This window comes from Paenibacillus sp. MER 99-2 (assembly GCF_023714095.1).
Taxonomy (GTDB): Bacteria; Bacillota; Bacilli; order Paenibacillales; family Paenibacillaceae; genus Paenibacillus.
The window spans coordinates 1903160-1960830 of the sequence record NZ_JAMAUZ010000001.1 but is presented as its reverse complement, the minus strand read 5'-3'; the positions used below and the strand labels follow the sequence as shown (position 1 = coordinate 1960830).

General features: G+C 41.9%; 41 protein-coding genes and 2 pseudogenes (2 of these 43 running past the window's edge). 29 read left to right on the top strand and 14 right to left on the bottom strand.

Annotation, left to right across the window (positions count from 1 at the left end; all coding sequences use genetic code 11):
• The 3 genes from M3636_RS08800 to M3636_RS08790 all read left to right on the top strand — a co-directional run.
• Positions 1-380, top strand: partial view of a beta-galactosidase gene (locus M3636_RS08800; protein ID WP_251382166.1) — the end only. 1699 nt of this gene lie to the left of the window's left edge; the window shows 380 of its 2079 coding nt (coding positions 1700-2079); the start codon falls outside the window, past its left edge; the stop codon is at positions 378-380.
• Positions 381-596: 216 nt separating this feature from the next.
• Complete coding sequence (locus M3636_RS08795; protein WP_353056272.1) at positions 597-1433, top strand: AraC family transcriptional regulator; 837 nt, start codon at positions 597-599, stop codon at positions 1431-1433.
• A 260-nt stretch (positions 1434-1693) separates the two neighbouring features.
• Positions 1694-3679 (top strand): glycoside hydrolase family 127 protein, encoded by a 1986-nt coding sequence (locus tag M3636_RS08790; protein WP_251382164.1) that lies wholly within the window; start codon positions 1694-1696, stop codon positions 3677-3679.
• Between the two features lie 99 nt (positions 3680-3778).
• Here the strand turns inward: M3636_RS08790 and M3636_RS08785 are convergent, their stop codons facing one another.
• Positions 3779-4702: a helix-turn-helix transcriptional regulator gene (locus M3636_RS08785; protein ID WP_251382161.1), complete on the bottom strand. Its 924-nt coding sequence runs from the start codon at positions 4700-4702 to the stop codon at positions 3779-3781.
• Positions 4703-5020: 318 nt separating this feature from the next.
• On the opposite strand from M3636_RS08785, the gene M3636_RS08780 reads away from it, so the two are divergent.
• Positions 5021-12352: a DUF5695 domain-containing protein gene (locus M3636_RS08780; RefSeq protein WP_251382160.1), complete on the top strand. Its 7332-nt coding sequence runs from the start codon at positions 5021-5023 to the stop codon at positions 12350-12352.
• Between the two features lie 104 nt (positions 12353-12456).
• Here the strand turns inward: M3636_RS08780 and M3636_RS08775 are convergent, their stop codons facing one another.
• Complete coding sequence (locus M3636_RS08775; protein WP_251382158.1) at positions 12457-13008, bottom strand: glutathione peroxidase; 552 nt, start codon at positions 13006-13008, stop codon at positions 12457-12459.
• Between the two features lie 295 nt (positions 13009-13303).
• Here M3636_RS08775 and M3636_RS08770 point away from each other — a divergent pair, with 295 nt between their 5' ends.
• Positions 13304-13873 carry a dihydrofolate reductase family protein gene (locus M3636_RS08770; protein WP_251382157.1) on the top strand — a complete coding sequence of 190 codons (570 nt, stop codon included), beginning with the start codon at positions 13304-13306 and terminating at the stop codon, positions 13871-13873.
• Between the two features lie 120 nt (positions 13874-13993).
• Here M3636_RS08770 and M3636_RS08765 read toward each other — a convergent pair whose 3' ends face one another.
• A complete protein-coding gene (locus tag M3636_RS08765) occupies positions 13994-15202 on the bottom strand; it encodes a sugar efflux transporter (protein ID WP_251382156.1) in 1209 nt (402 codons plus the stop codon).
• 338 nt (positions 15203-15540) lie between these two features.
• Here M3636_RS08765 and M3636_RS08760 point away from each other — a divergent pair, with 338 nt between their 5' ends.
• The 5 genes from M3636_RS08760 (at position 15541) to M3636_RS08740 (ending at position 21965) form a co-directional block, all read left to right on the top strand.
• On the top strand, positions 15541-16428 hold the full coding sequence (locus M3636_RS08760; protein ID WP_251382508.1) for an RCC1 domain-containing protein: 888 nt from the start codon (positions 15541-15543) through the stop codon (positions 16426-16428).
• Between the two features lie 313 nt (positions 16429-16741).
• Positions 16742-18709 carry a beta-glucoside-specific PTS transporter subunit IIABC gene (locus M3636_RS08755; RefSeq protein WP_251382154.1) on the top strand — a complete coding sequence of 656 codons (1968 nt, stop codon included), beginning with the start codon at positions 16742-16744 and terminating at the stop codon, positions 18707-18709.
• A gap of 50 nt (positions 18710-18759) precedes the next feature.
• A complete protein-coding gene (locus M3636_RS08750; protein WP_251382153.1) occupies positions 18760-20202 on the top strand; it encodes a glycoside hydrolase family 1 protein in 1443 nt (480 codons plus the stop codon).
• A gap of 16 nt (positions 20203-20218) precedes the next feature.
• Positions 20219-21070, top strand: coding sequence for a BglG family transcription antiterminator LicT (gene licT, locus M3636_RS08745; RefSeq protein WP_251382152.1), 852 nt, complete (start codon positions 20219-20221; stop codon positions 21068-21070).
• 127 nt (positions 21071-21197) lie between these two features.
• Positions 21198-21965 carry a pentapeptide repeat-containing protein gene (locus M3636_RS08740; RefSeq protein WP_251382151.1) on the top strand — a complete coding sequence of 256 codons (768 nt, stop codon included), beginning with the start codon at positions 21198-21200 and terminating at the stop codon, positions 21963-21965.
• 133 nt (positions 21966-22098) lie between these two features.
• Here M3636_RS08740 and M3636_RS08735 read toward each other — a convergent pair whose 3' ends face one another.
• Positions 22099-23655 (bottom strand): glycine betaine uptake BCCT transporter, encoded by a 1557-nt coding sequence (locus tag M3636_RS08735; RefSeq protein ID WP_251382150.1) that lies wholly within the window; start codon positions 23653-23655, stop codon positions 22099-22101.
• A gap of 310 nt (positions 23656-23965) precedes the next feature.
• Between M3636_RS08735 and M3636_RS08730 the strand changes: the two are divergent.
• Positions 23966-25931: pseudogene (locus M3636_RS08730) on the top strand (GTP-binding protein).
• 158 nt (positions 25932-26089) lie between these two features.
• On the opposite strand, the gene M3636_RS08725 reads toward M3636_RS08730, so the two are convergent.
• Entirely contained in the window at positions 26090-26593 is a 504-nt protein-coding gene (locus M3636_RS08725) for a hypothetical protein (protein ID WP_128102286.1), read from the bottom strand.
• Between the two features lie 257 nt (positions 26594-26850).
• Positions 26851-27108, bottom strand: a complete 258-nt coding sequence (locus M3636_RS08720; protein ID WP_251382149.1) for a GlsB/YeaQ/YmgE family stress response membrane protein — start codon at positions 27106-27108, stop codon at positions 26851-26853.
• A gap of 157 nt (positions 27109-27265) precedes the next feature.
• Between M3636_RS08720 and M3636_RS08715 the strand changes: the two genes are divergently transcribed.
• The 4 genes from M3636_RS08715 (at position 27266) to M3636_RS08700 (ending at position 33439) form a co-directional block, all read left to right on the top strand.
• Positions 27266-27973, top strand: a complete 708-nt coding sequence (locus tag M3636_RS08715; RefSeq protein WP_251382148.1) for a response regulator transcription factor — start codon at positions 27266-27268, stop codon at positions 27971-27973.
• A 71-nt stretch (positions 27974-28044) separates the two neighbouring features.
• Positions 28045-29397: a sensor histidine kinase gene (locus tag M3636_RS08710; protein ID WP_251382147.1), complete on the top strand. Its 1353-nt coding sequence runs from the start codon at positions 28045-28047 to the stop codon at positions 29395-29397.
• Between the two features lie 114 nt (positions 29398-29511).
• Complete coding sequence (locus tag M3636_RS08705; RefSeq protein ID WP_251382145.1) at positions 29512-30231, top strand: hypothetical protein; 720 nt, start codon at positions 29512-29514, stop codon at positions 30229-30231.
• A 388-nt stretch (positions 30232-30619) separates the two neighbouring features.
• Complete coding sequence (locus tag M3636_RS08700) at positions 30620-33439, top strand: glycoside hydrolase family 2 TIM barrel-domain containing protein (protein ID WP_251382143.1); 2820 nt, start codon at positions 30620-30622, stop codon at positions 33437-33439.
• Between the two features lie 149 nt (positions 33440-33588).
• Here the strand turns inward: M3636_RS08700 and M3636_RS08695 are convergent, their stop codons facing one another.
• Complete coding sequence (locus M3636_RS08695; protein WP_251382141.1) at positions 33589-34329, bottom strand: SDR family oxidoreductase; 741 nt, start codon at positions 34327-34329, stop codon at positions 33589-33591.
• A 139-nt stretch (positions 34330-34468) separates the two neighbouring features.
• Between M3636_RS08695 and M3636_RS08690 the strand changes: the two genes are divergently transcribed.
• The 6 genes from M3636_RS08690 to M3636_RS08665 all read left to right on the top strand — a co-directional run bounded on the left by M3636_RS08690 (position 34469) and on the right by M3636_RS08665 (position 40766).
• Positions 34469-35395, top strand: coding sequence for an AraC family transcriptional regulator (locus tag M3636_RS08690; protein ID WP_251382139.1), 927 nt, complete (start codon positions 34469-34471; stop codon positions 35393-35395).
• A 181-nt stretch (positions 35396-35576) separates the two neighbouring features.
• On the top strand, positions 35577-36305 hold the full coding sequence (locus M3636_RS08685; protein ID WP_128102271.1) for a stalk domain-containing protein: 729 nt from the start codon (positions 35577-35579) through the stop codon (positions 36303-36305).
• A 254-nt stretch (positions 36306-36559) separates the two neighbouring features.
• Positions 36560-36685 carry a sporulation protein YjcZ gene (locus tag M3636_RS08680; RefSeq protein WP_128102270.1) on the top strand — a complete coding sequence of 42 codons (126 nt, stop codon included), beginning with the start codon at positions 36560-36562 and terminating at the stop codon, positions 36683-36685.
• A 245-nt stretch (positions 36686-36930) separates the two neighbouring features.
• Positions 36931-37809 carry a PhzF family phenazine biosynthesis protein gene (locus tag M3636_RS08675; protein WP_128102269.1) on the top strand — a complete coding sequence of 293 codons (879 nt, stop codon included), beginning with the start codon at positions 36931-36933 and terminating at the stop codon, positions 37807-37809.
• A gap of 652 nt (positions 37810-38461) precedes the next feature.
• The gene (locus tag M3636_RS08670) at positions 38462-40030 is read left to right on the top strand and encodes a sensor domain-containing diguanylate cyclase (RefSeq protein WP_251382137.1); all 1569 of its coding nucleotides are present in this window, start codon (positions 38462-38464) and stop codon (positions 40028-40030) included.
• 259 nt (positions 40031-40289) lie between these two features.
• Entirely contained in the window at positions 40290-40766 is a 477-nt protein-coding gene (locus tag M3636_RS08665) for a GNAT family N-acetyltransferase (RefSeq protein ID WP_251382135.1), read from the top strand.
• Between the two features lie 148 nt (positions 40767-40914).
• Here the strand turns inward: M3636_RS08665 and M3636_RS08660 are convergent, their stop codons facing one another.
• Positions 40915-41988: a GntR family transcriptional regulator gene (locus M3636_RS08660; protein WP_251382133.1), complete on the bottom strand. Its 1074-nt coding sequence runs from the start codon at positions 41986-41988 to the stop codon at positions 40915-40917.
• A 250-nt stretch (positions 41989-42238) separates the two neighbouring features.
• On the opposite strand from M3636_RS08660, the gene M3636_RS08655 reads away from it, so the two are divergent.
• The 4 genes from M3636_RS08655 (at position 42239) to M3636_RS08640 (ending at position 46419) form a co-directional block, all read left to right on the top strand.
• A complete protein-coding gene (locus tag M3636_RS08655) occupies positions 42239-43576 on the top strand; it encodes an ABC transporter substrate-binding protein (protein ID WP_128102265.1) in 1338 nt (445 codons plus the stop codon).
• A gap of 84 nt (positions 43577-43660) precedes the next feature.
• Positions 43661-44557, top strand: coding sequence for a carbohydrate ABC transporter permease (locus M3636_RS08650; protein WP_128102264.1), 897 nt, complete (start codon positions 43661-43663; stop codon positions 44555-44557).
• Between the two features lie 31 nt (positions 44558-44588).
• On the top strand, positions 44589-45407 hold the full coding sequence (locus tag M3636_RS08645; RefSeq protein WP_483311512.1) for a carbohydrate ABC transporter permease: 819 nt from the start codon (positions 44589-44591) through the stop codon (positions 45405-45407).
• A gap of 28 nt (positions 45408-45435) precedes the next feature.
• Positions 45436-46419, top strand: a complete 984-nt coding sequence (locus M3636_RS08640; protein ID WP_251382131.1) for a glycoside hydrolase family 43 protein — start codon at positions 45436-45438, stop codon at positions 46417-46419.
• A gap of 93 nt (positions 46420-46512) precedes the next feature.
• Here the strand turns inward: M3636_RS08640 and M3636_RS08635 are convergent, their stop codons facing one another.
• The 5 genes from M3636_RS08635 to M3636_RS08615 all read right to left on the bottom strand — a co-directional run bounded on the left by M3636_RS08635 (position 46513) and on the right by M3636_RS08615 (position 50398).
• On the bottom strand, positions 46513-46992 hold the full coding sequence (locus M3636_RS08635; RefSeq protein ID WP_251382129.1) for a DinB family protein: 480 nt from the start codon (positions 46990-46992) through the stop codon (positions 46513-46515).
• Positions 46993-47023: 31 nt separating this feature from the next.
• The gene (locus M3636_RS08630) at positions 47024-47605 is read right to left on the bottom strand and encodes a TetR/AcrR family transcriptional regulator (RefSeq protein WP_251382127.1); all 582 of its coding nucleotides are present in this window, start codon (positions 47603-47605) and stop codon (positions 47024-47026) included.
• Positions 47602-48063, bottom strand: coding sequence for a nuclear transport factor 2 family protein (locus tag M3636_RS08625; protein ID WP_251382126.1), 462 nt, complete (start codon positions 48061-48063; stop codon positions 47602-47604). Before M3636_RS08625 ends, M3636_RS08630 begins: the two co-directional genes overlap by 4 nt.
• A 303-nt stretch (positions 48064-48366) precedes the next feature.
• Positions 48367-49203: an alpha/beta fold hydrolase gene (locus tag M3636_RS08620; RefSeq protein WP_251382125.1), complete on the bottom strand. Its 837-nt coding sequence runs from the start codon at positions 49201-49203 to the stop codon at positions 48367-48369.
• 313 nt (positions 49204-49516) lie between these two features.
• Entirely contained in the window at positions 49517-50398 is an 882-nt protein-coding gene (locus tag M3636_RS08615; RefSeq protein ID WP_251382123.1) for an SDR family NAD(P)-dependent oxidoreductase, read from the bottom strand.
• A gap of 175 nt (positions 50399-50573) precedes the next feature.
• Here M3636_RS08615 and M3636_RS08610 point away from each other — a divergent pair, with 175 nt between their 5' ends.
• Complete coding sequence (locus M3636_RS08610; RefSeq protein ID WP_251382121.1) at positions 50574-50993, top strand: MerR family transcriptional regulator; 420 nt, start codon at positions 50574-50576, stop codon at positions 50991-50993.
• Positions 50994-51141: 148 nt separating this feature from the next.
• On the opposite strand, the pseudogene M3636_RS08605 reads toward M3636_RS08610, so the two are convergent.
• Positions 51142-51998: pseudogene (locus M3636_RS08605) on the bottom strand (aldo/keto reductase); the annotation flags it as partial.
• A 516-nt stretch (positions 51999-52514) separates the two neighbouring features.
• Between M3636_RS08605 and M3636_RS08600 the strand changes: the two are divergent.
• The 3 genes from M3636_RS08600 to M3636_RS08590 all read left to right on the top strand — a co-directional run.
• On the top strand, positions 52515-54776 hold the full coding sequence (locus M3636_RS08600) for an AAA family ATPase (protein ID WP_251382119.1): 2262 nt from the start codon (positions 52515-52517) through the stop codon (positions 54774-54776).
• Positions 54777-56099, top strand: a complete 1323-nt coding sequence (locus M3636_RS08595; protein WP_251382118.1) for an HNH endonuclease — start codon at positions 54777-54779, stop codon at positions 56097-56099.
• Between the two features lie 208 nt (positions 56100-56307).
• Positions 56308-57671 carry the 5' portion of a hypothetical protein gene (locus M3636_RS08590; RefSeq protein ID WP_251382116.1) on the top strand. Its footprint extends 64 nt past the window's final position, so only the first 1364 of its 1428 coding nucleotides appear in the window; its start codon is at positions 56308-56310; its stop codon lies off the right edge, out of view.

The window sequence follows — 57671 nt, the reverse complement described above, 5'->3', positions numbered from 1 at the left end:
AATTTCAATATTGGTATTGGAATGGTGCAGGATTTGATCCAAATTCTATTCAGCAATCTTATACGGAACCTGCTATTACGTACGACAATGTGGAACAGCCTCCTTTTGATCCAAAACATACAGAGCAGCTCCATATTGGCGGGGAGCGAAAAGTCCAATGGCAAAAAATCTCCGTTACAGGATCTGAAGGCTTCGTAAATATTGATTATTATGGCGATGTAGCACAGATTTACGCAGATGAAGAACTCGTTGCTGACAGTTATTATTACGGAGATGTGTGGAGAGTACCAGCAAGATTGCTGGACGGTAAAGAATGTTACCTTGCGGTATCGGAAATGCGAAACGATTTCTATCGGGAGTTCGAGAGCAGGAACCGCTAAGGATGTAATACAGCAGATTGAAAGGAAGCAAGTAATTAAATAAACAATATTCTTGAATTTATTGAAACCAGATTCCTGCATTTAAAAGGAGTCTGGTTTTATTTAATAATGGTATAATTTTAAAAGAGTCTAAGATTAGAACACAACATCCATTCAGATTACAGTACTACATAACAGTATTGTTGTCTCGCTTTGAAGGAGAGATCTAAGAGGAGCATGCTACCATTCAGGCTTTATCATAATAAAGGTAAAATCGAATTACCATTGTCATTATATAGCTGCGGATTACATCACCAGCACATGATGCATCGGCCTATTGGTTATCCAACATTTCAATGCATGATTTGTTTTGCAGGATCAGGTGCCTTTCACTTTGAAAACATACCTTATATCAAGATGAAAAGGGGAGATATCTTATTTGTGCCAGGCAAACTAGCTCATGACTACGGTCCATCTGCAACTGAACCCTGGTTATTAGGGTTTATGGGAATTGAGGGAAGCTTTGTTGAGACCCTTGTTAATACACTACAACTTCCAATAATGAAACCAATCTCAGTGAATGAAGTTAAGATACAGCAGCTTGAATCCGATATCAGGGAGCTATGGCATGTAAGTGAACCTGAGGTGAGCGACCCATATCATGTGGCCTCTACGAAAATATATAGTATGTTGACGTACATCGCTACAACGACTCACAGTGAGAAGCCTATGCAAAACAATCGAAGCAGCACGAGTGCCAAAGAAATGCTTCGCGCCTCGGTTCAATATATGGAGCAGCATTATATGGATGACTTAAGCCTCGCTAATATTGCAGATACGGTCGGTTATTCCAAGCAACACTTTCAACGCAAGTTTAAAGAGATATATGGCGTGAATCCCAGCCACTATCTTCAACGCCTTCGATTGCTCAAGGGGGCAGAACTGCTAACAGAGCATTCTGAGCTATCTGTAGGTGAGGTTGCGACGATGGTAGGTATGGAATTAAACTATTTTGTACGAATATTCAAACGAGTGCATGGGATTACGCCCGCCAAATATCGATACACGGTGTAGTACTCTATTGGTTTTCAGAGTCTATTTGTCCTTGAGAGTCATTTAATTATTGAAGTCGCTATCCTAGCGGCTTTTTTTTGTTTTATCGATGGTTGGAATGGACATGAAAACGATGCTCGTATTCCCTGATTTCGATCAAGGTTATAGATCGACGCTTATACAAGGTTGTAATTATGTAAATTTCAGTTGGAAATGATGATTTTACCCTGATGTAATGATTTGTAGAATAAGGATATTAAGTAGAACAAGGAGAGGTTTCCATGACAAAACCAGATGTCTCGCATCATCCTCAGATACCGGGCTATAGTTATAAAATCAATGATCCATTCTGGTCGCACTATATTGAACTGGTTCGCAGCGTGGTTGTTCCCTATCAGTGGGAAGCGCTTAATGATCGTATTGAAGGGACTGAACCCAGCCGGGCCATTCGGAATTTCCGCATTGCAGCAGGGGAGGAAGAGGGCGTTCATTATGGCATGGTATTTCAGGATAGCGATGTTGCAAAATGGATTGAGGCAGCAGCATACCTGCTCTCTGCGAAGCCCGACCCTGAACTGGAAGTCCTTGTAGATTCCGTTATTGAGACCATAGCCCGAGCACAGCAAGCCGATGGCTATCTGAATACGTATTTTACCCTGCGTGAACCTGGGGCGCGCTGGACGAACCTCGCCGAGTGCCATGAACTCTATTGTGCAGGACATATGATTGAGGCTGGTGTGGCGTATTATCATGCCACGGGCAAGCGCAAGTTGCTGGATGTAGTTATTCGTTTGGCAGATCATATAAGCACCGTGTTTGGTACACAGCCGGGACAATTGCCAGGTTATGATGGGCACCAGGAGATTGAACTTGCTCTTTTTAAACTGTATGAGACGACAAAAGAAGAGAAATATCTTGAATTAAGCAGATACTTTCTGGATCAGCGGGGAGCGCTTCCGCATTTTTTTGTAGAGGAATGGGAGCATAGGGGGCGTTCTATCCATTTTGGCGTATTGGACATGGTACACCGGCACTCGTACTCCCAGTCGCATCTCCCCATTAGGGAACAGTCAACAGCAGAAGGTCATGCGGTTCGACTGGTGTACATGTGTGCGGCTATGGCGGATGTAGCTGCAGAGACGGGAGACACATCGCTGCAAGCAGCTTGTGATCGATTATGGAACAACATCGTAAGCAAGCGAATGTACATTACGGGAAGCATTGGTTCATCAGCCAAAGAAGAAGCATTTACAGGTGATTATGACCTACCTGGAGATACGGCTTACGCAGAGACCTGTGCTTCAATTGGCCTGATCTTTTGGGCAAAGCGCATGCTGCAACTGAATCAAGATAGCCGGTACGCGGATGTTATGGAACGAGCTCTATATAATACGGTGATTAGTGGAATGTCCCTGGATGGTCAACGTTTTTTCTATGTGAATCCACTTGAAGTCGATCCGGAGATTCAACGTGTCAATCCTAATTATGCCCACGTGCGAACACGCAGACAAGGATGGTTTGGTTGTGCCTGCTGTCCGCCGAACATTGCACGATTACTTGCCTCATTGGATCAATATGTATTTACTCCGGCTGTGGAACAGGCCACGTTGTATGTGCAGTTGTATATTGGCGGAGAAGGGGAATTCAGACTTAAAGATAAAAGAGCAGCGTTAACCATGATTTCTGACTATACATCCACCGGAGAAGTGAAGTTGATTGTTCAGCCCGATTCTTCGGAAGGAATGGAGTTTACGATAGCTCTGAGAAAGCCGGATTGGTGCGTGATTCCCGAGCTGTGGATTAATGGAGAGAAGACAGAACAGGATGGGTTTATTTTTGAATCCGGTTACATGAGGGTGACCCGTACGTGGAAAGCCGGCGATGAGATCAGGCTCCACTTCCCTTTGGAGTTGCTGCGGATGAAAGGTCACGATCACATCAAATCCACTTTCGGAAAAGTAGCCATACAGCGGGGACCATTTATGTATTGCCTCGAAGAAATCGACAATGGCCGCGGATTGCATCGTATTCAGCTGCCGCGAGATGCCAAGTTTTCTATTGACAGCAGGGAGTTAATGCCTTTGGGAATTCCGGCAATTACAACGATTGGTCGGCGAATGGTATCCGATGAAGACTGGGGAACACATTTATATCGCAGTGATGTTCAATGGGATACACGGTCTGCCGAACTTCGCTACATTCCATACTTTACTTGGGCGAATCGGGATGAAGGAGAAATGCGGGTGTGGATTCCGGAGTGCGAATAAAGGGATTAATTATCTGAAAACAAAAGAAAGCGTCTGATTTACCTAGAGATCGCGTTGCAGGATAACGCAATTTCTGGTGAGCAGACGCTTTTTATTTTTTCAGAGCATCAGTTCTGAATGAGTCGTTGTTTTAATTTCTGTGTTGGTGAACTTGCTGCGGAAGTTGGAAGGAGAGATGCCCTCTCTTTTGGCAAAACAGGAAGAGAAGTAGGATACATGATTGAAGCCAATCTCTTCGGCGATTCGGGCAACGGGCCAGGTGGTTTGCAATAGAAGTTTTTTGGCCTGTTCGATTCTGTAATGCAACAGATATTCCATAGGCGTCATCCCATAAACTTTTAGCATGCTACGTGCGAGATAGTTTGGATGGTAGTTGAGTTCCTTTTGCAGCATCGGATTGGAGATCGGTAGAGGGTAATTGTGACGGATGTAGAGTTCGACTTTCTCGGCAATCCGGATGGCGGCAACATCGGACAGTGAGGACAGCCCAAGATCCATATGCTGCATAAATTGCTGAAAGCTCGCCTGTCTTTTCCAATTGCGCATGGACTGAGGCTCCTGATCAAGCTGAGAAAAATGCTCCAGCAGTTCCATATCTTTAGTTGCAATACGAATATGTTTGGGGATGAAAATGGAACAGACATCACAGTGATTCAGATACGCGTTTACCTTATGTGTCTTGATTAATTCGGCCTGATTGGCGAGGCATTCGTCCATGTTCGAAGATTCTCTCCAGCTGCCATAAGTTTGAAAATGAATCCAGATCATTTCCGTTTCTTCCTTACATGCAGCGTAGCCGTAGTGATGACCATCGGGCTTAAGAATCAGTGCCTCTCCTTGCTTTAGAAGCCACTCTGTTCCGTCTTCACTAATAGCGAGTGAACCGCGTGTAACAACAATTAGGTCGAAGACACCGATGTCACTGCGGCTGATGTGATATTCACCGGCTTCGTAATAAGCACGTCCACAATCAATGAAATACGGAATAGGTGGAGTGATGAAATGAAGAATGGGCGAGTCCAATCCGGCACCTCCGATCAGGTTGAAATATTTAAAATTCATGTTGGCATCGATCATTTATTTTTCATGATACAACAAGTATCATTGAAAATAAAGCGCTTACGAAGTTCAGTTTTCTATTCATTCAGCACTACTTCATTTCAGGACTCACAGTCGGTGGGGCACTCAATGCTCATCAGAAGGGAGGCTTCTACTTAACCGAAAGCATGCACGTCATTTTCTATTGATCGGTCAAAAGTATTTCGTAGAGGGCACTTTACTTACCGGTTTAAAAGAATTAATCGCCTAATGGATATGATCACATATATACAGGAGGTTACGATGACAATGATTTCGAAGAAGTGGAAGTCGCTTATGATCGCGCTGCTACTGACAGCTTCAAGTCTGCCATTGCAGGTTAGCGCTCTGCCAGAGGTCGCGGCGGCTGCAGTAAAGAATGATATTTCAAACTCTAGCCTATCTGCCAAAGTTGGGGATTTAGGCCAGATAGAAGAGCTCTATATCAACAACAACCCTACCAATAAACAGGGAAAGCCAATCAATTTCGTTCTACCTAACACGACATCACCGCAAAATGGTACTCAGCACCAGTGGATGGGTGAAATGATCTTCTCTTACCGTACGGGTGCTAGCGAAGAATTCCCTGATAACAGGGATGGTTTTGTAGAAGTTGATACCAATAAGACATTGGCCGCCGGAGGGTCTACACAATATTCGACGATCAATCCTAATAACCCCTATTTTAACAAGTCAGCATCAGCAGATGGCAAGAAGGTAGAAGTCAACTTTATCGGACAGAACCTGGACTCTACGGTTCAGCGGGTAATGAAGGGCTTCGATGTGAAGTCAGTTTTTGATATGGAGACCAATGACGGTTCAATGCTGTGGGAAATTACGGTGAAGAACAAGAGTAACCAGTATATAGAATTCGGGGATATTGGCTTGCCGATGCCTTGGAATAACAAATACCAGACCTTATCTGATACGTATGACGACCGTGTGACAGTGCATAATTTTGCAGGTGCTGACAGTGGATATTCTTATGCCATCCGCACGAGTGGTGAGGGGAACTATATGCTCTTCACTCCGGTGCCGGAGAGCGGCGCTCGAATTGAATATGTGGATTATTGGATGCATGAGGCGGGAGAGTTACGTGCTGCAGATACATTTAAGAATTGGACCGGGGACAGTGGCGGCTGGTATCCAGGGTTGAACGTGCTCTATATCCACTCCAAAGACATTCAAAAAACCGGACGTGGTTACTTTACCGATGCTTCCAGTCTCGTTCTCGGGCCGGATGAGTCCAAGACGTATAAGTTCAAATTCTCAGCGATCCGTGGAGGCGACAATACGCCGCAGGAAAGTGCCCAAAGCCCTAATAACAGCGCGACCTCGATGGAAGACCGTGAAGCCAATCTCCGCTCCATTCTATATAAGTCAGGCATGATTGATGCCGTAGCGGTGCCGGGCTTCCAGACTGCGATTAATATGCCTGTAAAGCTTGACCTGCATTATGACGACAGTATCGTTGATGTACAGTCCATCGATATTCTGAATTTGGATGAGAATGATCCGTTTGATGAAGCGCATATTCCGGATATCAAGCCTGGGAAGAGTAGGCAGGAAATGGTTGACAACTCACGGAGCGGACGGGGACTGCCTAATGGGAACCCCGGCTATAACGAGTCAATTGAGTTTGTGGAGACTAAGATTGTAAATGGTGAGCAGCATCATATCTATTCCCTTCAGTTTGATTCGATTGGCAACAACAGCGTGCGTGTTGAATATAAGCTGAAGGACGGCAGCGAATGGGTGGATAAATTCACTCAATTTGAATTCAATGTTCTAGCCGAGCTGGATGCAATCTCGGATACCCACTCGGAATTCATGGTCGAGCAGACACAGGACATGAACCCTGAAAGTCCGACTTATGGTAACTATTTCGATTGGTATCTTTCAAGCGGCATGGATCTCAACATAAATCATTGGGGTGATGACTGGAGCCATGACAACATCAACTTCATGACAATGAAGAACTATCTGGCTCCTAACCCCGATGAAATTCGCTCTATCGAGACATACCTGATTGACTTCATGTGGGAAAGATACATGAAGAATACGCAGGATAGCTACATCGTTGCGAACTGGCTAAAAGACTCCGGGGCGTATACGGACAAAGATAAGCCCTATACACGTACATTCTCTGAAATCATGGAAGCTACCGGATTCTTCAACATGTACCGGATTCAGAAGGCGTATCCTAATCTCATCGAGTATCGGGAATCACCTCAGTTTTATCTGGAGAAGGCATATAACATCTATTATAAGCGTGTTTCAACCGGAGCCATCGGATTCTATGGCGAGCAGCAAATCCCAGATATGATTGAAGCACTGAAGGAAGAGGGGATGCAGACCGAGTCAGCCAATCTGCAGAAGAAGTTTGCCCTCGACAAGGGAAGGAATATGACGAGAGCCACGTATCCTTATGGTTCGGAATTTGAATATGACAATACTGGCGAAGAAGGGGCTTATGCAGCAGCGAAGGCGCTACGTACTTACTATCCAGCAGACACACTTACAGGTGCTGCAGAGAAAAGTATGGAAATGGCCGACTGGAAAACACGTGCCATGCGCGGGATACAGCCTACCTGGTTCCACTATTCTGTGCCTGTCTTCCGCGGCGGAGAAGGTTGGTGGAATTTCCAATACACTGCGTCTTTAGCAGGATACATTATGGATGACTGGCTCCGATATGAGAATGATGGCAGATCGGTGGAGCAGAAGGCAATTGCACAGCAGCGTAATTACGCTGCGAAGATTTCGAACTTCAATGCTGTCAATATGGGGCAGATTTCGGCAAATTCAGTGGGCAGTACCTCTTGGCGATATTCGATGTATAAGGGAGGTACAGGAACTAAAGACGTATACGATGGCGGCTCACGCGTCATGAGCAACGGCTGGAATGACTTTTCGGGCGAATCGGAAGAAGGCCTCTATGGTTCGTTACTTAGCATCAGCTCCGATGTTGTGACAGATCCCGTATTTGGGCTGTTCGGATATGGGGCGCTGGTGACTGACGAAGGAGACAGCTACAACATTACGCCGAAAGATGGTTTCGGCAAGCGGATCAATCTGATCGATGAGAAAATCTATTTGGAGCTGGAAAGCGATAAAATTGAAAGTGCGCAGATCCAAAAAGACGGTAAGGGCTATACTCTTCAACTTCTTAACGTTTCCGGAAAAGAGCATACTTCACGGATTTCGTTCGATGGTATGGGGATAGAGAATGGCTACTATACCATGAAGCTGAATGGTGAAACAGCCGGACAGTTCTATGTTAAGAACAATGCAGGCGTGGCTATGTTTCAGATGGGCAACGTGCAACGAGCTGAGTTGACCATTGAAAAGTCAGCCGGCGGTGAAAATGAAGCTCCACATATTACTGTAGAATTGGCGACAGAACAGCCACAGGCGTTGATTCCTTTTATGCTGAATGGAATTGTAACCGATGACGGCGCGCCAGAAGGGGCTCTGTCTTATCAATGGGAAGTCGTCAGCGCGCCGGAAGGCGGCAAGCTAACTTTTAAACATCCCAAAGCAAGTATTACACAGGCTACAGGTACGAAAGAGGGAACTTATACGATTAAGCTTAGCGCAAGTGATGGAACACTGACTGCTTCCAGTCCGATAACCTTTGAGCTGGCTTCACCACCAGATAAACAGCCTCCAGCAATTGGTCAAGTGACCGCGGTTCAGGATGTTAGCAATAACAGTATCGTGGTTTTGTCTGGTGAGGCTATACCCGATCCTGTGCATAGCGAGGCAGAAGAATCACAGTTGAACTACACTTGGGCCGTGAAGCAAAAGCCTGAGGGTTCCGCGGATATTTCTTTTGTGGGTGGTGATAAGGCATCGGCCTATGCGCGTGTAAGTAAGGCAGGCACTTACGTGTTTACTTTCAGTGCGGCAGATGGAGACAAGAAAGCCAGCAAGGATGTAACTCTTGAGATTAAGGAAGATACAGCTGATGTTTACCGGGCCCTTAATGTAGTGACCAAGAAGGATATTGCACCAGAACTCCCAAGACAAATTTGTATTCTGTCAGAGGACGGCTACGTAGAGCAGGAAATCACATGGGATGCTATTGATCCAAGCAGCTATGCTAGTTCAGGCCAATTTGAAGTCAGAGGCAACGTCAATGGTAGTGTTCTAGAGGTTTGGGCTACCGTATATGTGGTGGATACAGGACTACAGAATGCTGCTCTGACAGCTAAAGCTTCTGCCAGTTTCTCTGGTGGCGACGGATACCCGGAAGCGATGAATAACGGTATTGAACCTAGGAGCTCAGCAGATTTTTCACCGAACCGCGGTGCCTCCAACAGTGCATGGCATAACTGGGGAAGAGAAGGAGATCCGGCATGGGTGACGTATGAATGGGATCAGCCATTCCTGGCCTCTTCGATGGATGTGTATGTATTTCAGGACAACGGTGGGAACTTCCGTCCGAAGGATATACAACTTATGCTTCGCGGTGTAGATGGGAAATGGTACACCCCGCGGGACATAAAGGGACTTGGCAATGAACTTAATAAATACAATACAACGACCTTCGAGCCTCAATATATTACAGGTGTCCGTCTGGACATGAAGCCTTCCGTTAATGGTATCGGTATTCTGGAGTGGAAGGTAAATGGCTATACTGGCGCTGTAGAAGATAAGTCAGAACTGATCAAGGTCTATAACTACGTAAATACATTAAATGCTTCGAACTTTATAGATCCTGGCCTGTCGCCCATTGAAAGGGCGAAGACAGAAGCTTCTGCTGTAATCAAGAATATGAATGCCACAGACGGAGAAATAAAGATAGCGCTGGAGAAACTGCTAACGGACTTACGTCTGCTGAGCCCGAGAGATGGCAATATGGCCTTCCTCGCCAATGCTTCTTCCAGCTACACGTCTCCTTGGGAGAGTCTGGCGGCAGTGAATGACGGCAAAAAGGAAGGCAATAACATCCCGCATTGGGGAACCTGGGGTCATGAAGGCGCAGAGGAGTGGGTGCAATATGAATGGCCGCAGGGTGCTTCCATCCGGAGTTCTGATCTGGTGCTGTGGTCAGACGCCGGTGGGATCAAGCCACCTACCCAAATTAAGTATTCCTACATCCCAGCGGATAGCGCTACAAATGAATGGGTAACCGTAGGAACGATTATGGAAGGAATCAAAGTGGTTGAACATTCTCCAGCAGAATCCTCCAATCCGTACACGTTTGATCCGGCACTGGAGGTAAAGGCGCTAAGGGTTACCCTGACCAAGCAATCACGGGCAGGAGATAATGGTGTAGGACTATGGGAATGGGAAGTTCACCAGGCCGTATCCTTGCCTGATCGCGAGGCTCCACTAACACCAACCGGTGTGGCACCGTCCATTCCCGGTGGAGATGACGGCAAACTGCTTGGTGTTACAAGTGAAATGGAGTATAAGAAGGATGGCGAAGAAGAATATACTGCAATTGTAGGAACGGAGGTTGCAAACCTCACCGCTGGTAAATATTATGTCCGGTATATGAAGACCGATTCGCTGAGCGCCAGCCTGGATAAGGAAGTCTTAATACCAGAAGGGCAGACACAGGAGCAGGCTGCACCTGATGCGAGTGGCTGGGTAATCTCACACGCCAATTTGGATACCGAGACAAAAGGCAAAATTGAGGGTTTGGATGATACGATGGAATACCGCCAGTTGGGCGAAGCGGATTATACGCCTGTTACAGGTTCAAGTATCACTGAACTGAACCCTGGCAGTTATCAAATTCGGTACGCAGCCACAGATAGCCTGAAGGCAAGTCCGCCGGTGACCGTAGATATTCGCAATGAAGCCAAAGAAGACAGAGAGCCCCCAACAGCGGAAGGACTGGTCATTATACCGCCTACAGTGGCAGGTGGAAATGATGGCAGAATCGAAAATGTGACTGCCGATATGGAGTACCGGAAGACGGATCGAGGTGGTTACTTGTCTGTTAGTGGAACCATCATCGAAGGGCTGGAGGCCGGAAGCTACGATCTTCGGTACGCTGGAACAGATACGAGCAATCCAAGTCCTACGATCCTAATCATTGTGCCTGACGGAACCAAACAAGAGCAGAATCCACCGTCCAGTGAAGAGGTTAAGGCTGTAAATGTTAGTGCAGCGGGAGCCAAGGACGGTAAGATCATTGGTGTAAGTCCTGCGATGGAATACAGGCAAGAGGGAGGAGACGCTGTAAGCTGGGGTGCGATCACAGGCACAGAGGTTAGAGGTCTTGGCAATGGAATCTACGAAGTGAGATATAAAGAGACGGCAACTCATTATGCGAGCTCATCCCTTACGATTGTTATCAATAAACCAGTTATCAATCCAGAACCGACAGAAACACCGCCATCAACGAATGCACCTGTGTCAGTCACCGCACCTACATCGACTCCGACCGCGATTCCTGAAAACATAAAAGTTGAAGGGAATTTAATTAAGATTGTAGCACCCAAGGTAGATACGAAAACCGGTAAAGCGAAAGGAGCAGCCATTAGCCAGGCAGACATGAATAAGGCTCTTGATCATGCGCAAGCGAATGGAGGCAATGTTAAAACGCTTGTAGTGGAAATACCGAAAGCAACGGGAGCCAGCTCCTATGCAGTCGAGCTTCCAGCCGCTGCACTAACCGCAGATCATGGCAACATCAAGATAGTGATGAATACGGAATTTGGTACCATTACCGTGCCTTCTAATCTGCTGAAGTATGCGTCAGGTGCGAAGAGTGTAGAACTAGCACTAAGCCAGTTAGATCCTGCAAAGCTTCATTCAGAAGTAAAATCTGTGACAACCAGCAAACCTGTTATTGCATTAACTGTGCACTTAGATGGAGTAGAGATAGTAGACCTGAATGCACCGGCTGAAATTAGAGTGCCTTATACTCCTAGTGTTGAAGAATTGGCTAATTCCAAATACCTTACCGTGTCGTATGTGGCTATAAACAGTACGTTTGTACAGCTACTGAATGGCAGATACGATAGCGATTTGCAAGCCGTGGTTTTTATAGCTGCAAATACAGGTGAATATGCAGTTGTGTATACTAAGAAGTACTTCAATGACGTTATTAAGGATTCGTGGTATGCACCAGCTGTTGAAACAATGGCGTCCAAAGGATTCGTCGAAGGGACATCAGCAACAAGCTTTAGTCCCGGCCAACAGGTCACAAGAGGTGAGTATCTAGCTTGGCTAGTTAAGACACTGGAGCTAAAAGCGGAGGTTAACACCACATTCGATGATGTTGAGCTAGAAGACCGCTATTATAAAGAAATCGGAATCGCCAAATCACTCGGAATCGCTCTGGGCTCGAACGGTAGCTTCTATCCGGAAACGGAAATTACTAGACAAGATTTGGCTGTGCTGACCATGAGAGCTTTGCGGGCGGTGCAGAAAACTGAGCAGAACAGTACAGCTGAGGATCTCAAGAGATTTACCGATGTTGTAACTGTAGCCAAGTACGCAGTTGATGATATGGCTGCAATGGTTAAAATGGGGCTCATCAATGGGCGAAGCAATACCACCTTGAGTCCTACTGGAATGACAACCAGAGCAGAAGCTGCTCAGGTTCTGTATAAGATTTTCTTGCAATTATAATTAAAGCAAACGATCTTGATCCTTTTTCTTATAGGGTCAAGATCGTTTTAGTAATCAGAGAATGCTGTCTTTAACCGACAAAAAACGTTTAATAAATTGTTCGATTACTTTGAAAGCAATGTTTTAATAATTGGCTCTATTTCAAATGGTTCCGTGGTTGTCTCATATCTTCCGTGCACCTTACCGTTACGATCAATCAAAAACTTAGTGAAGTTCCACTTAATCCCGTCACCCTTGTATATATCAGGGTATTTCTCGTTTAGAAAATTCTTCATCCATTCCCCGCTGGCAGTTTCAGTGTCGAAACCAAGAAATGGTGCTTGAGATGTTAAAAACTGAAATATCGGATGGGCGCTCTGCCCCCTGACTTCTATTTTCTCAAATAACGGGAACGTTAACTTAAATCGATTGTCACAGTAAGCCTTCACTTCCGAATGGTTGCCAGGTTCTTTCTCATTAAACTGGTTACAGGGAAATGCTAGAATTTCCAAACCATCATGATGGTACTTTTCGTACAACTCCTGAAGAGTCGTAAATTGACGAGAATAGCTACATTTACTTGCTGTATTAACAACAAGAAGTACTTTCCCTCGGTATTTTGTTAAATCAGCAGATCTACCATCTATGAAGTTGATATTCATATCATAAAAAGACATTGGACCATCCTCCCTAATATTCAACATGTGACATACCCATCATAAGCCCGATAAACCCCATTCGAGAAATATATAAAAACAATTAAATGCATAGGTAAATCCTATATCGAAAATCGTAGGTGCTTGTGCCTGATTAAGGTTGGGGAACGTATGTTCTTTACTTGTTGTAGTTCTGAGAGTTATACTTTAAATGGATAAAACAAGCTAGTCATTAAAATACTACCAGGGAAATGGTAATGAAGATGAATGTTTTTACGGACAAATGTGTGAGAACATGTACAAAGGAGAATCAAAAATGAGAAAACTCGTTCTTTTTCTGCACTCATCACTTGATGGTTATGTAGAAGGCCCGAATGGTGAAATGGACATTGGCTGGGTTTCCTACGATGCTGATCTGGAGAAACATGCGAAAGAAATTCTGAGTACTGCCGACACTGTCATTTGGGGGCGTGGGACTTATCAGATGATGCACAGTTACTGGCCATCTGTGCCCTCGGATCCTTCAGCTTCGGAGCATGAACTTAATCATGCTGAGTGGATCGAAAGGACAGCCAAAATCGTTTTTTCCACGACGCTGGAGAACGTCGAATGGAATAATTCCAGACTTGTAAAAGAAGGAATTGAGGATGAGATCAATAAACTCAAACAGCAGTCAGGCAAGGATATGGTCATCCTCGGCAGCCCTAGACTCGCACATCAACTTATGCAACTTGATTTGATTGACGAATATAAAATTACAGTTTCACCTGTCCTAATTGGTAAAGGCTTACCGTTATTCCAAGGTCTTAAGGAGAAGATCGATCTTAAGCTAATCGAAAACAAGACATTTGATTCTGGAGCTATAGCTCTCGTTTACAGAAGGTAAAATGGCTTTGTTACTTGAGTCTTTCGCTAACGGGGAACGTCAGTCAACTAAAAAACCAAAAGCAGCCTGATTAACTCGATCGGCTGCTTTTACTCAATTATCTCCTTTGAATCATCGGAGTTAGTATGAAATTTTCGGTTCATCTGCAGGCTGCCGTCCACTTACCACAAGCATAATTGCTGCAATAATGATAAGTAAAAAACAAAAAATAAATGAGTATCGGTAACCCACGATGCTGGCTACTCCACCACCAACAAGACTACCAATCAGTCTACCGATTATGGATGAATTGGAATAGAGCGTGGAAGCATATCCTGGCATTCTAGGTAGTAAATCCTGAATGTAGCTAATTCCAATTGCAGAAATGACTGCAACAAAAACTGCGAGCAGAATTTGTGCTGCAAGCATTTGCCACATCGCATTCGAAATAATAATAACGAAATAATAAGCTCCTCCAAAAATAGCTCCTAAAAACACTAAGATTCGGTTACTGTACTTTGCACTAAGTAGACCAAGTACAATCATAAAAGGAATTTCTAGCGCAGCACAAATACTACTTACTAAACCGACATCGTTTGTCGTTCCCCCAAGATTGTTTGTAATAAAGAGAGCAGTGTTCAAGCTGCTCATCCAATGAGCTGTATACATGAGTATCAAAATTAGAAAAGGAAGTAAAATATCTCGGTTTTGAGCAAGCCGGAAACTTTTTATGTTCACTTCAGCATTGCTGCTCTTCATTTCTGTGTTTGATTGGAGAAACAGGGAAACAAGCAGAGCAACAAGTAGGAAAGCGCCGATCGTACCCCAAAAAATCCCCTTAAATCCAATAGCAGCGATTAATAAAGTTCCGATTAAAGGACCTGTAATAAAACCGAGAGAGAAAGCAGATCGTAAGGTTGAATTAGCAAATGCACGCTCAGTAAAATTACTCTTTATCACAGCTTCTCTAGAAATAGCGAACAATTGAGGCATCCCTGGTGCACCGAGAGCTGTAAACACAGTCATATAAATGAACAAAATCGTAAAATCATGAATGAGCAAGTATCCACTATAAGCCAAGACATTAGCGAGAGCAGAGAAAAGATAAATGTTCTTCCGATTCAAGCCGAGGTCAGAACGTCTCCCGATTAGTGTACTAATCCATATTCCTGCAATTAGTGTAACGGCTAGATAAAGACCAAACATTCCAACAGATACTCCAAGCTGTTCCGTGAAATAAATAGATAAAAAGGGGGTGCTGAGCGATATACCCATGCCCTGTAATGCCATACACATAAAGAGTAAGGAATAAGAGGGGATTGAAAATAAGCTAATGAATCGATTGATCATAATGTGAAGTTACTCCTCTTATTTTTATTGTTGTCTAATTTCGAAAGTTATTAAAGGCTCATTCTCATGGCTGAGTAGAATCAATGGTTCACCTTTATTATGTATCAAATGACATTACATATAGTATAACATTCGTGCCAAATGTTTGCCTAAACCTATCACTATTAATGAACTATTTCATCAGCGAATAGGCAGATAAAAGAATTAGGTATTTGTGGAACAAGAGCTTTTGCCAAACATTGAAGCCTTCTAGACCCACACAAATAGAAGGATCTGCTATGATATACTGTAAAAAACATTTCATCTAGGATTAGTTGGGGGGTTGGTAATTGTCAAATATGGACTACAATTCACGCAAGGAAACGTTGTTTGAGACAAAACGATTACGTAACAATACCATAGCGGCGGGTCGTCGTCATACTATTGCTCTTAAATTTGACGGAACGGTAACGGCAGTTGGTGATAATAAATCCGGCCAATGTAGGGTAAGTGATTGGAGCAATATCATCGCAGTTGTTGCTGGTAATGTACATATGGCAACAAATACGGGGAATGCCCATACCGTTGGTCTTAGATCTGACGGAACTGTATCAGCTGTAGGTTGGAATAAGCATGGCCAATGCGATGTAAATGATTGGCGAGATATTGTGACTGTTGCAGCAGGCTGGTGCCGTACTGTTGGGGTTAAGTCAATTGGTAAGGTGGTTGCTGTGGGGCGAAATAATGAAGCGGAATGCAACGTAAGCAGCTGGCATGATATTGTCGCGGTCACTGCAGGTGACTGGCATACAGTCGGTCTAAAATTAGACGGAACCGTAACAGCAGTTGGTAACAACAAGTATCGCCAATGTAATGTAAACGACTGGATCGATATAATGGCTGTTTCGGCTGGGTATCTTCATACTGTTGGTCTTAGATCAGATGGCACGGTATTAGCTGTAGGTAGAAATATTGAAGGTGAGTGCGATGTAAGCAATTGGCGAGATATTGTAGCAGTTGCAGCGGGGAGTTATCATACCGTTGGACTTAAGTCAGACGGTACGATGGTTGCTGTGGGTTCAAATAAACATCACCAATGCGATGTAAGTGGTTGGCACGACATTAAGGCTATTTCGGCAGGGTGTGCCCATACGATCGGACGTAAATCTGATGGTACCATGGTTGCTGTGGGTGATAATGATTATGGCCAATGTGATGTAAGTGGATGGAGCAGCATCCAGTTGTAAATCAAGTAGAAGAGAGTGGAGTAATTAAGTTAGATTTATTCAATTTTCAAGCCTCCAAGTGGTCTGCTCTCTCGTTGCAGTTCCTTTTAAAAAAAAGCAGAAATATGTCGAATAAACGGATTGCTAATTGACTTGTTGTGTGATAATATGATCTAGTAAACGTTTACAAAAAAGCGAATTTCATATTAGCAGTGTTTGGCTGTTACTGGTAAAGCAGGCATGACCAAAATGATTTTGCATTTCCCTATGTGAATAGGGGAAGGCTTATCGTTTTGGTCTTTTTTATACCCAAATTTAGAAATGAGGCAGAGTTATGGATTATCGCAAGTTGGGACATGAGATTACAGAGTTGGTTGGAAAGAAGGATAATATCGCTCGGCTTACGCACTGCGCAACCCGACTTCGGTTCGAACTGCACGATATCTCCAAAGCGGAAACGGAAAAGCTCAAAGCACTTCCAGGCGTCATTACCGTTGTGAACAATGGTGGGCAATATCAGGTGGTCGTAGGTAATGAGGTGCAGCAAGTCTACCGAGCTATTACTCAGCAGATGGGTTCAGCAAGTCGAAGTGAGGGCTCTCAATCTGATTCAAGCAACAGTAAGGCACCAAAACAAAAACAGAGCTGGATTTCCAGATTTATTAGCGTAATTTCTACAACATTTACTCCCGTCATTCCGGCAATCATTGGCGCAGGTATGATCAAAGCGATATTGGCTGTACTTGTACTGACAGGTCTCGTAACGACGGAAAGTCAAAACTATTATATCCTTAACACCATTGCGGACGCAGCGTTCTATTTCATGCCTATCCTGCTGGCTTATGGTGCTTCCATTAAGTTTGAAACAAGTCCAATTCTGGCGATGACGGTTGCAGGCGTGTTACTACACCCAGGTTGGAGCGCTCTGATGAGTGAAGGGAAAGATGTGTTTTTCATCGGTGTTCCAGTGCGATTAACGGATTATGCAGGCTCCGTTCTGCCGATTATTATCGTTGTTTGGCTCATGTCTTATATTGAACGTTTCGCAGAACGCGTATCACCTTCAATGATCAAATTCTTCACGAAACCGATGCTCGTGCTTTTGATTACAGCACCACTTGCATTAGTGGCGATCGGACCTTTCGGAACGTACCTGAATGATCTGGTTGCAATGGGGGCAGAAGCAATTAATGACAGAGCCAGTTGGCTGATTCCATTATTAATGGGAACTTTACAACCGTTCCTGATTGTTACAGGTACTGCATGGGCAATGACGCCGATTGCAACGAGTCAACTAACCAAAAATGGTTATGAAATGATCAACGGTCCGGGCATGCTTGCCTCGAATATTGCTCAGGGTGGTGCTACGCTTGCTGTAGCATTAAAAACAAAAAACAAGAAACTCAAGCAACTTGCTGCTTCATCCGGCTTCACTGCTGTTCTGGGTATAACGGAACCTTCCTTGTATGGCGTAACGCTGAAACTAAAGAAACCCTTGATTGCCGCAATGATTGGTGGGGGAGTAGCCGGGATATACGCTGGTCTGACCGGACTAGTGCGTTATGCCTTCGTTTCTCCGGGTCTTGCCGCACTGCCTGCCTTCATTGGAAGCAATCCGATGAATATCGTTCATGCCATTGTAACTTGTCTAATCGCGTTTGTCGTGACATTTGCTCTAACGTGGGTCATTGGTTTTGACGATCCAGTGGATGATGAAGAAAGAGACAATACTAAAGCTAACCATGACGAGGCACTCTCCCGGCAATCTGTTCAAAATAATCCCCAAGGCATACAGTCTTCGGAAACAACGACTGCAACTGTAACGCCCCATAATAAATTACGTCCACTTACGATTGTAAGCCCGCTGCAAGGTGAATTAGTCCATCTGGATCGGGTTCCGGACGATGTGTTCTCTTTGGGATTACTAGGTAAGGGCGCTGCCATTATACCTGCAAAAGGGGAGCTATATGCGCCGATTACAGGTGAAGTTACAGCTTTCATGGATTCCAAACATGCGATCAAAATAAATGGTTACGATGGAGAAGAGGTACTCATTCATATTGGAGTAGATACCGTCAATTTGAAGGGAAGACATTTTGAATCTTCTATTAAAGTGGGGGATCGGGTACAGAAGGGTGACTTATTGATCAGGTTTGATATTGATGCCATCAAGGCGGAAGGCTACGAAGTTATAACTCCAATCATTGTTGCCAATTCGGATCGTTTCCCTGACATGCAGCTGGAGGAGCAGGGTTCTGTTAAGGTTGGAACGACCATTATCTACCTTTCCAAACAAGCGTAATACATTCTGTCATGGATTTTGCCTCAAATAAAACTAAAGGAGTGTATGTGATGTTATATCAACACATCAAACCATTCCCCAATGAATTTCTCTGGGGAGGCTCTACCTCGGCCTATCAAGTGGAGGGCGCATGGGAGGATGATGGCAAAGGCTTGTCTGTCATTGATATGTGCGATCATCCAGCTGGAACTGCTGATTTCACGGTTGCCAGTGACCACTATCACCGATTCAGAGAAGATGTGAAGCTTTTTGCAGAGCTGGGTCTCAAAGCATATCGATTTTCAATAGCATGGACTCGAATTTTACCTTCAGGCACCGGGGCTATCAATGAGAAGGGCCTCCATTTTTATCACCAATTGATTGATGAATTACTGCTTCATGGTATTGAACCGATTGTGACTATGTACCATTTCGACTTGCCCTATGAGCTAGCGAAAACTGGAGGGTGGAACAACCGGAAGACGATAGAAGCCTTTGTCGAGTACGGGCGTATCTTGTTTGAGCAATACGGGCATAAAGTGAAATATTGGTTGACCATTAATGAGCAAAATACGATGATACTCCATCCAGGTGCCATTGGTACACCAAAAGGTGGACATGTACCCTCTCGTCAGGAACTTTATCAGCAGAATCATCACATGTTTGTGGCTCAAGGCAGAACGATGCGACTATTTCATGATATGTTACCACATGGGAAGATCGGTCCAGCATTGAACATGACTACTATGTATCAGGCAACCTGTAGCCCAGCTGACGCGATTGCTGCACATAATTGGGAGACGATTCGTGGATGGGGCTTTCTAGACCTATCGGTGTGGGGACGGTATAATCCGTTATTTTGGAGTTATTTGCGGGAACGTGGCATTGAGTTGATGATTGAACCAGGTGACATGGAGGATATTCAATCGGGTCGTCCTGATCTGGTAGCAATCAATTATTATTCGACGGCAACCATTGCCGCCAGTACGGGTGATGCATCGGACGTTTCAGCTCGTGCAGGTGATCAGCAAATTATGCTGGGCGAGCAGGGAGTGTACCGAGCTGCGGAGAATCCTTATACAGAAAAAACCAAGTATGGCTGGGTTATTGACCCAGTTGGACTAAGATTAACATTGCGCAAGGTAAGTGAACGATACGGTCTCCCGATTTTAATTACGGAAAATGGAATAGGAGCTCCAGATGTATTGGAAGCAGATTATACGATTAATGACACGTACCGGATTGATTTTATCGAGAAACACCTGGAACAGATCAAGCTGGCTTTAACGGATGGCGTAGATGTAATTGGTTATTGCCCTTGGTCCGTTATTGACGTAGTAAGTACTCATCAGGGATATGGGAAACGTTACGGTATGATCTATGTAAACCGCGGTGAACATGATCTCAAAGACTTGAAACGCTTGAAGAAGAAAAGCTTCTCGTGGTATCAGGAGGTCATTAAGCAAAATGGTAAATGTATTGGAAATTCGGATCAGGCGGTCACGAAAGAATAAAGGATCGTGATAAAGCATGAAAGTAATCAAAATATTGAATAACAGCTTGCTTCTAACCAAAGATGAACAGGGACAAGAAGTGATTGTCATGGGTAAAGGATTGGCATTCAAAGGAAAAGTCGGCGAGCAACTAGACGAAGAGCACATCCAGAAACGATTCATCCTGCAAAATAATCCATCCGCTCAGGCTTATGTACGCACCATTGAAAAGATGCCGGAATCACATGTGAATGTCATTAACAAACTCATTTCCAACGCCAAAGAAAAGCTCTCACTTGATGATCAAATCTTCTTTACACTTATGGATCACTTATCATTTGCTATAGAACGATGGAAAAAAGGGGTATCTTTACAGAATCGTATGTTGTGGGAGATCCAGCGGTTTCACCCTGTCGAATTCGAACTAGGATTGGAAGCCGTCCACATGCTCAATCAAGAACTTGGCATCGAGCTTACGGAAGAGGAAGCGGGAAATATTGCTTTTCATTTTGTTAATGCTCAAACGCATGAACAGAACATGGAGCGCACGATGCAATCCGTTAAAATGTTAAAAGATATTTTCAACCTTATTCAATACAGCTTTGATATGCAAATCAACAAAAACTCCATCCATTATGTGAGACTCGTCACTCATCTACAATTTTTTATCCAGCGTCTACAAGAGGGGCGGATAGGCAATTCGCCGAAAGATTTTATCTTCCAGCATATGGTGAAGGAGCATCCGCTTGAATATAAGTGTGCGGAGATGATCAAAACATATGTGCAAAACATGTTAAATATCTCTATATCAAACGAGGAACTTTTGTATCTGATGATTCATATCGCTCGAATTGTGCAGGAAGAGCAAGGTGACGATCAAAAGGGTTAAAATAATACAGATGAGCCGCTTTTTTAGCGGCTTTTTTGTTTCATAAGAGTGTACATTTCAGTTAATCTAAAGAGGATACTCCTTGATGGGGTTATAAAAAATCATGAAGAATTGATAGGGTGGTAGGATGAGAAGACTTGAGTCAGGTGTGTCGCTAAACAACGAATTATTTGCTGATATTGTAAGCTATGAACACGAAACGATAAGTGGAACGACCATAATAAATTCGAATATTGGTTCACCTATATTTTGGAGCTGTAATCTGCGTCATCTTGTATTTGACACTTGTGATCTTACAAATGCAAGATTTTTTGCTGGCAGTACAATTGATGATTGTACATTTATTCGTTCTGACTTGCGCTCGGTTGGCATTGCCAAAGACGAAGCTATTTTCACTAACTGTGAATTCTCCTCTTGTGATATGAGAGGTATGACATTGGAGAATGCTACGTTTATCGATTGTACTTTTGATAAATGTAAATTCAATGACCGGATTCTACAAGTCGCGAAAATCGTCAATTGTTCCCTTACCGGCAAGCTAGTGGATATTACGTTTGAGGGAAATGGCAAACAAAAGCTAATCGCTAATTTTGAAAATTGCATTTTAGACGGTGTTCGTTTTGTGGGCTGTGACTTGACGCAATGTATTCCACCAAAATCCAAAAACCATCTCTATGTTGAACAATTATCCAGACGTGTGAAAAATGTCTTGACGAAGATAGACGATGATCTTGATCTGTCTGAAGAGGATCGGAAAGTACTGGTACGCAGTTTGCGCAAGCTTGAGCATATGGAACAATATATTTTTAACACGGTGTATCTGAAAAGAATATATGGTGATGTTTTTGTTGAGCGATTTTTTAGTCGTCTAGATGTAACAATGCGTAACTCTTAACAATTGAAATAATAGGATAATGCGGGAACAACGCATGTGTAAAAGGAATTCGTATATGATCAATACCTCTCAACAGGGATAAAAAGGCACCCGCCTTAAGGCAGGTACCATCTGGTCTCTATAGAGATTTACATTATCTGCCGAGAATTTCGTTCTGCATGTTTTCCTGTTCCTCCAGCAGTCGTTTTAGCTTTTGGCGCTGCCGTTTTTCCTTCTGACGGCGCTCTCTGTCCTCAGCCTGCAAAGCCTTGAGTAGGGAGACACACATACCGATAAGGACAACGGCGAACGGTAACGCAGCTACAATGGAAGCGGTCTGGAGACCACTCAGTCCCCCGCTGAACAGCAGAACTACCGCGATGGCGGATTGCATGATTCCCCATGTTAATTTGATGCGTGTACTCGGGTTCAGGTTGCCATCTGAAGTCAGCATGCCTAGCACAAAAGTGGCCGAATCTGCTGACGTAATAAAGAAGATCATGATTAGAAGTGTAGCGATGGATGCTAAGATCGTGCCCAAAGGCAGCTGCTCGAGCATCAGGAATAAAGCGGTTGTTGTATCTTCCTTAACGGCCTCCGCCAGATGAGCGGCATTGAACAATTCCATATGGAGTCCTGTTCCACCGAAGACGGAGAACCAGATGAATCCAAAAAGGCTTGGAATAAGCATGACGTAAATTACAAATTCCTTTATGGTTCTTCCTCTGGATACCCTGGCGATAAAGGTGCCGACAAAAGGAGCCCATGAGATCCACCATGCCCAGTAAAATAACGTCCATGCTCCAATCCAGGTATCTCTTGAGAACGGTGACAGTCTCAAACTCATGTTAATAATATTCTGCATGTAACTGCCTAAGGTTGTCGTGAATGTGTCAAATATAAAAGAAGTCGGTCCAGTGACCAATACAAACAACATCAATAACAAAGCTATAACGAGGTTGGTGTTGCTCAACATCTTAATACCTCTATCCAGACCAGAGGTTGCTGAGATTAGGAACAGTATAGTTACAACGACGATAATGACAACTTGGGTGATCGTCGAGTTAGGAATACCGAATAAGTAATTCAACCCCCCACCGATCTGAAGTGCACCCAATCCTAGCGAGGTCGCAACACCGAAGATGGTAGAAATGACCGCCAGAATATCAATGACCTTGCCAAGCCAACCTGCAGCAAGACGCTCACCGATCAAAGGAATAAAGGTGGAACTGATTAGCCCTTTGTAACCTTTCCGGAACTGGAAATAAGCAAGTGCCAGGCCGATGACGGTATAGATAGCCCATGGATGTAGCCCCCAGTGGAAAAAGGAATAACGCATGGAAAGCCTTGCTGCCTGCGTTGTTGCAGGTTCTGCTCCTTCTGGTGCAGATAAATAATGGGACAGCGGTTCTGCAACTCCCCAGAAAACCAGCCCAATACCCATACCGGCGCTAAACAGCATGGACAACCAGGAAACGGTAGAATATTCCGGTTCATCATCGTCGTCCCCCAGCCTGATACTGCCAAAACGGCTGAATGCCAAATAGAAAGCAAAGATTAGGAAGAACAGTGTCGCTAGCAAGTAAAACCAGCCGAAATTCTGAATAGAAAAGTTGTAGACAACGTTAGCTACCTCAGCCAGCTGGTCAGGAGCGACGGCTCCCCATATTGCAAACAGTGCAACGATGATAATAGTGATTGTAAATACCATGAAGAGACCTCCGTTATGTAAGTAAGCTATAGCTAACTGTTTCTTAGTATGTGCTAGTCCAGCTTGCAATATTTCAGAAAGCCAGCTGTTGATAAAATAAAACAAACCGCAGTGAAATGAAACACTTTGGTTTGTTTTGATCTTGCCAGAATAATATATTGCATATATCACTTTACGTTATATCCGCATATAACTGCTTGCTGTAAGCAACGATTTTCAACGCCATAAAACCAATCTCTATCCACTTTCCCGTTTTCTATGCTTTAATAAATTGAGTAGGAATAACAAGCAATGTTGAAAGTGGGATTCTATGAAACGACTAACAATTGGCCTGTTCGCCCATGTGGATGCAGGTAAAACAACTTTTGCGGAACAACTGTTGTACCACACAAATAGTATCCGGTCACGAGGACGGGTGGATCATCAGGATACGTTTCTAGACAGCCACGACATCGAGCGAGCAAGGGGCATTACCGTATTCGCAGATCAGGCTGTACTAGAGTATAAAGGTGACAGCTACTATCTAATAGACACACCTGGACACGTCGATTTCTCCCCGGAGATGGAGCGGGCGATTCAAGTCATAGATTGTGCCATTCTGATTGTAAGTGCAGTTGAAGGTGTTCAGGGTCATACGGAGACCGTTTGGCAGCTGCTGCGTAAGCATAGGGTTCCGACGTTTTTCTTCATCAACAAGACGGATCGGGTCGGCGCGGATGCAGGTAGAACAGAGGCGGATATCCGTCAGCAGTTGACAGGGGACGTATGCTGCATTACACAGGAATTCACAGATGGTGTAGTCAGTGAGCCGCTGCGTGAGGTCATGGCGGAGCGGGACGAATTCTTGCTAGAAGCATTCCTGGAGGGGAGAGAGGATACTGGCTTCTGGCTGAAGGCGTTGCAGAGGAAGATAGCAGAGGGACTTCTCTTCCCCTGTGCGTATGGCTCTGCACTTCAGGATACAGGCATCGTTGAATTTCTAGATCAGCTGCATCTGCTGACGACAACCACTTATGACGAGGATGCTTTGTTTCAGGGACGAGTTTATAAAATTCGGCATGATGCAGGGGGGGGCGAGACTCACGTTCATTAAGGCACTTGGTGGTCGGTTGAAGGTGAGAGAACAGCTTAGTTATGAGAGCGATGGGGTGCAATATGACGAGAAAATTACGCGGATTTTCTTGTATAACGGCCTCAAATCGCAGTCGGTGGAACAAGTAGAAGCAGGCGATTTGTTTGCAGTTGCCGGATTATCCGCTACCGAGACTGGGCAAGGTCTGGGAACCATATCAGATAAGTTATCTTACGATTCGGAGCCCACGTTACAGTCGAAGGTGATATTCGACGATTCAACACATGTACAGAAGGTGCTCGGTGCATTTCGCACGCTGGAGGCGGAAGAGCCATCTCTAAACGTCGTGTGGGATGAGAGATTGCAGGAGATTTCGATCCGCGTCATGGGATTGATTCAACTGGAAGTGCTGGAGCAGATTGTTAGAGAGAGGTTTGGCTTCCCTATTTCTTTTGGTCAACCGGAAATCTTGTATAAGGAGACAATTAGTACCCCTGTGAAAGGGTATGGCCATTTCGAACCGCTCAGACATTATGCAGAAGTGCATTTGCTGATTGAACCGGGAGAACGAGGTAAGGGCATCACGTTCGATAGCAGATGTCACGTCGATGATCTGAATGTCAGCTATCAGAATCTGATTCGGAACCACCTCTACGAACGGGAGCATCACGGGTTGCTGACCGGCATGGCAGTCACTGACGTGAACATCACACTGCTGAGGGGTCGCGCGCATAAAGAGCATACCCATGGCGGCGATTTTCGAGAGGCTACTTTTCGAGCATTACGGCAAGGTTTGGAGAAGGCAGATATCGTATTGCTAGAGCCTTATTACGATTTCAAAATCAAGGTTACTATCGAAGAAATGGGCAGGGTGCTGTCCGATATTCAGCGTGCCTCAGGTATTTTTGATCCCCCAGAGACAGCTGGAACGCATGTAGTAGTTACGGGCAAGGCGCCCGTGTCGACTTTCATGAACTACACTGCCGAACTGGCATCCTTTACACATGGAAGAGGCAGCATCCGCTGCGTGTTCAGTGGATACGATCTCTGCCATAATACAGAGGAAGTCATAGAGCGGATGGGCTATCGCAAAGAGGCAGACTCGCTGTATACATCTTCATCCATCTTTTGCGCCAAGGGAGCAGGTTACTCGGTGCCATGGGATGAGGCGGAAGTCAAGATGCACCTTGAGTTAGAACCTTGATCTCTCACAAAAGACTTGTTCTATAGGAATAGCAACTACGTTACTATTAGAGGTGGATGTATTCTGTAAGGGAAGGAACATGGATTGCATCTTACTATTTGCAGACAATATTTATATTTAAAGAGCCGCAATATATGCGGCTCTTATGTTTATGGATATCAATGTCCACCTGTATTGGTAGCCCAAACAGGACCTTTTCCAGTGGAATAGAATACTACATTCCCATCGTCTTGAACAACCAATGTATCGCCATTCAGGCCTGGTGGCACATTACCTTGATAGTGGGCATTAGTCCATTCTTGAATTTTTGAAAACCAAAACCAATGAGAATCGTTGTAATCTGTTAATCGAAGCAAGTTATTTTCAACTTTTAACACCTGCGGATATCTTGTGATTGTATGGCCTGTATGATCCCGCCATTGATATTTTGCACCACTTGTTTTTGTAGACCAGAGAGATTTGCCTTGTTTGTAAAGAACTAGATTCCCATCTGTCTGCATAATCAGTGTAAATCTTCCGTCATTCGATGTAAGTGATTGACCTTGTGTTAGTGATTCACCTGCTGTAAGAGAATTTTTCGCAGAAGCTGCCGAGACGAGGGAGATTTGAAGCATAAATAGTGCCAGCAAGATGAGTACCGATTTTTTTGCGATTTTTTTCATAGTCGACTGCTCCTTTAGGGATTTATTTTTATTTCTAGTAAAATATAGCACGAAAATAATAGAAATCAACTCTTTTTTTGATATTATTTGTAAAATATTCAACAAGCACAATACTAACATAAAAAAGAACCATAAGTGTTCATCATCTATCGATGAATGCTTTCGGTTCTTTTATGTTTATCTGTACTTTTATGACATGGTAGCATCTTTAATAAAAATATCTAATGAACGACGGTATCGAATTTCGCTTCTCTTTGTTAACGTCTTCGGAAGGCTCCGCCGCGTGCTAGAGCGAAGAAGATGAGTAGGGCAATGATCGAGCCCACGATGGCTGGAATAATATGAAATCCACCAATCACCGGCCCTCTTGATCCCAACAATTCCGTTCCTAGCCAGGAACCGACAAAACCCGCAATAATGTTCCCCAGAACACCGCCCGGTACGTCCCGTCCAATCAAGTTGCCGCTTAACCAGCCAATTAATCCACCAACAATGAGTACCCAGAGCAGATCCATGGTTTGTTCTCCTTTCTTCGGGTTTATTACAAGTTATGTTGTGCTCAGTGATATATACCTCATCATCCAGTTGGTGGAGGAATCTAAAGTGCCTGTGCTAAGATGAGGATAAGGATGATTCAAGCTGGGAACGAGGTTAGAAGGGGTGTACAAGACATTGAAGAAAATACTTGTCATTGACGATGAGATTGCAATTCGAGATTTAATTGAGCTCGTGCTGAGGAGAGAAAACTACGATGTGCAAACTGCGGAAGATGGCAAAACCGGATTGCAATTGCTTGATTCTTTTCAACCCGACCTGGTGGTACTTGATCTGATGCTGCCTGACTGCTCCGGATATGACCTGTGCAAGGACATCACCGGGAAACGTGCCGTTCCAGTGATCATGGTCTCTGCCAAAAATGAGGTCATCGACAAAGTGTTAGGACTAGAGCTAGGGGCTGAAGATTACATGACGAAGCCCTTTGACAACCGCGAATTGCTCGCTCGGATCAAGGTGATTCTGAGAAGGAACGAGATCAAGGAGGAATCAAGTGAAGGAACAGAAGTGAAATCTACACGCATCATTCATGAAGAGCTGACATTTGATCTGGAAAGCCGTAGGGTACTGAAAAACGGTGTACCCGTGTCTCTTACGGCCAAAGAGTTTAAAATTCTGGAAACGTTACTCAAAAGGCCAGACAAAATATTCACCCGGGATGAGCTGCTACAGATCGGATGGGGATACGACTTTATGGGGGACAGCCGCAGTGTGGATATGACCATCATGCGATTACGGAAGAAGCTGGAGGATAACGCCGACGAACCGAAGTATGTCAGGACGATCTATGGATTTGGCTATCAGCTTGGAGGTGGCGAGGCCTGAAGTACGCAACCCGGTTATTACTGAATTATTTATTTTTCTCCGTATTGTCCTTCGGCATCATCATATTTGCGGTGAATAAAGCCATCGATTATTACAGCTTCATCACCATAGAAAAACAGATGATGGAGAAGGCAGATCTGTCCGAACTGTCCTTTCGTGAGGTGCTGGCACAGCATCGATCATCGTCAGGTGAGCCGCAGACCAAGGAAATCGTCAGACTTGCTCTGGAGAAGCTGAAAGCTTCAGGCAAGGAAGTACGTATCTATGACAGCTCCAAGCAATTGCTGGGCTTGGCTGTGGATGGCATCATCATTAATGATGGCAAACCTCTGATTTTTGAAAAGAATATTGAGAAAGCCCTGAACGGCAGCTATGCATACACCGTAACGGATGATCATCTGCTTTATTTTGCGACGCCCATCCAAAATCAATTTTACGAAAATGCTTATGTGTATGAGTTCGTAGAGGACATTTCCTACTTTTATGCAATTATGGATCAAATCCGTTATATCCTGTTTGCGGGTGCAGGTGGATTTATTGTACTGATTACGTTATCGAGTCTATGGATTGCCCGCAACACAACCAAACCGATTAAGCTGTTGCTTGGCGCTGTGCAAAGTTACTCTAGACAGGAGTTTCGGAGAGTTCATCTGAACCGGAAGGATGAGCTGGGCATGCTGGCAGATGGGCTGGATTCCATGGGGCGGCAGCTTCATGATTACATTCAGTACCAGAAACAATTTGTCTCCAACGTATCTCACGAGTTAAAAACACCCTTGGCAGCCATTCGTGGTTTCTCTCAATACTTGGTTGAAGGGGAGAACGAGAACAAGGAGCTGCAAAAAATCTATGCTCATCTGCTGCAGGAATCGGATCGGCTGACCCGCTTGATTAATGAACTGTTGTTGCTATCCCGATTTGACAAGGCTGGCTCTGACGAACTGGAAGTGGAGAAGACGGAAATGAACGAACTGATTCAGCAAGTCGCATTGAATATGGAAGCCAAGGCAAAAGATAAAGAGATCAAGATCATGGTTAATAAAGCGGAGGGAGAACCTACCGATGAAGGTATGACAGGAGTCTACACCAACGTCAATCCAATGCTGATGTCCCATGCGATCGCTAACCTACTGGACAATGCCATTAAATATTCAGGCAGTCATTCGCAGATTGAGGTGGAGATGGAACATACGACAAGCGAGGTGGTCATACGGATACGTGATCAGGGTATTGGTATCGCTGGTGATGAGCTGGAACGAGTGCAGGAACGATTTTACCGGGCGAGAAATGCAAGCACAGCGAACGGTTCAGGTCTTGGACTTTCGATTTGCAAAGAGATTGTAGAGCGGTTTGATGGATATATCGACATGGAAAGTGAGTTAGGAAAAGGAACTACTATCACGATTGTGTTGCCTTGCGCGTAGAATCAGCACGTCATTCAGGAGTGTTACAAGACTGATACAATTCTGTTATGAGACTAACAAATGCTTTTTTTATAATCACTTCATAAGAAGAAATCACACATTTATGGAGGGATCATGATGAAACTGATAAACAAAGCTACAACTGGTATCTTGCTGAGTATGTTATTAACGATGGCACTGACGGGTTGTCAGTCCAATGGCGCCAAGTCGCCAGAAGCAATCCAGAACCCTGGTGAAAATAGCACGTCCAATGAACAGGCCAAAGGCGAAGAAACATCTAATTCTAGTACGCCTGGTTCGGAGAATTCGGAAGAACAGGGTTCTGAAGCGATTAAGGAAGGGTCGATCGAGAAGGAAGGCAATGTGGTGCTGAAGGAGCTTGCTTTTGTCTATAATGAGCACACCATTGCAATTTCGGATACAGCGAATGAAGATCAGATGGAACAAATGCTGGGCAAACCGGATAACCTGAAATCACATACGTACAGTGCCGACGATGGAACCAATATGGATACGTTAATCGGTTTTACAGAAAAGGTGTATACGTATCCTGGTCTGGAGATTAAAACGATCAGTATACCAGAGGGAAAACAAGACTCTATCTTCCATATCGAAATTACAGATCCTAAGTATGCGACAGTGCGCAACATTAAAGCTGGAGATAGTCTGGATACACTCAAAAACGCCTACCCTGAGGGGAAACTGCTTGGTGATGGAGCCCCCGATGAGGAAGATGACTTCCGCTATGAGCCATCCAATTATGTAGATGTGATGTCATTTCATATCAAGGATGCCAAGGTGGAGAGCATTCAGATCTACAGCCTGCTGGACTAAAATGTAGTGATCGATGTTGGTAAGCCGTGTATATGATTCACCACAAAGTCGCTATTATAGCGGCTTTTTTCTTACTATATTGCTATTTGGAAGGATTTTGTACTATGCATACGGAGAATGCTTCACTATAATAGAAGGTTGAGAAAAGTATTTTAGTCATAACCTCCATGGCTGTGGAGGTTATTTGTGTTATGCAGAGAAAGTATAACATGAAAGAAAACCCTCCACTCTGAAATTCTTAATAAACATGATCTGGATCTTAATAGTAAATAAACTATGCGAGGAGCATCAATCGAGTTTATAATACATGTATGATTTTCGAAAACGGTTTCTGCGACTTGAGAGCGTTTACTTTAACGATTCTATGAATAAAAAAGGAGACATTATCATGATAGCTGCACTAAACTTGGAAGGTATCTGGAAACTCCAACTCGATGAACATAAGGTAGAACGTGGTCTGAATTTTTCAGATGTCATAACATTGCCGAATACTACATCTCATGCGGGCAAGGGCAAGAAAAACGAAAATGTATTAATTGGTGCGCTGACTGATGAGTATTTATTTGAGGGATATGCCTGGTTTTCACGAGAGATTGAAATTCCTGAACACTTGGCTGACAAACGTTGCTTCTTGCACCTCGAACGAACGAGAGTAACGACAGTCTGGATTGATGGGGAAGAATTGGGGACACAAAATAGTCTGAACACACCTCACCGTTACGAGATTGAGGCAGGGCTAACCGCGGGAACACATACAATTACGATTCGAGTAGACAATACCGATTATCCAACCAAAGGAGGTCACCTTACTTCTGAGGACACACAGACGAATTGGAACGGGATTACAGGGAAGCTGGAACTACAATTTTTCGAGTGTGTTTTTCTGGATAATGTTCAAGTCTACCCTATTCTGGCAACTCGATCTTTCGAGATCAAGGCATCACTTGTCGGTGAACTGCAAGGTGTGCAAATCGTGGTATCAGCTGTTGCGGTCAGTGCAGATCCGGTGTATAGGACGGAGGAACAGATCTTCACCCCGGATGTGCAGGAGATCCAGCTGATGTACAAAATTGGGGAAGACACAATGTTATGGAGTGATGATGAACCTAATTTGTACCAACTTCATATCGAACTGAAAGATCAGAACGGCGAAGTTTTGGATTCCACCGTAATATGGACGGGACTGCGGGAATTCCGGGCGGCTGGAGACAAATTCACCATTAATGGCCGCAAAACGTTTCTGCGAGGTAAGCATGACGGGCTGATCTTTCCGCTCACCGGATACGCGCCAACAGATGTGGATGAATGGATTCGCATTCTCGCTATATCCAAGTCCTATGGCATCAATCACTACCGTTTCCATACCTGTTGTCCGCCAGAGGCTGCTTTTATTGCAGCGGATCTGTTGGGTATCTACATGGAGCCTGAGCTCCCGTTCTGGGGAACGATTACGGATGAATCTTCAGATGGGCACAATCAAGCAGAGCAGGATTACTTGATTAGCGAGGGATTTGCGATGCTGAAGACTTTTGGTAACCATCCTTCGTTTGTCATGATGTCCATGGGGAATGAACTATGGGGAAGCAAGGACAAATTAAATGCAATACTTAAGGAATACAAAGCATATGATCATCGTCATCTATACACCGAGGGTTCCAATAACTTTCAGTTTGTACCGGACATTCTAGAGGAAAGTGAATTTTTCTGCGGGGTACGTTTCTCCAAAGAGCGCCTGTTCAGAGGATCGTATGCGATGTGTGATGCTCCGCTAGGTCATGTGCAGACCGATTTGCCCAACACGTTGAAAGATTATGATTCAAACATTGTACCTGCGCAAGGAAGCGATGCTGACCCCTCTTCGCAAACGGGGGAAAAAGAGATTCAGATTCAATATGGGACAGGCTCCAAAACGGTACAGGCGGAAGCTGGAAGCGACCAACTTGTCTCACGTGTACCGGTCATCTCGCATGAAATTGGACAGTACGCCACATTTCCTAATTTCGAGGAGATTAACAAGTACACGGGTTCTCTCAAAGCGAAGAACTTCGAAGTGTTTCGAGAGCGTCTGGAAGCCAAAGGACTGGGACATCTGGCGCCAGCCTATTTCAGAGCCTCGGGTAAACTCGCGGTTCAATGTTACAACGAGGAACTGGAAGCCGCTTTTCGTTCGCAGCAACTAGCCGGGTTCCAACTGCTGGATCTCCAGGATTTCAGTGGTCAGGGAACAGCGTTGGTAGGTGTGCTGGACGCATTCATGGATTCCAAGGGCATGATCACACCAGAGGAGTGGAGAACGTTCTGTTCCGATGCTGTGCTGCTGGCGAGATTCCCCAAATATAATTATCAAGCCGGTGAATTGTTCGAAGCACGTATTGAACTTAGTTACTTCCGGAGACAAGCATTGGATGGACTTCAATTGAAATGGCTACTGCAAAGCGAGCAGTTCGAAGGCAGCATCCTTGTAGAAGGTGAAGTGAATCTGCCAGCATTCCATGGTGAAAATCATGTGAGTATCGCAGAACTCCGTATTCCAATCCCTGAAGTCTCCAAAATGACCAAAGTAGAGATGAAATTGTCTATTCCGGGCACGGATATCCGTAAGTCTTACGACCTGTGGATATACCCGAGTCAACAGGAGGTGGATCTGAGCAATTTGAATCTATTCACCCAACTCTCGGACGAGGCGCTGGCGCTGCTAGAGCAAGGAGAGGATATTCTACTTTTCCCGAATCCTAAACAGATTCAACATGCGATCCAAGGTTTCTACAGCACGGATTTCTGGTCTTATCCTATGTTCCGATCGATATCCGAAAATATGAAACGAGAAGTTCCCGTGGGCACAATGGGCTTGTTGATTCAACAGAATCATCCGGCCTTCGAACATTTTGTCACAGAGGAGTATTCGACTTATCCATGGTGGAGCATCGTTACCGAGTCTTCATCCATCATTCTGGATGATCTGAATAAAGACCTGCAACCCATCGTGCAGACCATTGATAATTTTGAACGTAATCATAAGCTCGGATTATTGATGGAGTTCCAGGTGAGGAATGGTAGAGTGCTGATGGGAGCGCTGAACCTGGAGAACCTGATGGCAACGCTGGAGGGAAGACAGTTGTTATACAGCTTCCAGTGCTATGTACAGAGTCCAGCTTACCACCCAACTGCCCGTCTGGAAGTCGAGGAGCTTCGCCAGTTGCTTAACTAAGAGGTATAGTGAAAAAAGGCAGTGAGTTTTTATTCTTAGAAAGTTTTTCTCACAAATACGTGTTTATAAGACCCTTCCGTTGGTGGAAGGGTCTTTCATATTGCATCCATTTTCGATTAGATGAGCATTCTCTTAGAAAAAAACCTTTTTTACACATACCCACCGTTCACACGAAGCGTTTGTCCAGTCACCCAACCAGATTCGTTGCTTACCAGAAAAGAAATGACATTTGCAATGTCCTCAGGCTCTCCTATACGTCCAAATGCATTCATTCTGGCAAGTGCAGCAATTTGCTCTTCTGTTTTATCTGAGGCGAACAACTCTGTATTAACTGGCCCGGGTGCGATTGTATTAATTGTAATGTTCCTTGAACCGAACTCTTTTGCGAGCTGTCTTGTAATTTGTTCTACAGCGCCTTTAGTAGCAGCGTAAGTACTGTATGTTGGTAGCATTGCTCCAACAACCGAAGTGGAGAAATTAACAATACGGCCACCGTTAGCCATATGCAACATCGCTTGCTGACAAGCAAAGTATGTACCTTTTACATTGATGTTGAATATACGGTCAAAATCGTCTTCAGTGACGTCATTCAAAAGTTTGTATAAAATCACTCCGGCGTTGTTTATCAAAATATCGATTTTGCCGAATTGAGCAATGCTCTCAGTAAACAATCGTTCTATGTCAGCGACCTTGCTCACATCAGCTTGTATGGCAACGGCTTCGCCCCCTGCTTCAATAATATACTTTACGACTTCTGTCGCTTGCGAGACACTCTTAGAATAGTTAACTACAACTTTAGCTCCGAGATCTGCCAATTGCTTAGCTATTGCGCTCCCTATGCCTTTGGAAGATCCTGTTACAATCGCTACTTTTCCATTCAAATTACTCATTAGTATTAAACATCCTTTCTTCTTGTAGTTTAAACCGATTATAGATTGAATGAGTGGGATACAAGTAGTCCATTCGTCCGCTGTTCTTGCCTAATCCTGCACACCATATTATTATGGGCTGAAAGGAGGGGAGAAGACGATGCCAGACGATCGTAAATTTCAACCGCCTACATCGTTAGGCAAGCAATGCTTTTTAGAGATCGTTCAGCGGCTGGCAATTCAGGAGGGGCTACAACAAACAAAAATACCATCACTTAGCTTCCTGCGAGCCTCGACCACTTCAGAGCCTTTGCCGGCACAGTATGAACCTTCCATATATGTTATCGCTCAGGGGACTAAAATCGTTACTCTAGGTGATAAAAATTATATTTATAATTCCGATAACTACCTGACAGCTTCAGTGCGATTACCCATAACTGGTCAGATCATTGAAGCGAGTCCAGATAAACCTTATTTATGCGTTAAATTACGCTTCTCTGCGGATCAGATTGCAGAAATTGTGCGGGATACACCTCAGTTACCAGTTGCAAGTAGTAGGCTAAATTCCGGCCTTTCTGTCTGTAAGACAAGTGCAGAATTGTTAAGTGCGATGACGAGATTAGTGTCGCTACTGGAAACTCCGCAGGACATTCCGTTTCTTGCACCACTAATCATCAGGGAAATACTTTACCGCATCCTTCATGACGAAAATAGTCAATTAATTCTGCAACTAGCTCTTGGAAGCGAGAGAGCAGTTTCAATCTCCAAAGCAATAACAATAATTAATCAAGACTATGCCGAACCACTCAAGATAAACGAATTAGCCAAATCGATTAATCTGAGTCCATCGGCGTTGCATCACCAATTTAAACGGGTGACTGCGATGAGTCCATTGCAATATCAGAAAAAAATTCGATTGCAAGAGGCTCGTCGATTATTGTTTGCTGAATCATTGGAGGCAGCTGAGGTAGGATATCAGGTTGGTTATGAAAGTCCATCCCAATTTAGTAGAGAATATGCCAAAATGTTCGGTTTACCTCCAATTAGGGATGTTAAACGTCTCAGAGAGAGCGTTGGTACTATGTAGGCGATACTATGTATTTGATTCGTTCTGAAATATGATTTTTATGTGTGGATCGAATAGTAGTCTTATAACGTGGCTGTTACTCAACTAGATTGTAAATTAATGGATAAATTTTCCTGTATTATTAATTGTTAATTCATGTAAAATTTATTAATATTAAAATAAAAAAGAGTGAGGAGAAAATATGAAATTCATTATTTTGAAAAAGCCAATGTTGTGGGTCACTTTTTTATCATTATTAAGTGGCGCTTTAATGTTTAGTCCAATGAGTTCTTATGCCGCAGATGATCAATATGATGAATATGACGGAGTAAACGGTTTGCTTTATGAGGGCAGATTATATGCGCCTCTCCGCAGTATATCGACGAATTATCTATTCATATACGATGAAAAACTTGATAAATATTTTGATGTAAATATATCTTGGGATCAGAAGACCAAAACGGCTTCACTAACTAAAGACGGGAAGACTTTTAATGCTACTGTTGGTAATGGAGTATTGTTGAGAAACGGCTCGGTGTATGTACAATTTAAAGCTTTAAGTAACTTCTTCTATCCGAAGGATACTATCAAATGGGATAAATCTTCGTTAACAGGAAATTCTGAGCACCTTAAGGTATATGCTCGTCCATTGGCAGATAATCAAGCATTGACTCTTGCAACAAATGCGATGGCCAAAAAGAAATACTGGATTCAATTTAATAAAAATAACGTTGAACTAGGTCTTCCTCAGTCAGAGTATATTCAATGGAATAAAAGCCTTACTAAATATAAGGCGGTCTTTCATTCAGATGGGATCGTTGGCGACTATAACTATAGCTACGGTATTGAAGCTGAGATGACTAAGAAGGTTAATGGTTGGACTATTACTTCATTTAATTATTTCGATGATACACGGATCTATTATCCTTAATTAATAAGCAATGGTTAAATCGTGAAGGGCGCTTACAGAGAGCTGTATGGGAAAGCATCCCTACGGCTCTTTTGATTTTTTCGCGTATTTTGATAAGCGAGTGGCAGAACTGAAAGCAGCTGACATGAACATAAATTATATTGTCTGGAATATACAGTATGGTTTGGGCGTGACAGCATGGGGATATGCCCGCTCATTTGTGCTAATTTGGCATATGTTATGACGTACCTTGAGATTCAAAGGAGGCCAATCAAATGAGTAAAGTTGGATACGATTGTAACAATGTAGGTGGAATTGGTAACGGTATATGTACTTCAACTGCGGCAATTCTTGTACTCTTTATTCTGCTCGTTATCATCACAAAATCGTTCTGGTATTAGTTCGTATCTTGTATGAAAATAAATGGGTTATTCAAGCTCTGCTGAGTCATCAGCGGGGCATTTCCTATGTGGACAACTCACTACGTCTTAAATTGAAGAAGATGATATTCATTTGATTTAGAGATTCCAAAAGGCGTACATTCTTGTTAAACTATAAGCTTACACAATGACGACTGTGTCCTATCAGCAAGGGTGATACCTGCAGAACTACATATGGAATTGAAGATAAGAAAGGGATGAGCAACATGAAAGTGGAAGTGTATACGCTGAACGCATTTGCAAAAGGGGATCATGGTGGTAATCCCGCAGGAGTTGTCTTGGAGAATGACCTTTCACTGGAAGCGTCTGACATGCAACTCATAGCGAAGAAGGTAGGCTATTCGGAGACGGCCTTTATAGAGAAATCCACATTAGCCAATTACAAAATCCGCTATTTCACTCCCTCGAACGAAGTTGATCTGTGCGGGCACGCCACGATTGCTGCTTTTGGACTAATGCATTCGCTAGGTTTGGCTGAAGCAGCAAGCTCTTATACGATAGAAACCAAGGCAGGAATTTTGGATGTCGATATTAGCTCGGAGGGTTTTGTTTATTTATCGCAGGCTTTACCACAATTTTCTGAAAAGATATCCTGTGAGGAAATCGCCCCATCCTTGGGAATAGCTCCTGAAGCCCTAGAAACCGAGTTGCCTATCGAGATTGTTTCGACGGGTCTGCGTGATATTTTTATCCCGATCCGCAGTAGGAATCTCTTGAATGAGATTCAGCCAAAATTTGACGCCATAACCGCTATTTGCGAAAAATATGATGTCGTAGGATATCATCTGTTCACCTTGGATACTCCAGACAATGCTACTGCGGAATGTCGAAACTTTGCGCCGCTGTACGATATTCCAGAGGAGAGTGCGACAGGAACATCCAACGGTGCACTACTCTGCTATTTGTACCAACATGGCGAGCTACCTATGAAAGAAGTGGAACATGTCATGTTCAGGCAAGGGTATTCGATGAATTGTCCTTCTGAAATCAAGGTAGGGTTGCGCCTGAGCGGGAGCGGTGACATCAGACAGGTTCGGGTTGGCGGTGCAGTGGCTGGGATTGAACGAAGACATATCATGATATAGGCAGAATCAAAAAACTGCTTGCGGCCACCTTACAGAATCCCCGAAGTTAGTTAAATAAATGTCAGCCTCTTAGGATGAAGATCATACAATTAAGAAGCTACTTCAAAAAGCAGATGCTGAAGAACCGTTTGATCTCATTATTGACACGGGAATCAGATAGTTAATTAATAAAATGCCGAATACGCCTATTGTATTTTAATCAAATACAATAGGCGTATTCTTATGTGGAGTTTCCATTTGGATTAAAAAAAGGTATTGTAAGCCTTCGCTGGGTAAATGTCTGTCCACAGTCAAATGACTCCGCAACAAATACGTCTAATAGAAATCCATCGATCTGATTCCGTAATATATGATTCTAACTATACCGGTGAAGGTGAAACAGAGTCATATCGGTTATTAAATAGAACATTAGTACATAATTACTACCCGTCCGCTCTGGTTATGCAAAGTGGCTCAATTTACTTAGAAATGGTTACGAATAAGATGGAATTTTAATTAAATTTGTAATTGTAATGAAAATGTTAAGGTTTATTTATTTTTTTATTCTTTCTTAACAGTTTTCGGATAAAATACTAGGGGAAAATGTATTTTTAAGGAGAATTGAAATGAATTTAAACAAACAGTTATATGAATTGCGAATAAAAGTAATAGTATGAGAAAAATTAGCCTCAATGTTCTGCTGAGCAGCTTAGTCTCCGTTTCAGTCTTAATGACCTTGACCATCATGATTATATCATCATATACCACTCAAAAGCGTGCACTCATAGACAATACACTTTCAAATAATTACGTAAACGCCGTACAAATGAGTCAGACATTAGATTCGTTGTTTCTTTCCATGCAGAGTAGTCTAAAGTATGCAGCGAAGTACATACATGAAGATGACTTCACGGATACCAGCAAACTAAATACAAGTTTGGATCTCATTCAAAACAGTAGTAACTTTTTTAACTCCGTTGCCCTTGCAGATCAGACGGGGCTTGTACGATCTATTTCGCCCTACTACGAATCGGTTATCGGTAAACATGTAAACTCTAAAGCGGCAAAACTGGCAATCCAATCAAAGGCATCTTATATTTCAGAAGCCTATCCAACCCCGCAAACGAATCACACTATCATGTTTATTGGTGAACCTCTTAATGATGCTTCAGGCAATTTTATAGGTATGATTGGTGGCAATATCCATTTGCAGGAGTATAATATCCTAAATCTATCTTTTGGTAACCAACTCCAAGCCGAAAATGGTTCTTATTTTTTCATCGTTGATCAAAAAGGAACGTTATTATTTCATCCAAATGCCAACCGTATTGGAGAAAATGTAAGTAGGAATGACGTGGTTAGAAAGCTATTGAACAATCAAGAGGGTAAGGAGCGATACAAAAATATATCTGATGTAGACTCACTTGCAGCATATTACAAAGTCCCTACAACTAGTTGGGGAGTAGTCTTTGTAACACCCACGCAAACGGTGTATGATCAGTTAAACCATCATATTTGGATGTTATTGTTATACACCTCAATCCCATTTCTGATCTTAACTTTGGTTGTTTTGAGAGTGGCACGTAAACTTGCAAGCCCATTTGTTCTACTTGCTGATATGATCACCCAAATGGAGAACGGGGAAGTGAACCAGTCCGTGGTCAAGCCACATTGGAACCGTGAAGCTGATTTGCTCACGCGTACGGTTATTGGGGCTATGCGAACCCTCAAACAAAAAACGGATCAACTGGTTTATCAGGCCGGTACAGATGTACTAACAGGTTTGAACAATCGTAGAACATTTGGGGAAATCATACAGCAATGGACTCAGAGAGAAGGTCCATTTTCCATCATCGTATTAGACATCGATCGCTTTAAAACGATTAATGATACATTTGGTCATCACGCTGGAGATGAAGTATTGAAACGGATAGCTCAACAAATACAAATGTCAGTAAGTTCCGAAGATTTCTGCTTCCGATATGGCGGAGAGGAATTCGTGGTGCTTCTGCAGAATTGCAGATCTGATCAGGCTTATGAAACTGCCGAAAGCATCCGCTTAACAGTGCAAAATAGTACGTTTACTATTGATCATAGTGTGACAATTTCGGCAGGTATTGCAGAGTATCCAGTTGACTCGTCATGTGCAGCAGATTTATTTCAATTGGCTGATGCTGCTTTGTATCAAGCCAAGGAAGAGGGGCGTAATCGCACCATTGTTAAGGCTTTGAATAATGAGTGAGTTATTGAGATTAAAACTACAATAAGTGAATCAACCAGTTGACGGAATTGAATCGTCGACTGGTTTTTTAGTTTTGCTTAATGTCGAGAAACCAGGACAAAATTAGCATAAAAGGAGAATAGGTTTATGAGAAAATGGCCTGCGATAGATGGAAAGTGGTACAGTTAGATCAATAGGAAACAGATTAAAGATGGAGTATTGTTATAATGGATATTTTCATTATGACATGGCTGCAAACTAAAGTAGAAGGAGTTCGTGTATGATTATTCGAGAAATTAAACAAGAGGACAACGCAAAAATAAAGGAAATAATACAAGATTCACTAGAAACACTTGGGTTAGCAATTCCTGGCACAGCCTATTTTGACCCTCAACTCAATGACCTTCACGACTATTACAACAATTTAAAACATGCTAAATACTGGGTGGTGGAAATAGAGGGAGAAGTTGTTGGTGGTGTCGGTATAGCCCCATTTAACGAACCAGATAATGTCTGCGAATTACAAAAACTATACTTAAGTGAGAAAACGCAAGGGTATGGGATGGGGAGGAAATTAATGGAAACTGCTTTGTCGTTCGCCTCTAAGCACTATGCAAAGTGTTACTTAGAAACAAAGCAAGAATTAAAAACAGCATGTGTTTTGTACGAAAAATTTGGATTCAATCTTTTGGCTAAGCCATTATCAGGTTCTGAACATTCTGCGATGGATGCGTGGTATATAAAGGAATTGGATTGAATTTTTGAAATATGAGCGCTTTTGATTATGGGGAGACATACTCCAATCAAAGGCGCTCAATCTTTTTAGTCAAGCTTTTAATTTACATAAGAAAAACCAATTTGAATATGCCAAGTTCATTAATCGCCTGGCTGCAACGTTTATCGTGTCAAGGGAAGATGAGTTGCACGGGAATAATGGCGTTCTTAGGAGAATAAATATCTTCCATCTGTTCACGTAACAGCTTTACGGCTGTTCGTGCCATTTCCTGTTCATCCTGCTGTACATAAGGTACGCCTGAAAGATGTGGATTATCAAAAGATAACAAATCGATATTGGAGTGAACGTTCAGACGACTGATCGCGGCCAATGTAAGGCGTGCTGTTTCTTCAGTCAAGGAGAAGGCTGCCGAAATTCCACTGTGGTTTTGCAAGAAGTCACTTACATAGTCTAATGCTTGCTCGCTGCGTAGAATGTCGAGAGGAATGTGACACCACAAGCTTTTGTCAATGGAGATCCCTTGATCTGTATACGCCTGCTCGAAGCCGAGCGTACGATCCTCGACGGCTGTATTGGCATTTTCAGGTGAGATGAGCGCAATCTGCTGATGACTCTTCGATAGCAAATGGGATACAGCTTTATACGCACCGCCGTAATTGTCGGATGTAATGGTGTACGTCTCAATGTTGCGCAGATAGCGGTCGATGAACACACACGGGAATTTATCGAGCGACAGACGCAGTAATGATTCGTTGTACTTCTCATCTTCTGTCGGAAAGACGATCAGCCCCTTCACACCGAGCTCCGTTAGTGTACGAATGACGTTTGATTCGATCGAGGAAGACTCGCGCGTGATGCTTAGTACCATGCTGAGACCCGCTTCTTGTATGAAGTGTTCCGTGTAGTCAACGAGCTTCTGAATGACACGGGTTCTCATCGTCGGAATAATGAAGCCGATGAGCGGCATGGAGGACGGGCTGCTTGGGGATGGCGAGAAATTGATGCTAGAAACCACAAGACTAGAAGAGACGAATGAGCCTTTGCCTTGTATGCGTATAATGAATCCTTCGTCAGCTAGTAGGGTTAGGGCGTTCTTGACGGTTATTTTACTTACTCTGAATTCGTCCATTAGTTCCTGCTCAGAAGGAATACGGTCCGTTGGCCGAAGCTGCCCTGATTTAATTTTCTGTATAATATTTTCTCGAATTTGTTTGTAGAGCGCCAGCTTTTTCAAGAGTAGCATCTCCCCATAAACTTTATGATTTTATAATCAATTGGTTATATAAAGCTTATTTCATATATATTATAATACGGCATGTAAAGCGCTTACAATATGGAGTCTGAGAAATTGTTGCGAAGGGGTCTTTTCTTTGAACGGTTAGAAATATTGTTAAGGATGGTGGTACCAGATGAATTGAAACCGCTTAAATTAACAGAACTAACTAGTCAGCCGACTTTTCAAATGCATAACCAAAAGAGAGGATGACGAACAAATGAAAAAACGAAGTGCTTTAATCTCCATCGTTACACTCCTTATTATGTCACTTTTTTTTACTGCATGTGGTAATGCTTCCGATTCAAAAACGGAAACACAGCAATTAGGCGCTAATGCCGGTGAGAATGCAACAGAGTTATCATTTTGGACATTCGTAGATTTGCACGGCAAGCATTTGGATAAAATGCTGGGGTTATGGAACGAACAGAACCCAGACAAACAGATTAAGTTGAATGTAACGGTTATGCCTTACGATGATATGCACAACAAGCTCCTATTGGCAGTTACAAGCGGAAAAGGTGCTCCTGATATCGCGGATATTGAACTTGGTCAATTCCCTAAATTCTTGGAAGGTGACAACGTTCCCCTGGAATCTTTGAATGATGTATTTGCACCATACAAAGACGTTGTTGTTCCTTCACGTGTCGAGATTTATTCCAAAGCCGATCAGGTTTATGGATTCGATTATCACGTAGGTGCGACGCTTGCTTTCTACAATACTGAAATTCTCGAGCAAGCAGGTGTTGACTACAAGACAATCAAAACGTGGGAAGATTACAAGCAGGCAGGTATCAAGGTTTATGAAAAGACTGGAAAGTACTTAGGTACTGCTGATACATCAGCTACGTGGCAAGCATCGCTGCTGCTAGCTCAGCAAAATGCTGATTTTACAGATGAAAATGGTAATCCAAAAGTGAACTCGCCTGAAATGATTAAAGCATATGAAATGTTAGTCGATCTGCAGAAAAACAATGTTATTCATACGATCCCTGGCGGACAGCCCGACACAGAGGAAGCAAAAGGCGAATACAACAAAGGCAACTACGCAAGCGCATTGATGCCTGAGTGGTACATGTCCCGCTTTGTAAACGAAATGAAGGACCTTAATGGTAAGTATGCAATAGCTCCATTGCCTGTATTTGAAGAAGGGAATCCCCGTTCCGTTGGTTTAGGCGGTACGGGTACAGTTGTAACTAAGAGTGGTAAAGACGTTCAGTTGGCAAAAGAATTTGTAGCCTTTGCTAAGCTTTCGAAAGAAGCTACTACTGAAATCTGGAATACACTTGGATTCGACCCAATCAACATGGAAGTATGGAAAGATGATGCAGTCACGAAAAACCCTGATAATGAATACGTCCAATACTTTAAAACAAATGCATTTGATACTTTGAATGAAATCAAAGACGAAATTAGAGCGATTAAGTCCGTTAAAGCTTCACCAACCATCGGCAATATCCTCAATACGGTTACTTTGAATGCTATCTTTGAAGATGGCCAAGATGTGAAGGAAGCGTTGGATGAAGCACAAGCAGCAATTGAACAAGAATTGAAATAAATATAATAAGTAAATGATTTGATTAAACCTGTCGGCAGTTATCGTAGTCGGCAGGTTTAACCATAGTCAAGGGAGATTGAGAATATGATAAAGAAATTTGTATACTCTCAAAAAGTGGCACCTTATGTTTTCGTATTGCCATTTATACTTATATTTTTGATATTCTGGTTTTTTCCGCTTGTAAATTCATTCGTAATGAGCTTTCAAGATCGGATGTTGGGTCAGGATCCTAAGTGGATTGGTGAAGCCAATTATTCGAAATTACTTACGGATAAAGTGTTTTTGACGGCTATTAAAAATAGCGTTGTGTACATGTTAGGAACCTTAGTGCTGTTAATTCCTCTTCCAATGTTATTTGCCGTGATGATCAACAGTAAGTTAATGATGGGTAGAGAGTTTTTTAAATCTTCGTTCTTTCTCCCTGCATTGACATCTGTTGCAGTTGCGGGTACGATTTTCCGCCTTACATTCGGTGAAATGGAAGGTTCATTAATGAACAGCTTCCTTGGTTTATTTGGTATAGACCCTATTAAATTTTTGAAAGACGGAAATTGGAGTATGGCAGCACTGTTAATCCTCGCATGTTGGAGATGGACAGGCGTGAATATGCTTTACTATCTATCCGGTTTGAAGAGCATCGACAATGAATATTATGAGGCTGCTTCAATTGACGGGGCGTCTGCTTGGCAGAAGTTTAGAACGATCACAATGCCATTATTGAAGCCGACCACGGTATATGTTACGACAATTAGTGTTTATGCAGGTTTAGCCATGTTTACCGAGAGTCTGATGATGTTCAACGGTAACAATTCACCCAAAAATATTGGTTTAACCATTGTTGGATACCTGTATAGACAAGGGATTGAGCAGAATAAGCTGGGTTATGCAGCTGCAGTTGGTATCGTCCTGTTAGTCATTGCTATGGTTATCAATTTAACGCAGTTGAAATTTAGTGGAATGTTCAAAAAGGAGGAGGATTAAAGTGGGCAGAAGTCAGACGAGGAGTGATTTCATCTCTAGAATAGTAATTATCTGTTTATTCATTGTACTATTCGTTATAATTATGATCCCATTCTATGCAGTGGCCCTATCTTCCTTTAAACCAGGTGAATCATTAGTTAGATATGGTCTTAACCTAAGTTTGGATTTTGAAATCATGAGTTTTGATAATTTCATCTATCTGTTTACTGGACAACATGATTATTTTGTGTGGTTTTGGAACAGTATGATTTTAACAATCGCTCAAGTGGTTTTAACACTTTTTGTAAGCGCATTTGTTGCATATGGTTTTGCGGCATATGATTTTAAAGGTAAGAACTTTCTCTTTATATGTGTTTTGCTCATTATGATGGTGCCTTTCGAAATACTGCTGGTTCCTTTGTATAGCCTAATTAATGATTTGGGAATGGTGAATAGCTATTCGGCAATCATTCTGCCCGGTATAGCCAATGCCGCGACCATATTTTTCTTCAGGCAATATCTACGAAGCATACCCAAAGAGATTATTCAATCTGGGCGGGTTGATGGCGCAAACGAGTATGCGATTTATTTCAGGCTAATTATGCCGATTATGAAGCCATCCTTTGCAGCAATGGCCATTCTGAATGGTATGAATAGCTGGAATAATCTATTGTGGCCATTCATGGTGCTCGGAGATCAGAGTAAATATACACTTCCCATCGGTTTGAAAACGCTATTAACTCCTTATGGCAATAACTATGACCTATTGATTGTAGGCTCCTTCTTCTCCATCATTCCAATTTTCATACTATTTATTGCTTTCCAGAAATATTTCATAGACGGTATGACTGCAGGTGCTGTTAAAGGGTAGTAAATATTATGATGAAACAGGTGATAAGATGGAAATAGAGCAACGAGCGTCACACGACATTCAACCCTTAATTGAGCAGAGAGCAGATCCTTTTATTTACCGACATTCGGACGGTTATTATTACTTCGTAGCATCCGTTCCGGAGTATGATCGGATTGAAATCCGTAGAGCCCAGAATCTTGAGGGGCTTGTTACATCAACGCCTGTAGTGATCTGGAGAAAGCGCGAGATGGGTATTCTTAGTGCCAATATTTGGGCACCCGAACTGCATTTTATTGATGACAAATGGTACGTTTATTTCGCTGCCGCACACACGACGGAAACGAATGAAGGCTTGTTCGACCATCGCATGTACGTGCTAGAGAATGAAAATGTCAATCCGCTCGAGGGCAGTTGGACGGAAAGAGGGCAGGTTCGTACCGCGTGGGAAAGCTTCGCCCTCGATGCCACTACCTTTGAGCATAATGGCAGCCGTTATTACGTATGGGCACAAAAGGATCCGAATATCGAAGGTAACTCTAATCTGTATATATCTAAAATGAGCAATCCGTGGACGCTGACTGGACAGCAGACGATGATTTCGAAGCCCGAATATGACTGGGAGATTATTGGTTATAAAGTGAACGAAGGCGCGGCATTTCTTCGAAAGGGTAATCGGGTATTCCTCTCTTACTCGGCTAGCGCCACTGATTATAATTATTGCATAGGCTTACTTGAAGCCGATGCGGATGCTGATTTGCTTGATGCCACCTCATGGCGCAAGTCGCAAGCACCGGTTCTCTCGACAGATGAGAACATCTCAATGTATGGTCCCGGTCATAATTCGTTCACGGTGTCAGAGGACGACGAAAAGATGCTATTTGTGTTTCACGCAAGAACGTACAAGAACATTATAGGAGATCCGCTGTACGATCCGAATCGCCATACATTTGTGACGGAGCTTTTGTGGACGGCAGACGGCAGACCCGATTTCCGCGGCTCTGTTGCAGCACTTGCACGTTCTATACAGTGAACAGGTGTCTCAAACTTAAAAAACAAACCGACTTTAATCCAACTTCAGTAGGATTTAAGGTCGGTTTGTTTTTTTTGTGAAGGGACGAATTCTTTACAAATCCTGACTTTCAATTATGCTCTTCATATTTTTAATTGTTGCAAAGTGCATTGCTTCATGGTAAATCAGAAAACCCAGTAATTGTTCTACATTTGTAAAGATAAGTCCTGTAGAAGACTTGTAATGAGGATTGATTTCTTCTTTCAATTTGCTTGAAAGTATCGATTCAACTCTTTCAATCTGTTCCGTTAACAAGTCGATTATTGGAGACAAAGTGGGAGGCTCTATATTCCAGTCAGACGGTTTAGTTCCTGGATCAAACAACTTGTTAAAATTAGTAGGATATTTGGTTTCTTCCCCAGTAAGTTGGAAAGCGAACTTCTCATGTATAACATACATGTGGCCTAGATTCCATTTTATATTGTTTTTCAAACCTGTTGGAATTATTTCCGAGGCAGAGTCATTTATATTCCTCACATAATCAACTGCCTGACGGCGAACAAATCCCAATTGATCTGCGACAAAATTGCTCATGATATTGACCTCCTATTAAAACACTTTTCTGTCAGTGACCAGAGTTGCTTTTCGAAATATAAGCTGAGACTCGTTGTGACAGATTGGCCAATGAACGTTCAAAAAAGGATTCATCATGAAGTGCTCTACTCAGGATTAATCCCCCCTGAATACCAGCAATTGTTTCCTCTGAAATTTGGTCGGCTGTCTCTTTGGAGATGCCTGCTCGAACTAGTGCCGCGCTGAAGGCTTCAATCCATCTTACAAAATATTGCCGAATTACAGCAGCGAATCGATCTCTTGTTTCGTCCAAAGCGAATGCACCGATAAGGCATATACGCTGACCAGATTTAAAATAAGTATCGACCTCTTGCCACATATGATCAATGGCTGCCAGGGGTTCATTCTTTTCGAGCGGTTCATAAATGTTCTTGATAAACCATTGATCAATATGAGCAAGAATTTCAGCAGCCATCTCATCTTTTCCGCCCGGAAAGAAATAATATAAGCTTCCTTTAGATAGACGCGTACGGGCTGTAATTTTACTCAAAGATGCACCTTCATAACCTAATTCACGAAATACTTCGGCAACGAGAGGGATGACATCAGATTTTTCAAAAACAGTGCGTGTCATAGGTTCAACTCACTTAGGCTTGGGTGTTCAGCGGGACGTGTGCCGAGCGGCCAATGAAATTTTCGTTCCTCTTCCTTAATTGGCATGTCATTAATCGAAGCAAATCTACGTTGCATCAAGCCGTCGTCAGCAAATTCCCAATTCTCGTTACCATATGATCTGAACCAATTGCCACTATCATCATGCCATTCATATGCGAATCTAACGGCAATACGGTTATCCGTAAATGACCAAAGCTCCTTGATCAACCGGTAGTCCAATTCTTTGGCCCATTTTCTAGTTAGTAAAGAGACAATTTCTTGGCGGCCTGTTATAAATTCGCTCCGATTTCTCCAATAACAATCCTCAGTATACACAAGTGAGACGCGCTGAGGGTCTCGGCTATTCCAGCTGTCTTCTGCCATACGAGTTTTTTGGATTGCTGTCTCAAGAGTGAATGGGGGAGTTAGCTTATTCATTACATTTTCCTCGCTTTCTGTACTGTTTGTATCAGTATAAACCGATCGGTTTATAAATGCAAGTTTACATCCCGAATTCAATACCAATTTTGAATATCGGTTCAGATTCATAATGTACCAAGTAGCCATCAATCCTATGCAAAGCGGCTTTTTGTTGTGTATTACCAATGCTCAAGAGGGTATTCATTCTTCATATGCATATCCTATGAAATAATGAAAAAGCAGGACATCCTCCTGTATAGGAGGCGCACTGCTTTTTCTCTCATTATGTTCTTTTTGCTAAAATCATCAGTCGTATTAAATTTAACCCTGCAAAAATTCGATCAATGCTGCATTAAATTGTTCAGCATGCGTCGCATTGAATCCGTGTGGTCCACCTTCGACAACGACGAGACGGCTGCCAGGGATGGATTCATGAGTACGTTGTCCACTTACTTCCAAAGGCACGATGGCATCGGAATCGCCATGGATAACCAGTGTTGGAATGTTGAATTTCTCCAGATCCTGACGGAAATCAGTAAGGGCAAAGGCAGCAATACAATCCAATGTGCCTTTAGGTGAAGCCAGAGCTGCAATATCACGGTTATAGATACGGAATGGTTCACTCACAAGGTCTGTACGGTCTCCAGCAGCGAAAAAGTTGCTTGTAAAACCATCCAGGAATGCTAGCCGATCCGTTTTTACCCCGTTTTGGAATTCGGCAATGGTTGCATCATCCAATCCTCCCTGAGGATTGTCTTCGGTTATATAGAGGTAGGGAGGAACCGCTCCCGCAAATACGGCTTTAGATACGCGTTCTGTTCCATAGGTTCCCACATAACGTGCAACTTCGCCGCCACCCATGGAGAATCCCACTAGTGTGACATCATGCAGATCAAGGTGCAAAATCAATTTATGCAAATCCGAAGCAAAGGTATCATATTCATAACCATCCCAAGGTTGAGAAGACTGACCGAATCCACGACGGTCATATGTGATCACACGGTAGCCCGCTTCAATCAGGGCTGGAACTTGCTTCTCCCAGGATCGTCCACTCAAAGGCCAGCCATGAATCAGAATAATTGGTTTTCCCGCACCATGATCTTCATAATACAGTTCAATTGGTTGTTCATTCTCTGTACCTACATTTACTTTGGCCATGGTAATACCTCCATTAGTTGTTATATTTTTTTATACACAAGTTATTTGGCTCAGAAACATGAAGGGTAATTGTTCATTTATCGCCTCACTTCGTATACCGTTTGTATTAGTATAAACCGATCGGTTTATAATTGCAAGTGCATATTTAAGTGTGGGTATTCCTTTAGATAACAACATATCAGATAGCTTTAGCTGAATAACGTGAATTCCATGTAGTTGGTGTTGGTGGAGCAGATTTATCGCTCAGTGAAGAACAATCGGAATGAACCTTACCTCAAGTAGGTACAAATCATAAACTGAAATGATAAACCACTCACTTTTGATTTGAGATATGTGTGGCTTCAAGATAATAACCGTAGTCATGTTCGTAAATTTCATTGATCCTTTTCAGGACATTCTTCGCTTGATCTATGAATTTTAATTCCGTAATCTTACCTTTTATCAAAAACACGCCGGTTTCATTCTGGTGTTGCCCCAGAGCAGCTTCATAAAGCCTGCTGGCACCGTGAGCCGGTGGAGAAAAAAATAACTTCATTAATGGAAGAACCAATAAAGGTAATCCAGAACTGGTTTCTTTCCTTAGTGTATTGGTACCACCAGGGTCAACGCTGCGGATCTTGATATTCTCCTGGGCAAGTTGTGGTGCGATGGCTTGGGTCCACAGTGAGAGTGCTAACTTAGACGTGGCATAAGGACCGATGAGCTTGCGAAATACTTTAGGGTGCTCAAGGGTTTCAATAGTGAATTTTCTTGTAAATTTAATCGCTTCCGATGAGGTGTTGATCACCGTTTTGAAGTGTCCCTTTTTTATAAGTTCCTTCAATTCCATCAGAATAATGTACGGTACGACTGTCATTAGCTCGTAATGAATTTCACGTCCTTGTTTGGAATAGCTCAGTGTGGGGAAAGAGCCGCCGGCGTTATTGAACAAAATATCAATCCGCTGCTCCTTGCTTTTTATTTCTCCGATCAGTTGCATTAAGCAGGAGTAGTCAGATAGATCCTTCGTTTTATAAATATGTAGCTTACCCGTATGGACTGCTTCTTGGATTAGTGTGTCGTCCGCTGGGAAGTCTGAGCGAATGATCGCAACCACTTGCCAGTCTTCCAATAGAAATTTACGGGTTAAGGCTAGTCCGATGCCAGCGCTTGCCCCCGATATAGCAGCAATATGTTCAATGTGGCTTTTATTCATAGTATGTTTCCTCCTCATGTAGAGCAAATGCCTAACGAGGCATACTATATAACTTGGAGTCGACTCCAAGTCAAGACGGAGAAATTAAAAAATCCTCAAAGGGTCAGAGAGTTGACTTGGAGCCAACTTCAAGATGTATAATGCAAAAAAAAGAATCGTTATGGGAGGGGATCGGATGAAGAAAATTCAAACTTATACGATAAAACAAATTGCCACGCATACGGGCATATCTGAAGATACGATTCGATACTATGAAAAGATTGCGCTACTCCCCCGGGCTGAACGGAAGGGTAACGGGCATCGCGTTTACGGACAGGATGATATTGATATGCTTAGCCTATTATCTTGTCTGAAAAAAACGGGAATGTCGCTGGATGAAATACGTCCATTTCTAGGGGTCTCCTCCGATGCTGATCCCGCAGAATATCCTGAGTTAGTGGAACTATTCAAAAGGCACCGGGAAAATATTATGGGGCAAATCATTTCTCTGCAACAGGTCGTTGATTTTATTGATAAGAAGTTAGAGAAGGGAAGATATCGACGAGATTGGACGACTGAAGTGCAAGACAACATCTCTGAAAACATATTAAAGTAGCTAAATCTTTCATATGATTAGGCGCTGCATGAATCATGTCGAGGACAAAAACATGTGGGAACTACAACTTAATAATCAAAAGAAAGCAGCTAATCAATGTGATCAGCTGCTGTTGTTCAACCTATGATGGGATGTCGTATCAGTGCAATTATCGGTTAAGCTTGGACATTTCTTCTTCCATGTAACGTGTACCATGAACCGCGTGTTTTGGATTAACCTCTTCAATACGAGCAAAGTCTTCAGCACTAAGCGTAATATCGGCAGAAGCTACATTTTCCTCTAAGTAACTGATCCGTTTGGTTCCAGGGATTGGAAGCGCACCGTTAGCTATCGTCCATGCTATAGCTAACTGCGATGGCGTGCAGTTATTTTTCTGAGCAATCTCCTTAATTTGATCTACAATTTCAATGTTTTTTTGGAAATTGGCGCCTTGGAAACGTGGCATATATCTCCGCATGTCATGAGGGTGAAGATCTTCAAACTTGCGAAGCTCACCCGAAATAAAACCTCGGCTTAGTGGGCTGTAAGCTACATGGGTAATATTTAATTCTTTTACCGTAGGCAGGATGTTATCTTCAATGTCCCGGCTCCATAGAGAATATTCGCTTTGCAACGCGAAGAGATCGGGTGTACTGCATGCGCACGGCGTATCGTGGAAGCAGAAGCTTCAGAGAGACCCAGATACCGAACCTTTCCTTCCTTCACCAGATCGGACATAGCCCCGACGGTTTCCTCAATAGGAACATTAGGATCAACACGATGTTGGTAATAGAGATCGATATAATTCACTCCCAGCCGCTCCAAGCTTTCTTCAGCTGCTTTTTTTACATAATCAGGGTGACCATTAATTTGTTCATAATTTGGCGTATAGGAGAATTTAGTAGCAATAATAGCCTGGTTCCGCCGGTCATGAATCGCCCTGCCTAGGAGTTCTTCACTATGTCCATTTCCATAGACATCTGCTGTATCGATTAACGTAACGCCTAACTCCAAGTTTACGTGCAGTATGACTCACTAGAGGGCTATAAAGCTATATATGATGATAAGTTACTAACCACGTATAAGGTAATAGCAACAACTGTAAAGCAGTCTGCTATTATGGTCAAGGCAACAAAAAAGGAAAATTAAGCTGTGATCTTTTCTCGGTACTTTACCTTTGTATTAGTTGCTTAATTCTTTTTTGGAATTCGAACTAAAGGATTGTTTCCAAAAGAATCGATGTTCCCACCTGCGTATTTCAATCGGAATTATAATGGAAAGAATAAGTAACGTAAATTAAATGGAAGAAAAGTATTATGGATTAAATATAAATGTAGCAATATAGTTCACCAACGCGAACGCGGTGAACTGGTTAGTGTTGAGAGGATGTTTTCATCCTGAAATGGCACATAGAACATTTTTATAATATAAGTCTTAAAAACTATATGATATTATAACATTAATGGTTTACTTATAAAATTTCCTTACAATAAATTGTAGAAGAGCATCTGTGATGATGTTCAAATAAGGGGGAGAATTAAGATGGATAATTTGCAGAAAATATCCGATTTAAAACCTGGTGCAGATATTGATGAGTATAACCTAATTGATCTGTTTAAATGTAGCCGGAAAGGTGGTATGAGAAGATCTTTAAAAACCAATTCTCTTGTCCTATTGTCTTATAAAGATAGACCACTATATGCAAATGTATTCAAAGATAAAAATGGGTTGTGGCAATACACTGGCATGGGGCGAATTGGTGATCAAAATCTACAGTACTCTCAAAACAAAACCTTACTTAACTCAAACGATACTGGTGTTAATTTGTACTTATTTATTGTAGAAAATCGCAAGTATACATTTGTGGGTAAGGTATTGCTTGTAGGTTTGCCCCAAAAAGAGCTCCAATTAGATGAAGAAGGTAATGATAGATCAGTTTATGTATTTCCTTTGTTAGAAGTAGGTAGTTATATGAACGCATATGATTTTTTTATGGAACAAAGCAGAGAGGATCTTGTTATTCAAGGAGTATTAGGTGAGCCTCGATACGAATTGTCATTACATAGTGTAAGAACCCTCCCGATGTACATGAAGTCAATGAAATTGGATACTTTAATCGGACCGGGTGGATGGTTTTATAATGTTAAAGGATTTTTCAACAATCCAAATACAACAAGTAAATTTAAAACTGGAAATATCAACAGCTTAATAGAAGAAACTAATATCAAGAAAATTTCGCGGATTGTTTTCGAAAATCAAAACAAATTTATTAATCCATTTTACGATACTGCATTTCAGAGAAAAAGTACTATTATATCTTCTGAAAAAGATGATGGTGGTTTCTTAATACACCGTATAAAGTATATGAATTCAGTTAATACACAAAATAATTTTGATGTATCCTTTTTTGAAGATCCTCCATTACGTGAAACTGGTGAACCCTATATTTCACTAATTATTGGACCCAATGGCACTGGGAAAAGTACGATATTGTCAACTCTTCAAAAGATATTCTTAGAACTATATCGTTTGAAGAGATCCAAAAGAACCTTTAATAAAAAATCAAATAAATTATTCATCCTTACATATCAGATCGGGGGAGACATTTTTAAAGTTATTCAAAAAGATGATACACAAGATTATTATAAAAACGGAGAAAACATTCATTTAAGCGACCTTCAGCTTCCCAACAAACTGATCGCGAGTGCTTATAGCATAAATGATAGGTTTATCTATAAACATCAGTTAGATGATAAAGACAAAGAATATAGCTATTTAGGGATTAAAAGTTCAGATACTACAATTCGCATTGGTGAAACATCGAGAAATTTGATATTGAATATATTAAATTCATCGCAAAAAAACAATTTCGAATCGATATTAGAAAAAATATTAAAATTCGTAAGGTTAGAACCTGTTATTAGAATAGTGTTTAAAACAGCTAATAATGAAACAATTGAAAAGGTTGCGGTAAAAGAGAACATATTACTTAACCAAAATAAATTGAGAAAGAATAAAACAAAGTCAGAATTAGACCGTATTCATTTTTCGGATTATCAAGATATAATGGATTTTTTTGAAAGCTTAAGTGAAGAAGGAAACAATATATTTAAAATACGGAAGAATGCAATAATCGTAACTTTCAAATTAGATGAACCTGGATACTTTGAAAGATATTATGATGATTTGTACATACTTTGGCATCTATTTGAAATTAATATTTTTAATGAGCCTACTGTCTTTATTAGAAAAGAAAAATATTTCAAGTTAGAATTCGCTAGCTCAGGAGAAGTTCAGTATATAACAACCATGATTAATATCTTATCTAACATTGAAAAAGATTCACTCATCTTGATGGATGAGCCTGAAACTAGCCTACATCCCAATTGGCAAAATAAATATATTGAGGGCCTAAGAAATATATTTAGCCTTCACTATGCTTCTGCACACTTTTTGCTAGCAACACATTCTCATTTTATGGTGTCAGATCTAAAACCTAATACGTCTTCTATTGTTTCAATTGAACGAGATAGTCAGTACCAAACTAAAGTGGTTCTACACAAAGAAGAAACGTTTGGCTGGTCTGTAGAAGACGTACTGTTTAATATTTTTGATTTAGCTACAGATCGAAATTATTATCTTGCTGATGAACTGGATCAAATAATGCTTGCTATAAGTACTAACAATCGGAGAGGGCTTGCTACGAGAGTAGATCGCATAGAGCAGCTAAGTACAAACCTAAAAGAAAGTGATCCCTTAAAAACAGTCATTAGTCTAATAAGTCAAAAGATAAAAGGTGAGTAAATGTATACTTTAACAGCTGATGACATTCTTTTGATCATGAAACATGATTTTAATTGGGATAAAACTGAGTTGAAATATATAAAAAACAATATAAAACAGATACTCATTAATAATAATAGTGAATGTTTTTATTGCAAATCACCACTTGATGAGGGAAGCAGTCCTGGAGATATTGAGCATATTGTACCTAAAGACCCTCATAAAATCTTTTCTTTTCTACCGATAAATTTAACACTGACGTGTAGGAGATGTAACACAGCTAAAGGAAGAAAAAACGTATTACAAGGAAATAAAAATCAAATTTTTAGCATTCCAGAGGACTATCCATCTACATCAGGTGACTTTCTTATTATTCATGCTTATTACGACTTATATGAAAGTTACATAAAGTTAGAGGATTCAATCTTCTTTAAAGGTATTGACTCAGGGGGTAAGGGAGAAAATACGATAAGAATTTGCAATTTAACAAGATTGGATCTTGCTCTATCAAAAGTCAAAATGAACTATCTTCAACGTAGTATTGAGGAGAATCTCGTTAAAAAATTGGTGAGTTTAAATAACAATTCCCTAGAAAATGAAATGCTACTTCATCTGTTCGAATCCAAGTTGAATTTGAATGTACCTAATAAGCCGATATATATTGCCATTGAAAAAGTTAATAAGAATTACAATGTCGTAGATATTGTTGATGAGTTATTTAAGATAGAGGAATTGCATAATATAACAACTCATCAAATTACAAAATTAAGAGAGTGGCTAGATTACAAAGATACCATAGGAGCATACGTTAATTTAATTAATTATCTCCATACTTTAAGAACCCTAATCCCCTTGATTAGTCCTCATTTGGAAAATATGATTTTTCAAAATAGTTCAGGATATTTATTGCTTAATCCGCAAGGACTTATTGAATTGAAGGATTTGTTAAACACTGTGGTATTTAAAGGTTTACAAGCAAAAAGCAAATCGAAACTACTCTCCATGATTGCTGAACTTGAAAATGCCAATTTCAATAAAATTCCAAATGGTATTTTTATTGAAAGTGAAACTGAATCAATTCTAGACTGCTTGAACGTGATAAAGGAAATTTTTCAAAATCCAATTATAAAGAGCGTTTTAAATGGAATCAATTCCCAAACATTCGATGAATTGAGAGATTCTATACTGATACTTTATAAGAACGTGGATAAAAACCCTAAATTTGAAACATTAAGTAAGATAGAATGGTACTATCACGAAATTTTTACTCTTGAGAAAGAAAATATTCGGGACATATACAAAAATCTTAATGGCTTAATGAAATTAATAAACAGCAGTAACTAGAGTTTCACAAATCTAAAAACATTAAAATTTTGATTTGAATACGACATCATTTTCAATGATAAATCACCAGTATACGGATACCGAACACAAAATGATTATTGTAGTAGTATATTCAGAACAGCCAATAAATAGTCGGATGTCGAATTTTAGTGTGTTGCTCTTAAGACAGCTACGTGTAAGTCTATCTTATTAAAGAAGGGGACATATAATGAATTTTCAATCACAATTTAAAGAAGATATAGTGAGCTTAAAGAAGCTATTACATAGAAATCAAGATGAAATCATAAAGAAAATGAACGATTTATTTGTTCTTGAAAAGCCTGATGTTATCGATCAAGAGTGGTACTCAAATAAACTAAAGGTTATTAAGAATCAAATTTTAGTAACAGCTAACCAAATCGATAAACGTTTTATTGTTCCCCTATTTATTTTTAAAGGTTCTTTAAAGGGGGATTCATACCAAAAAAAACAAAATTTTGGATTTTATTCAACGCAAGCGAGAATATTCAGTTTATTATTTTCTTTGCTAACTAATTCCAGAAATTCTATAATAGTCCCGGAGAAAATAGAAGAGCTTTACGATCTTTGTTTATACTATTTTCACTTTATAGAAGAGTATCACTTTGAAATAAGTTCGATAGAGGAAGGATTATATCATTCCTTTAAAAAAATGAGTTATGAAGAGGCTCAATCAAGTGAAAATATCTATTCTTACCAAATTAAAAATAGATTTTTAATTGATTTTCTAAGAGACACTTATTCGGATAAAGAGAGTTTACAAAGAAAAGTGCAAAAATTGAACATGTACAGTATAAATAAAATTGTAGAATATAAAAAAAAATTCAAAGAGATATGTTCTGACGAAAATGATGGTTATTATATGATCGAAACTAAACAACTGCGAAGTGTAATAGATACTCGTCTTCAAAAACTTGTTCGTGAATTTAGCAGTGTTAGGATTCTTGATTCATTTTCACCAGAGAATGATTTTATTTTTGCTGTTAATTACAATGATTTTACTATTATTGATTTTCCACTCATGCTTTGGACTTGCGAGTTTATTGATAACGCGATCCTTTGGGGGCATTATGAAAAGATCTATTTTAAAAGATTATTTGAAGAAAAAGACAAGAGAATGTTTACTTCCATTAGTGAAAAATACAATAAGTTATTGACACACTATATAGCGGATCATTTGAAAGTTATGGGATATATCCTTCCCTATGATGATGGAGGAAAAAAACCTACAATTGAGCTTAAAAAGCCACGTAAAATCAATTTTTCAGGAGATATTGATGTACTAGCATTTTCTCCATATTCAAAGTGTATTTTAAATATTGAGTTTAAAAATTACCAAATGTCTGTTCAAAACGAAAATTATTATAGGGGAGAGAATAGCAGGGTTTATAACGACAATATTTTTATTAAAACGAAGGCACGAGGAGAAGTGATATCTAAAAATTATACTCTTCTAAGTGATTACCTGAAAATCAATCAAGAAGATATTAAAGGTGTTAAGAATATTATAATAACAACTCGCTTAAATTTCTCACTTTTTGCCAAGGCACAAAG

Excerpts from the sequence above, each read along its gene's own strand:
- licT (WP_251382152.1), top strand. The coding sequence starts at position 20,219 with ATGAAAGTAATCAAAATATTGAATAACAGCTTGCTTCTAACCAAAGAT.
- M3636_RS08640 (WP_251382131.1), top strand. The coding sequence starts at position 45,436 with ATGGAAATAGAGCAACGAGCGTCACACGACATTCAACCCTTAATTGAG.
- M3636_RS08610 (WP_251382121.1), top strand. The coding sequence starts at position 50,574 with ATGAAGAAAATTCAAACTTATACGATAAAACAAATTGCCACGCATACG.
- M3636_RS08760 (WP_251382508.1), top strand. The coding sequence starts at position 15,541 with ATGGACTACAATTCACGCAAGGAAACGTTGTTTGAGACAAAACGATTA.
- M3636_RS08630 (WP_251382127.1), bottom strand. The coding sequence starts at position 47,605 with ATGACACGCACTGTTTTTGAAAAATCTGATGTCATCCCTCTCGTTGCC.
- M3636_RS08720 (WP_251382149.1), bottom strand. The coding sequence starts at position 27,108 with ATGGATCTGCTCTGGGTACTCATTGTTGGTGGATTAATTGGCTGGTTA.
- M3636_RS08750 (WP_251382153.1), top strand. The coding sequence starts at position 18,760 with ATGTTATATCAACACATCAAACCATTCCCCAATGAATTTCTCTGGGGA.
- M3636_RS08740 (WP_251382151.1), top strand. The coding sequence starts at position 21,198 with ATGAGAAGACTTGAGTCAGGTGTGTCGCTAAACAACGAATTATTTGCT.
- M3636_RS08795 (WP_353056272.1), top strand. The coding sequence starts at position 597 with ATGCTACCATTCAGGCTTTATCATAATAAAGGTAAAATCGAATTACCA.
- M3636_RS08790 (WP_251382164.1), top strand. The coding sequence starts at position 1,694 with ATGACAAAACCAGATGTCTCGCATCATCCTCAGATACCGGGCTATAGT.
- M3636_RS08735 (WP_251382150.1), bottom strand. The coding sequence starts at position 23,655 with ATGGTATTTACAATCACTATTATCATCGTTGCACTGTTTGCAATATGG.
- M3636_RS08765 (WP_251382156.1), bottom strand. The coding sequence starts at position 15,202 with ATGATCAATCGATTCATTAGCTTATTTTCAATCCCCTCTTATTCCTTA.
- M3636_RS08625 (WP_251382126.1), bottom strand. The coding sequence starts at position 48,063 with ATGAATAAGCTAACTCCCCCATTCACTCTTGAGACAGCAATCCAAAAA.
- M3636_RS08705 (WP_251382145.1), top strand. The coding sequence starts at position 29,512 with ATGATGAAACTGATAAACAAAGCTACAACTGGTATCTTGCTGAGTATG.
- M3636_RS08665 (WP_251382135.1), top strand. The coding sequence starts at position 40,290 with ATGATTATTCGAGAAATTAAACAAGAGGACAACGCAAAAATAAAGGAA.
- M3636_RS08685 (WP_128102271.1), top strand. The coding sequence starts at position 35,577 with ATGAAATTCATTATTTTGAAAAAGCCAATGTTGTGGGTCACTTTTTTA.
- M3636_RS08755 (WP_251382154.1), top strand. The coding sequence starts at position 16,742 with ATGGATTATCGCAAGTTGGGACATGAGATTACAGAGTTGGTTGGAAAG.
- M3636_RS08655 (WP_128102265.1), top strand. The coding sequence starts at position 42,239 with ATGAAAAAACGAAGTGCTTTAATCTCCATCGTTACACTCCTTATTATG.
- M3636_RS08615 (WP_251382123.1), bottom strand. The coding sequence starts at position 50,398 with ATGAATAAAAGCCACATTGAACATATTGCTGCTATATCGGGGGCAAGC.
- M3636_RS08650 (WP_128102264.1), top strand. The coding sequence starts at position 43,661 with ATGATAAAGAAATTTGTATACTCTCAAAAAGTGGCACCTTATGTTTTC.
- M3636_RS08775 (WP_251382158.1), bottom strand. The coding sequence starts at position 13,008 with ATGTCTTTTTATGATATGAATATCAACTTCATAGATGGTAGATCTGCT.
- M3636_RS08660 (WP_251382133.1), bottom strand. The coding sequence starts at position 41,988 with ATGCTACTCTTGAAAAAGCTGGCGCTCTACAAACAAATTCGAGAAAAT.
- M3636_RS08595 (WP_251382118.1), top strand. The coding sequence starts at position 54,777 with ATGTATACTTTAACAGCTGATGACATTCTTTTGATCATGAAACATGAT.
- M3636_RS08680 (WP_128102270.1), top strand. The coding sequence starts at position 36,560 with ATGAGTAAAGTTGGATACGATTGTAACAATGTAGGTGGAATTGGTAAC.
- M3636_RS08675 (WP_128102269.1), top strand. The coding sequence starts at position 36,931 with ATGAAAGTGGAAGTGTATACGCTGAACGCATTTGCAAAAGGGGATCAT.
- M3636_RS08600 (WP_251382119.1), top strand. The coding sequence starts at position 52,515 with ATGGATAATTTGCAGAAAATATCCGATTTAAAACCTGGTGCAGATATT.
- M3636_RS08690 (WP_251382139.1), top strand. The coding sequence starts at position 34,469 with ATGCCAGACGATCGTAAATTTCAACCGCCTACATCGTTAGGCAAGCAA.
- M3636_RS08620 (WP_251382125.1), bottom strand. The coding sequence starts at position 49,203 with ATGGCCAAAGTAAATGTAGGTACAGAGAATGAACAACCAATTGAACTG.
- M3636_RS08635 (WP_251382129.1), bottom strand. The coding sequence starts at position 46,992 with ATGAGCAATTTTGTCGCAGATCAATTGGGATTTGTTCGCCGTCAGGCA.
- M3636_RS08670 (WP_251382137.1), top strand. The coding sequence starts at position 38,462 with ATGAGAAAAATTAGCCTCAATGTTCTGCTGAGCAGCTTAGTCTCCGTT.
- M3636_RS08700 (WP_251382143.1), top strand. The coding sequence starts at position 30,620 with ATGATAGCTGCACTAAACTTGGAAGGTATCTGGAAACTCCAACTCGAT.
- M3636_RS08780 (WP_251382160.1), top strand. The coding sequence starts at position 5,021 with ATGACAATGATTTCGAAGAAGTGGAAGTCGCTTATGATCGCGCTGCTA.
- M3636_RS08770 (WP_251382157.1), top strand. The coding sequence starts at position 13,304 with ATGAGAAAACTCGTTCTTTTTCTGCACTCATCACTTGATGGTTATGTA.
- M3636_RS08725 (WP_128102286.1), bottom strand. The coding sequence starts at position 26,593 with ATGAAAAAAATCGCAAAAAAATCGGTACTCATCTTGCTGGCACTATTT.
- M3636_RS08695 (WP_251382141.1), bottom strand. The coding sequence starts at position 34,329 with ATGAGTAATTTGAATGGAAAAGTAGCGATTGTAACAGGATCTTCCAAA.